Annotated in this window: 45 protein-coding genes (2 of these 45 running past the window's edge); 18 read left to right on the top strand and 27 right to left on the bottom strand. The window is 63.0% G+C overall.

Translation table 11 applies throughout. The features are described 5' to 3' along the window. Nucleotides 1–408, top strand: partial view of an OprD family porin gene (locus tag AC3RCM_RS19440; protein WP_020193320.1) — the end only. The gene continues 846 nt to the left of window position 1, outside the view; 408 of the gene's 1,254 nt are visible here — the last part of the coding sequence; the start codon falls outside the window, past its left edge; the stop codon is at nt 406–408. Between the two features lie 52 nt (nt 409–460). On the opposite strand, the gene AC3RCM_RS19435 is transcribed toward AC3RCM_RS19440, so the two are convergent. Further along, nucleotides 461–709: a CsbD family protein gene (locus AC3RCM_RS19435; RefSeq protein WP_003247275.1), complete on the bottom strand. Its 249-nt coding sequence runs from the start codon at nt 707–709 to the stop codon at nt 461–463. Between the two features lie 146 nt (nt 710–855). Next, on the bottom strand, nt 856–1,311 hold the full coding sequence (gene soxR / locus AC3RCM_RS19430) for a redox-sensitive transcriptional activator SoxR (protein WP_003247276.1): 456 nt from the start codon (nt 1,309–1,311) through the stop codon (nt 856–858). An 84-nt stretch (nt 1,312–1,395) separates the two neighbouring features. On the opposite strand from soxR, the gene AC3RCM_RS19425 reads away from it, so the two are divergent. Together AC3RCM_RS19425 and AC3RCM_RS19420 are read left to right on the top strand one after the other, a co-directional pair. Beyond that, nucleotides 1,396–2,493 (top strand): efflux RND transporter periplasmic adaptor subunit, encoded by a 1,098-nt coding sequence (locus AC3RCM_RS19425; RefSeq protein ID WP_064491000.1) that lies wholly within the window; start codon nt 1,396–1,398, stop codon nt 2,491–2,493. Then, nucleotides 2,490–5,573 carry a MexW/MexI family multidrug efflux RND transporter permease subunit gene (locus tag AC3RCM_RS19420; protein ID WP_409322765.1) on the top strand — a complete coding sequence of 1,028 codons (3,084 nt, stop codon included), beginning with the start codon at nt 2,490–2,492 and terminating at the stop codon, nt 5,571–5,573. The genes AC3RCM_RS19425 and AC3RCM_RS19420 overlap by 4 nt, the downstream gene beginning before the upstream one ends. Before the next feature lie 53 nt (nt 5,574–5,626). Here AC3RCM_RS19420 and AC3RCM_RS19415 read toward each other — a convergent pair whose 3' ends face one another. The 8 genes from AC3RCM_RS19415 to AC3RCM_RS19380 all read right to left on the bottom strand — a co-directional run bounded on the left by AC3RCM_RS19415 (nt 5,627) and on the right by AC3RCM_RS19380 (nt 13,486). Next, on the bottom strand, nt 5,627–6,364 hold the full coding sequence (locus AC3RCM_RS19415; protein WP_409322764.1) for a GntR family transcriptional regulator: 738 nt from the start codon (nt 6,362–6,364) through the stop codon (nt 5,627–5,629). A gap of 81 nt (nt 6,365–6,445) precedes the next feature. Beyond that, a complete protein-coding gene (locus tag AC3RCM_RS19410; RefSeq protein WP_409322763.1) occupies nt 6,446–7,960 on the bottom strand; it encodes a DHA2 family efflux MFS transporter permease subunit in 1,515 nt (504 codons plus the stop codon). Beyond that, on the bottom strand, nt 7,950–9,095 hold the full coding sequence (locus tag AC3RCM_RS19405; RefSeq protein WP_198748423.1) for an HlyD family secretion protein: 1,146 nt from the start codon (nt 9,093–9,095) through the stop codon (nt 7,950–7,952). The genes AC3RCM_RS19410 and AC3RCM_RS19405 overlap by 11 nt, the downstream gene beginning before the upstream one ends. Before the next feature lie 206 nt (nt 9,096–9,301). Then, nucleotides 9,302–10,720, bottom strand: coding sequence for an efflux transporter outer membrane subunit (locus AC3RCM_RS19400; protein WP_081273141.1), 1,419 nt, complete (start codon nt 10,718–10,720; stop codon nt 9,302–9,304). Between the two features lie 103 nt (nt 10,721–10,823). After that, nucleotides 10,824–11,534: an AraC family transcriptional regulator gene (locus tag AC3RCM_RS19395; protein WP_392509945.1), complete on the bottom strand. Its 711-nt coding sequence runs from the start codon at nt 11,532–11,534 to the stop codon at nt 10,824–10,826. Nucleotides 11,535–11,703: 169 nt separating this feature from the next. Beyond that, entirely contained in the window at nt 11,704–12,090 is a 387-nt protein-coding gene (locus AC3RCM_RS19390; RefSeq protein WP_492629081.1) for a cupin domain-containing protein, read from the bottom strand. Nucleotides 12,091–12,198: 108 nt separating this feature from the next. Beyond that, complete coding sequence (locus AC3RCM_RS19385) at nt 12,199–13,023, bottom strand: AraC family transcriptional regulator (RefSeq protein WP_492629080.1); 825 nt, start codon at nt 13,021–13,023, stop codon at nt 12,199–12,201. A 19-nt stretch (nt 13,024–13,042) separates the two neighbouring features. Further along, entirely contained in the window at nt 13,043–13,486 is a 444-nt protein-coding gene (locus tag AC3RCM_RS19380; RefSeq protein WP_492629079.1) for an acetyltransferase, read from the bottom strand. 269 nt (nt 13,487–13,755) lie between these two features. Here AC3RCM_RS19380 and AC3RCM_RS19375 point away from each other — a divergent pair, with 269 nt between their 5' ends. Beyond that, a complete protein-coding gene (locus AC3RCM_RS19375) occupies nt 13,756–14,679 on the top strand; it encodes a LysR family transcriptional regulator (RefSeq protein ID WP_010953076.1) in 924 nt (307 codons plus the stop codon). Between the two features lie 79 nt (nt 14,680–14,758). On the opposite strand, the gene AC3RCM_RS19370 is transcribed toward AC3RCM_RS19375, so the two are convergent. The 6 genes from AC3RCM_RS19370 to lysA all read right to left on the bottom strand — a co-directional run bounded on the left by AC3RCM_RS19370 (nt 14,759) and on the right by lysA (nt 24,367). Next, complete coding sequence (locus AC3RCM_RS19370; RefSeq protein WP_492629078.1) at nt 14,759–15,895, bottom strand: DUF6708 domain-containing protein; 1,137 nt, start codon at nt 15,893–15,895, stop codon at nt 14,759–14,761. Further along, nucleotides 15,895–18,561: a T6SS effector BTH_I2691 family protein gene (locus tag AC3RCM_RS19365; RefSeq protein ID WP_492629077.1), complete on the bottom strand. Its 2,667-nt coding sequence runs from the start codon at nt 18,559–18,561 to the stop codon at nt 15,895–15,897. The genes AC3RCM_RS19370 and AC3RCM_RS19365 overlap by 1 nt, the downstream gene beginning before the upstream one ends. A gap of 307 nt (nt 18,562–18,868) precedes the next feature. Continuing rightward, the gene (locus AC3RCM_RS19360) at nt 18,869–21,355 is read right to left on the bottom strand and encodes a TonB-dependent siderophore receptor (RefSeq protein WP_014859057.1); all 2,487 of its coding nucleotides are present in this window, start codon (nt 21,353–21,355) and stop codon (nt 18,869–18,871) included. Between the two features lie 110 nt (nt 21,356–21,465). After that, nucleotides 21,466–22,401 carry a FecR domain-containing protein gene (locus AC3RCM_RS19355; RefSeq protein ID WP_014859058.1) on the bottom strand — a complete coding sequence of 312 codons (936 nt, stop codon included), beginning with the start codon at nt 22,399–22,401 and terminating at the stop codon, nt 21,466–21,468. Nucleotides 22,402–22,406: 5 nt separating this feature from the next. Beyond that, nucleotides 22,407–22,907, bottom strand: a complete 501-nt coding sequence (locus AC3RCM_RS19350) for a sigma-70 family RNA polymerase sigma factor (RefSeq protein WP_012053194.1) — start codon at nt 22,905–22,907, stop codon at nt 22,407–22,409. 227 nt (nt 22,908–23,134) lie between these two features. Further along, the gene (lysA, locus tag AC3RCM_RS19345) at nt 23,135–24,367 is read right to left on the bottom strand and encodes a diaminopimelate decarboxylase (protein ID WP_198748265.1); all 1,233 of its coding nucleotides are present in this window, start codon (nt 24,365–24,367) and stop codon (nt 23,135–23,137) included. Nucleotides 24,368–24,490: 123 nt separating this feature from the next. On the opposite strand from lysA, the gene AC3RCM_RS19340 reads away from it, so the two are divergent. Beyond that, complete coding sequence (locus AC3RCM_RS19340) at nt 24,491–25,396, top strand: LysR family transcriptional regulator (protein ID WP_010953080.1); 906 nt, start codon at nt 24,491–24,493, stop codon at nt 25,394–25,396. 156 nt (nt 25,397–25,552) lie between these two features. Here the strand turns inward: AC3RCM_RS19340 and AC3RCM_RS19335 are convergent, their stop codons facing one another. Further along, nucleotides 25,553–25,906, bottom strand: a complete 354-nt coding sequence (locus tag AC3RCM_RS19335; protein ID WP_020192899.1) for a hypothetical protein — start codon at nt 25,904–25,906, stop codon at nt 25,553–25,555. A gap of 274 nt (nt 25,907–26,180) precedes the next feature. Between AC3RCM_RS19335 and AC3RCM_RS19330 the strand changes: the two genes are divergently transcribed. Both AC3RCM_RS19330 and AC3RCM_RS19325 read left to right on the top strand, forming a co-directional pair. Beyond that, nucleotides 26,181–31,046, top strand: coding sequence for an NAD-glutamate dehydrogenase (locus tag AC3RCM_RS19330; RefSeq protein WP_492629076.1), 4,866 nt, complete (start codon nt 26,181–26,183; stop codon nt 31,044–31,046). 267 nt (nt 31,047–31,313) lie between these two features. Continuing rightward, entirely contained in the window at nt 31,314–32,372 is a 1,059-nt protein-coding gene (locus AC3RCM_RS19325; protein ID WP_104887826.1) for an IS110-like element ISPpu11 family transposase, read from the top strand. Between the two features lie 370 nt (nt 32,373–32,742). Here the strand turns inward: AC3RCM_RS19325 and ppsR are convergent, their stop codons facing one another. Further along, the gene (gene ppsR / locus AC3RCM_RS19320; protein ID WP_010953083.1) at nt 32,743–33,561 is read right to left on the bottom strand and encodes a posphoenolpyruvate synthetase regulatory kinase/phosphorylase PpsR; all 819 of its coding nucleotides are present in this window, start codon (nt 33,559–33,561) and stop codon (nt 32,743–32,745) included. 191 nt (nt 33,562–33,752) lie between these two features. Here ppsR and ppsA point away from each other — a divergent pair, with 191 nt between their 5' ends. The 8 genes from ppsA to AC3RCM_RS19280 all read left to right on the top strand — a co-directional run bounded on the left by ppsA (nt 33,753) and on the right by AC3RCM_RS19280 (nt 42,100). Further along, nucleotides 33,753–36,128, top strand: coding sequence for a phosphoenolpyruvate synthase (ppsA, locus tag AC3RCM_RS19315; protein ID WP_020193548.1), 2,376 nt, complete (start codon nt 33,753–33,755; stop codon nt 36,126–36,128). A 101-nt stretch (nt 36,129–36,229) separates the two neighbouring features. Then, nucleotides 36,230–37,222: an alpha/beta fold hydrolase gene (locus AC3RCM_RS19310; RefSeq protein WP_232968829.1), complete on the top strand. Its 993-nt coding sequence runs from the start codon at nt 36,230–36,232 to the stop codon at nt 37,220–37,222. A gap of 350 nt (nt 37,223–37,572) precedes the next feature. Next, nucleotides 37,573–38,064, top strand: a complete 492-nt coding sequence (rraA, locus tag AC3RCM_RS19305; RefSeq protein WP_003248652.1) for a ribonuclease E activity regulator RraA — start codon at nt 37,573–37,575, stop codon at nt 38,062–38,064. A 27-nt stretch (nt 38,065–38,091) separates the two neighbouring features. After that, entirely contained in the window at nt 38,092–39,087 is a 996-nt protein-coding gene (locus AC3RCM_RS19300) for a zinc transporter ZntB (RefSeq protein ID WP_003248655.1), read from the top strand. Between the two features lie 87 nt (nt 39,088–39,174). Beyond that, complete coding sequence (locus AC3RCM_RS19295) at nt 39,175–39,447, top strand: hypothetical protein (protein WP_014591816.1); 273 nt, start codon at nt 39,175–39,177, stop codon at nt 39,445–39,447. Nucleotides 39,448–39,449: 2 nt separating this feature from the next. Next, nucleotides 39,450–40,274: a mechanosensitive ion channel family protein gene (locus AC3RCM_RS19290; RefSeq protein WP_010953088.1), complete on the top strand. Its 825-nt coding sequence runs from the start codon at nt 39,450–39,452 to the stop codon at nt 40,272–40,274. Between the two features lie 113 nt (nt 40,275–40,387). Next, nucleotides 40,388–40,954, top strand: a complete 567-nt coding sequence (gene sigX, locus AC3RCM_RS19285; RefSeq protein WP_003248665.1) for an RNA polymerase sigma factor SigX — start codon at nt 40,388–40,390, stop codon at nt 40,952–40,954. Between the two features lie 111 nt (nt 40,955–41,065). Continuing rightward, the gene (locus AC3RCM_RS19280) at nt 41,066–42,100 is read left to right on the top strand and encodes an OmpA family protein (RefSeq protein ID WP_010953090.1); all 1,035 of its coding nucleotides are present in this window, start codon (nt 41,066–41,068) and stop codon (nt 42,098–42,100) included. Nucleotides 42,101–42,185: 85 nt separating this feature from the next. On the opposite strand, the gene cobA is transcribed toward AC3RCM_RS19280, so the two are convergent. The 5 genes from cobA to AC3RCM_RS19255 all read right to left on the bottom strand — a co-directional run bounded on the left by cobA (nt 42,186) and on the right by AC3RCM_RS19255 (nt 47,831). Continuing rightward, nucleotides 42,186–42,926 carry a uroporphyrinogen-III C-methyltransferase gene (cobA, locus tag AC3RCM_RS19275; RefSeq protein ID WP_003248669.1) on the bottom strand — a complete coding sequence of 247 codons (741 nt, stop codon included), beginning with the start codon at nt 42,924–42,926 and terminating at the stop codon, nt 42,186–42,188. A 27-nt stretch (nt 42,927–42,953) separates the two neighbouring features. Further along, entirely contained in the window at nt 42,954–44,624 is a 1,671-nt protein-coding gene (locus tag AC3RCM_RS19270; protein WP_492629075.1) for a bifunctional protein-serine/threonine kinase/phosphatase, read from the bottom strand. Nucleotides 44,625–44,633: 9 nt separating this feature from the next. After that, nucleotides 44,634–45,845, bottom strand: a complete 1,212-nt coding sequence (locus AC3RCM_RS19265) for a nitrate/nitrite transporter (protein WP_012053187.1) — start codon at nt 45,843–45,845, stop codon at nt 44,634–44,636. Between the two features lie 184 nt (nt 45,846–46,029). Then, the gene (locus AC3RCM_RS19260) at nt 46,030–46,605 is read right to left on the bottom strand and encodes an ANTAR domain-containing response regulator (protein WP_003248677.1); all 576 of its coding nucleotides are present in this window, start codon (nt 46,603–46,605) and stop codon (nt 46,030–46,032) included. Nucleotides 46,606–46,616: 11 nt separating this feature from the next. Continuing rightward, on the bottom strand, nt 46,617–47,831 hold the full coding sequence (locus AC3RCM_RS19255) for a CmpA/NrtA family ABC transporter substrate-binding protein (RefSeq protein ID WP_012053186.1): 1,215 nt from the start codon (nt 47,829–47,831) through the stop codon (nt 46,617–46,619). A 137-nt stretch (nt 47,832–47,968) separates the two neighbouring features. Between AC3RCM_RS19255 and AC3RCM_RS19250 the strand changes: the two genes are divergently transcribed. After that, nucleotides 47,969–48,991 (top strand): quinone-dependent dihydroorotate dehydrogenase, encoded by a 1,023-nt coding sequence (locus AC3RCM_RS19250; RefSeq protein ID WP_064491091.1) that lies wholly within the window; start codon nt 47,969–47,971, stop codon nt 48,989–48,991. A 142-nt stretch (nt 48,992–49,133) separates the two neighbouring features. Here the strand turns inward: AC3RCM_RS19250 and rmf are convergent, their stop codons facing one another. Then, a complete protein-coding gene (gene rmf, locus AC3RCM_RS19245; RefSeq protein WP_003248687.1) occupies nt 49,134–49,349 on the bottom strand; it encodes a ribosome modulation factor in 216 nt (71 codons plus the stop codon). Nucleotides 49,350–49,911: 562 nt separating this feature from the next. Here rmf and rlmKL point away from each other — a divergent pair. After that, on the top strand, nt 49,912–52,104 hold the full coding sequence (gene rlmKL, locus AC3RCM_RS19240; protein ID WP_012053184.1) for a bifunctional 23S rRNA (guanine(2069)-N(7))-methyltransferase RlmK/23S rRNA (guanine(2445)-N(2))-methyltransferase RlmL: 2,193 nt from the start codon (nt 49,912–49,914) through the stop codon (nt 52,102–52,104). 94 nt (nt 52,105–52,198) lie between these two features. Continuing rightward, nucleotides 52,199–54,589 (top strand): sensor domain-containing diguanylate cyclase, encoded by a 2,391-nt coding sequence (locus tag AC3RCM_RS19235; protein WP_064491092.1) that lies wholly within the window; start codon nt 52,199–52,201, stop codon nt 54,587–54,589. 130 nt (nt 54,590–54,719) lie between these two features. Here AC3RCM_RS19235 and dacB read toward each other — a convergent pair whose 3' ends face one another. From dacB to AC3RCM_RS19220, 3 genes are all read right to left on the bottom strand, one after another. Next, nucleotides 54,720–56,174, bottom strand: coding sequence for a D-alanyl-D-alanine carboxypeptidase/D-alanyl-D-alanine endopeptidase (gene dacB, locus AC3RCM_RS19230; RefSeq protein ID WP_049586694.1), 1,455 nt, complete (start codon nt 56,172–56,174; stop codon nt 54,720–54,722). Nucleotides 56,175–56,374: 200 nt separating this feature from the next. After that, nucleotides 56,375–56,719, bottom strand: coding sequence for a YggL family protein (locus tag AC3RCM_RS19225; RefSeq protein ID WP_003248695.1), 345 nt, complete (start codon nt 56,717–56,719; stop codon nt 56,375–56,377). A 41-nt stretch (nt 56,720–56,760) separates the two neighbouring features. Then, a protein-coding gene (locus AC3RCM_RS19220) for an ATP-binding protein (protein WP_492629074.1) crosses the window boundary here: on the bottom strand, nt 56,761–57,671 show its 3' portion. Its footprint extends 2,722 nt past the window's final position; 911 of the gene's 3,633 nt are visible here — the last part of the coding sequence; the start codon falls outside the window, past its right edge; its stop codon occupies nt 56,761–56,763.

Genomic DNA, 57,671 nt, shown 5'->3' with positions numbered 1-57,671 from the left:
TACGCCCACTCCGGGCATACCGTCGGCGCAGGTTACCAGGTGCTCGACGGTGAAGCGGGGCTGCCGTATATCAGTGGGGCAACGGTCTATTCGTTCAGCAACGTCGGCATCGGCAAGTTCATCGAGGAAGAAGAGAAGACCTGGATGGCCAGCTATGCCTACAACTTCGCTGCCGCCGGGGTACCGGGGCTGACCTTCATGACGCGCTACCTGAGTGGCGACAATGGCCGTTCAGGTAGCGAGGGCATCAAAGAATGGGAGCGTGACGCCGAGATTGCCTACGTGGTGCAGGGCGGACCGCTGAAAGGGCTGGGCGTAAAGCTGCGAAACTACGTGTATCGATCAGATTTCGCCCGCGGCCGAGACAGCAATCGCCTTTACCTGACCTACGATATCGCCATCTGGTGATGGCGCAGGCCGGACAAGATATCCGGCCCTGAACCGCCTGAGGCGCCGTGGTTCAGCGGCGCAGCAGGCGAGAGACCACCAGTGTGACGGCGGCGGTGATGGCCAGTGCGGCGAAGGGCTTTTCCTTGACGAACGAGGACACCGTGTCCAGGGTGTCGCCGTAGGTCTTGGTCACCTGGCCTGCGGCCTGACGCGCATCGCCTTCGGCTTCCAGCGCCGGGTCTTCGACCAGGCGACCTACGGCGCTTTGCGCCTTGCCAGCCAGGTCCTCTGCTACACCTTCGATCTGTTCGCGTTTCATGATGGCTTAGTTCCTTCCTGTGAGCGGCTTTGGGTTAACAGCACAGGGTTAGGGCGGTGAATCGTCGCAATGGTTCAAAGCGACTGTTTGTCACCTGCAGGTCATGCGCGCCGGCAAAGGGTCGCACCTGGCATGAGCGCGCGAGGTTAGCGCGCCTTCTTTTCGAGGATCCGCGCCCCGGTCCCTTCCTTGCCCAGCACATCCTCGGGGTTGCGCAGCGGGCAGTCCTCCAGCGACAGGCAACCGCAGCCAATGCAGTTGTCGAGGCTGTCGCGCAGTGCTTCCAGTGTGCGAATGCGGGCATTCAGGTCTTCGCGCCAGGCCGTGGACATCTCGCTCCATTGTGCGGCCGTGAGCTTGCTGTTGGGGGCATAACGGCTGAAGGCCTGTTTGATTTCCTCAAGCGGAATTCCCGTGCGCTGGGCTACCTTGATGATCGCCAGGGTACGCAGCACCAGCGAGGGATAGCGGCGCTGGTTGCCTGCCGTGCGGACGCTGGCGATCAGCCCCTTGGTTTCGTAGAAGTGCAGCGCAGATACCGCCACGCCGCTGCGCTTGGCCACTTCACCCACTGTGAGCATCCGTGTGTTGTCCGCTGCCATGCCTGTTGACCTCAAGTAAAGTTGAGCTCTTATAGTCCTGCCCGATCTTCCCTGCAACCGCTTTCCCTGTTATCGGAGCTGTGCATGAACAAACGGACGTTACTGGCCTGGGCCGGCGCTGTTGCCGGTGCGCTGGCCGCTGCCTATGCGCTGGTTGGAAGCGGCTCGGCGCCGCCCGCTGCGGCGGTGTGGCCGGCGACCAAGGTGGCGCTTGCCACGGCCGAGCAGGTACAACTGGCGCGGCAGCGCTTTGCTTCGGGGGAGTTGGAGGCGGTCAACCAGGTGCAGGTGGCGGCCGAGATGGCAGGGCGTATTACCCGCATCGCCTTCGAATCGGGTCAGACAGTAGCAGCCGGGCAGTTGCTGGTGCAGCTCAACGACGCGCCCGAACAGGCCCTGCGCGTGCAGTTGCAGGCCAGGTTGCGTAACGCTGACGTGGTGCTGCAGCGCAGCCGCAAACTGCGCGCGATGAATGCCGTGTCGCAAGAGCTGCTGGACAACGCCGCCACTGCCGTGGACGTGGCCCGTGGTGAGCTGCAGCATGTCGAGGCGCTGATCGCGCAGAAGGCCATTCGCGCACCGTTTGCCGGCAAGCTCGGCATCCGCCGTGTGCATCAGGGCCAGTACCTGGCCGCTGGCGAGACCATCGTCAGCCTGGCCGACATCAGCCAGTTGCATGTGAACTTCGCCTTGGGCGAGCAGGCCGCCCCCGAAGTGCACGCCGGGCAAGTGCTGGCACTGACGGTGGACGCGGTGCGTGGGCAAGACTTCCAGGCCCGGGTGGTGGCGGTCGACCCGGTGGTCAGCAAAGCACGCCTTGTGCAGGTACAGGCGGCCTTGCCGAACCCGCAAGGGCAGTTGCAGCCGGGTATGTACGCCGGCGTGCGGCTGGATGCCGCGCAGCCGTCGACCGTGCTGGCCGTGCCGGAAACCGCGATCACCTACACCGCCTACGGGCAGACGGTGTTTGTCGCCACCCAGGACCCGCAGCATGGCACCCGGGTGAGCCGGGTGCAGGTAACTACCGGTGAGCGCTGGCAGGGGCGGGTGGAAATCACCTCCGGCCTGACGCCCGGTGACCGTGTGGTGGTTTCCGGCCAGCTGAAACTGAGTGATGGCATGCCGGTCGAGCCAGTGGCGCAGGACAGCCTGCAGGCCAGCCAGGGAGGGCGGCAGTCGTGAGGTTTACCGACGTCTTCGTGCGCCGCCCGGTGCTGGCGCTGGTGGTCAGCAGCCTGATCATCCTGATGGGGCTGTTTGCCATGGGCAAGTTGCCGATCCGCCAGTACCCGTTGCTGGAAAGCTCGACCATTACCATCAGCACCGAGTACCCCGGTGCCTCCGCCGAGTTGATGCAGGGTTTCGTGACGCAGCCGATCACCCAGGCGGTGTCGTCGGTCGAGGGCATCGACTACCTGTCCTCGTCGTCGCAGCAGGGGCGCAGCCTGATCACCTTGCGCATGGTGCTCAACCGCGATTCGACCCAGGCGCTGGCCGAAACCATGGCCAAGGTCAACCAGGTGCGCTATCGCCTGCCGGAAAAAGCCTACGACCCGGTGGTGGAGCTGTCGGCAGGCGACTCCACTGCCGTGGCCTATGTGGGGTTTGCCAGCGACAGCCTGTCGATACCGGAACTGAGCGATTACCTGTCGCGGGTGGTGGAACCGCAGTTCTCCGGTATCGACGGCGTGGCCAAGGTGCAGTCGTTCGGCGGGCAGCGCCTGGCCATGCGCCTGTGGCTGGACAGTGAACAGATGGCCGGGCGCGGGGTGACGGCGGCGGACGTGGCGCAGGCGGTACGTGCCAACAACTACCAGGCAACGCCGGGCCAGGTGCGCGGGCAGTACGTGCTGGCCGATATCCAGGTGGACACCGACCTGACCCGGGTCGAAGACTTCCGTGAGCTGATCATCCGCAACGATGGCACCGACCTGGTGCGCCTGCGCGATATCGGCACTGTCGAGCTGAGTGCGGCGGCCACGCAGACCAGCGCCACCATGGACGGCAAACCTGCCGTGCACCTGGGGCTGTTCCCTACGCCCAGCGGCAACCCTCTGGTGATCGTCGAGGGTATTCGCCAACTGCTGCCACAGATCCAGCAGACCTTGCCGCCTGGCGTGAACGTGGCGCTGGCCTATGAAACCGCACGCTTCATCGATGCGTCGATCCATGAAGTGCTGCGCACCTTGGTGGAGGCGATGCTGATCGTGGTGTTGGTGATCTGGCTGTGCCTGGGTTCGCTGCGCAGCGTGCTGATCGCGGTGGTGGCCATTCCGCTGTCGATGCTGGGGGCCGCGGGCCTGATGTTGATGTTCGGTTTCAGCCTCAACCTGCTGACCTTGCTGGCGATGGTGCTGGCCATCGGCCTGGTGGTGGACGATGCCATTGTGGTGGTGGAAAACGTGCACCGGCATATCGAGGAGGGCAAGTCGCCGGTCGCGGCAGCATTGACCGGGGCGCGGGAAATTGCCGGGCCGGTGATCGCCATGACCCTGACCCTGGCGGCGGTGTATGCGCCCATTGGCTTGATGGGCGGACTGACCGGCACGCTGTTCCGTGAGTTTGCCTTGACCCTGGCGGGGGCGGTGATCGTGTCCGGCATTGTGGCGCTGACCTTGTCGCCGGTGATGAGCTCGCTGTTGCTGCAACCCGGTCGGCAGCATGGCGCAATGGCCGCTATCGCCGATCGGTTGTTTGGTACGCTGAGCGGGGCCTATGGACGGGTGCTGGCCTACACACTGGCACACCGCTGGATCAGTGGCGGCGTGGCGTTGCTGGTGTGTCTGAGCCTGCCCTGGCTGTACCTGCTGCCACAGCGCGAGCTGGCGCCGCCCGAGGACCAGGCGGCGGTGCTGACCGCCATCAAGTCGCCGCAGCATGCCAGCCTCGAATACGCAGAACGCTTTGCGCTGAAGCTCGACCAGGTGATGAAGTCCATTGCCGAAACCACCGACACCTGGATCATCAACGGCACCGACGGCCCGGCCGCCAGTTTCGGTGGCATCAACCTCAGCGCCTGGCAGGCGCGCGAGCGTTCCGCCGCACAGGTGCAGGCGCAGTTGCAGCAGGCCGTTGCGGATATCGAGGGCAGCAGCATCTTCGCCTTCCAGGTCGCGTCGCTGCCGGGCTCCAGCGGTGGCCTGCCGGTGCAGATGGTGCTGCGCAGCGCTCAGGATTACCCCGAGCTGTTCCAGACCATGGAAGTGCTCAAGCAACGCGCCCGCGACAGCGGCCTGTTCGCCGTGGTGGACAGCGACCTCGACTACAACAACCCGGTGGTCAAGGTACGCGTGGACCGGGCCAAGGCGGCGAGCCTGGGCATCAGCATGCAGGCCATTGGTGAGTCGCTGGGCGTACTGGTGGGCGAGCAGTATCTCAACCGCTTCGCCCTGTTCGGGCGTTCTTATGACGTGATCCCGCAGAGTATCCAGGACCAACGCCTGACGCCTGCGGCGCTGAGCCGCCAGTATGTGCGCGCCGAGGATGGCAGCCTGGTGCCGCTGGCCACGTTGGTGCGCCTGGATATCGAAGTGGCACCCAACCGCCTGTTGCAGTTCGATCAGCAGAACGCCAGTACCCTGCAGGCAATCCCGGCCCCGGGTGTATCGATGGGCAACGCCGTGGCATTTCTGGAACAGCTCACCGCCGAGCTGCCACCGGGCTTCAGCCACGACTGGCAATCGGAATCGCGCCAGTATGTGCAGGAGGGCTTTGCCTTGATGTGGGCATTTCTCGCCGCCCTGGTGGTGATCTACCTGGTGCTGGCGGCGCAGTACGAAAGCCTGGTCGACCCCCTGATCATTCTGGTGACCGTGCCGCTGTCGATCTGCGGTGCGCTGCTGCCGCTGGCGCTGGGCTGGGCCACGCTGAACATCTACACGCAGATTGGCCTGGTGACGCTGATCGGCCTGATCAGCAAGCATGGCATCCTGATGGTGGCGTTCGCCAACGAGATTCAGGTGCGCGACAACCTCGATCGTGCCGCCTCCATTGTTCGTGCGGCGCAAATACGCTTGCGGCCAGTGCTGATGACCACGGCGGCGATGACTTTTGGCGTGCTGCCACTGCTGTTCGCCAGCGGCGCCGGCGCCAACAGCCGTTTCGGGTTGGGGGTGGTGATTGTGTGCGGGATGCTGGTGGGGACCTTGTTCACCTTGTTCGTGCTACCGACGATCTACGCCTGGCTGGCACGCGATCACCGGGTGAGCACGGCGCGGGCGAGGCAGTTGGTCGAAGCTGAAAGGCAACTGGGGGCGCTTTAGGGGCAACGGTCTGTTCATTGGCTGAAAGTTGCACCATCCCTGCACGAGCGGGTTCAGGCGGGGGAGCGGTCGCGGCGCATCTGGGTGACTAAGGTAAAGCGGTCATCCGGGTGCACGGTCTCGGAAACCGCCATCAAATCACCATTTTCCTCGCGGTAGTGGCGGATGATCTTCAGCCCCGGCGAGCCCGCCTCGGCCTTCAGCACCCGGGCCATTTCCGCTGTCAGCAACACCGCGCGCACCTGCTGGTCGACCACTGCGATTGCCCGGCCATAGTGCTGTTCGATCAAGCCGGCAATCAGCTGGTCAGGGTGCTCGCGGGCCAGCTCGATGACCGCGGTATAGTCGCGCTGTGCGTACACGTCGGTCCAGCACAGCGGCGCATCATCGTGCTGCCGGTCGACGCGGATGCTCGACACGCAGAAGTAATGCTCCCCCGGCACCAGCCCCAGCCTCGCCGCCTCGCTCAGGTCGGCGACAAAGTGGCGCACGCCCTGGATTTCCCGCTGCTGGGTGTCTGCCAGGTGCGCCAGCTCAGCCACGCTGGCCAACGACTGCGAATAGCCGCCGCGTGGGCTGCTGGCCTCCACCCGGGTGCCCACGCGCTTGCGCCGCGACACCAGCCCTTGGGTGAGCAACTGGTCGATAGCGGCACGCACCGTGTGCCGGCTCACATTGTAAAGGTCGCACAGCTCGAACTCGGTCGGCAGCAGGCTGCCTACTGGGTAGCGGCCGCTGGCAATCGCTTGCATCAAGTCCTTTGCCACGGTGGAGTAGCGCGTCGGGTTCATACCTTTGCTCGGGCTCGCCAATTTCATCGGTTGACAGTGTAACAGCGGCCGAATGCCGAACGCTCCGGCCGCCCACAGAGGTCAATGCTGCTGCCTGGCCCGCAGCAGCAACGCTGCCAGGGCACACCCGACCAATGCCAGGCACGCCAGGTAGAACGCATCACTGTAGGCCATCAGGTAAGCCTCTCGCCGAATGGTCGCCGCCACCGCTTCCAGCATTTGCTGCTGATGCGGCAGCCAGCTTTGCACCGTCTGGTTGATGCGCGCCTGCACGCTTGGCTCGAACAGCGTCACCTGCTCGTGAATGCGCTCACTGTGAAAGCGTTCACGGGTCGCCACCAGTTGCGTCAACCCGGCCGTGCCGATGGCGCCACCCAGGTTGCGCAACATCGAGAACACCGCCGAGGCTGAGCCGGCTTCACGCTTGTCCAGCCCGGCCACCGCCAGCACCGATAACGCAACCATGATGAAAGGCTGGCCAATACCACGCACCACCGTGGACGGGATGATCACGTTGTCGGCACTGTCGGCGCTCAGGCTAGCCCCCAGCCAGCAGCCCAGCGCCATGATCAAAAAGCCGCTGGCGACCATGAACTTGGCACTGGTCCAGCCCATCAGCCGGGGCATCAACGGCGCCAGCAGTAACTGCACCACGCCATAGGCGATCAGCGCCACGCCCACGTCGTGCGCGCTGAACCCCTGCAACTGCGACAGGTAGTTGGGCACCAGGAACACCAGGCCGAACGTGGCAGCGCCAAAGATGAACATCGCCACGCTGGCAACGCCGAAGTTGTAGTGCCCCAGCAAGCGCAGGTTGATGAACGCGCGCTGGCCGAACAGCTGGGTCACCACGAACACCACCAACGCAATGGCGGCGACCACGCTCATGCCGACGATGAGCGGCGAGCCGAACCAGTCCAGCCGGCCGCCTTCTTCCAGCACGATCTGCAAGCCGCCCAGGCCGATCACCATGGCCGCGATACCCAGCCAATCACCTTTGCGTAACAGTTCGAGCTTCATCGGCTTGGCCTCGATCGACCAGGCGATGGCCAACAGCAGCGCAATGCCGGGGAAAAGTTGCAGATAGAAGATCCAGCGCCACGAATAGGCATCGGTCAGCCAGCCGCCAATCGACGGCCCAGCGGCCTGCGCCACGCTGTTGGCCAGGCTGAACAGTGCCATGCCCATGGCCATCTTGCTGGCCGGCAGTTCGGTGATGATCAGCTGGAACGACAGGGGAATCAGCACCGCGCCCGCAGCCCCCTGGATCACCCGGATTACAATCATCGCCTCCAGGTTGGGCGCCCATGAGCAGGCCACCGAGGCGATCAGAAAGATGAGCGAGCCGGTCCACATGACCCGGCGCAGCGAGAACACGTCCACCAACCAGGCCGTCAGCGGAATCATCACGATTTCCGCCACCAGGTAGGCGGTGGAGATCCATGAGCCTTCCTCGAAGCTGGCACCCAGCGAGCCGCGGATTTCCGGCAGTGCGGCGCTGGTGACATGCACGTTCATGCCCGCCATGAAGCAGCCGAACAGGCCGCCAAGCACCGCTACCCAGGCACGCAGCGAGACCGTTTGCTCAGTGCGCATCGGCAACCTCTGCGGGGCGTGTGTCGACTGTACTGACCACCGACATGCCGGGCAGTACCTGCGGGCCATCCAGCGGTTTGTCGAGCAGAATGCGCACCGGGAAACGCTGGACGATCTTGGTGAAGTTGCCGGTGGCGTTGTCCGACGGCAGCAAGGCGAAGACATTGCCCGAGGCTGGCGAAAAACTGGCCACATGGCCATGCAGTGGCTGGCTGGCGAAGCTGTCGACACGTATTTCTACCGGTTGCCCGGGGCGCATGCGGGCCAGTTGGGTTTCCTTGTAGTTGGCCACCACATAGGCTTGCTGCAGGGGCACCACAGCCAGCAGCGGCTGGCCCGGCACCACGTACTGGCCGGTGCGCACGCGGCGCTGGCCGACCACGCCAGTGATCGGCGCGCGGATCACGGTGTCCTGTTCGTCCTGCTCGGCGAGCTGCTGGTGGGCCTGGGCGCGTGCCAGGGCCGCTGCCCGTTGTTGCAGTTCGGCCTCGGCCTGGGCTGACCGGGCCTTGGCCATGGCCAGTTGTGAGCGTTGCTGGCGCAGCGCGGCCTGGGCACCTTGCAGCGCGGCTTGTGCCTGGCTGGCATGGGCGCTGGCGGTTTCCAGGCGTTGCACGGTCGCTGCATCGTCACGCACCAGGCCACGGTAGCGTTGGACATCCAGTTCACTGCGGCGCTGTTCGGCGGTGGCGCTGCGCACGACGGCCTCAGCCTGGAGGATGGCTTGCTGTTGCAGGTCGATGCGCTCGGTCGCTACCTGTTGGCTGGCCTGGGCGGCGGCCAGTGCCGCCTGTGCCTCGGTCACGCCAGCCCGGGCCTGGTCGAGGCGGGCGCGGTAGTCGCGGTTTTGTAGGCGCACCAGCACATCACCGGCTTTCACCGGCTGGTCGTCAGCCACCTCGACCTCGGCTACGTAGCCCGGCACGCGTGGGCTCAGCGCCACCCAGTCGGCGCGGACATAGGCATCGTCGGTGGTTTCCAGATAGCGGCCGGTGCTGAACCAGTAGCTGGTGAAGGCCAGCAGGGTGATTGTGGCCAGGCTGCCGCTGGCGATGACTGCCAGGCGGCGACGGGTTTTAGCGCTCGGCCGCTGTTCAGTTTCGGCGGGTGAGGGTTTGTCTACGGCAACATTCATGGTTGGTTTCCATTCTCGAATTGGGCCTGCTGGCTGTCGGTTGTGGGAGCCACTGTCTTGCTCAATTTCTAAAAGCTGGCGCGATTGGTGGGGGAGCGGGCTTGCCCGCGAACACGGGCGAAGCCCGTGCCATCCACCGCGGTGTATTCTTCTCGGGTAAACCCGCTCCTACAGTGGGCGGTGCTCGCTGCTGGTCTTGCGTCTCGCTACCACCGCCCGCCCAGCGCGCGGAACAGGTTTACCTGCGCTTGCGCCAGGCGCCCTCGGGCTTCTGTGTGGCTGGCCCGCAGGCTGATCATTTCGCGCTCGCTGTCGAGCAGGGCCAGCCCGTCCACGGTGCCGGCACGGTAGTTACCCTGGGCCAGGGCAAAGCTGTGCTGGCTGTGCGCCAGGGCTGCGTCCAGCGCCTGCAACCGTTGTCGCTCGCCGTCGTAGCGGGCCAGTGCCTGGCGCACGTCTTTCAGCGCGCTCAGCGCCACGCCGTGGTAACGGGCGACCTGCGCCCGCTGCAATGCCTCGGCTTTGCTCACCCGTGCGCGGTTGGCCTTCAGGTTGGGAAATTCCCAGCGGATCAGCGGGCCAATCCCGAACATCACCGCGCGGCTGGCGCCGAGGTTGGCAAGGTGATGGTCCGAAGACGTCAACGAAGCGCCGAAGCTGACCTTTGGGTAAAGGTCGGCCCGCACGATGTCGGTCTCCAGGGTGGCCGCCTGCAGTTCCCGTTCGGCCTGGCGCACATCTGGCCGGCGTTCGAGCAAATGCCAGCCATCGCCAGCCGGCAGCGGCGCCGACAGTGTGGGGATGGCTACGCAGGTCGTGGCTTCGGCCACCGAGGCCTGGCCACTGAGCATGCTCAGTTCGTAAAGCGCCATCTGCCGCCGGGCTGAGAGCATCGGCAGTTGCGCACGCACCTGCTCCCGCAAGCCCAACAGGCGCTCGCTGTCGAGGGCAGTGGCCACACCGGCCTGGCGCTGACGCTGGCTGAGTTGCACGCTGTGGTCGAGGGTTTGCAAGGCCTGCTTCGCTGCCTCCAGGCGAGCCGCGTAGGTGCACTGGTCGATGTAGGCGCGGGTGGTCTGGGCGACTACCTGCAGGCGTACCAGGTCTAGTGCCGCAGCGCTGGCTTCGGCTTGCACCCGGGCACGTTGGATGGCGGCGCGTACCTGGCCCCAGATATCCACCTGATAGGCCAGCTCGATGCCCGGGTTGAATTGCCATTGTGACGGCGCGTTGCTGTCGGTCGCCTCGGCCAGCGTCTGGTCATCGGCGCTTCTTCCATAGGTAGCGGCAACGCCCATCGCGGTAGACGGCCAGCGCCTGGCGTCGAACTCGCCGATGCCGGCCAGCATGGCCTGCACGTTGGCCTCGGCCTGTGCCAGGCCTTGGTTGTGCGCCAGGGCTTGCTGTACCCAGCGGTTGAGTTGGGGGTCTTGATACAGTGCCCACCAGCGTTCGGGCAGGGGCTGTTTGCTGACGCTGGCCGGCATGTTCGCCAGCGGGTCTGCCAGCAGCGCTAGAGGTGGTTCGGCAGGCGTGGGTTGGTGGCCGCACGCCGCGAGTGCAGCAAGCATGCCGAGGGCTGTGGCAAGCCGGGCAGGGCCGGGAAATGAGTGCAGTAAGGGCATCACGATTGTCGCTCAAGGGTCGTGATACGAGGTTAACGAGGGTTGCATGGGCGTCGCTGTCGCAAGCGGGACAACCCTGCGCGCAAGCGGGACAACCTGAGGCTCAGTACTCGCGCGCGGTACCGTTTTGCCAATCACTCGGCGCATGGCCGAGGATGCGCTTGAACATGGCAGTAAAGGCGCTGGCGCTCTGGTAGCCGTGCTCCAGCGCAACGTTCAGGATCGGCTTGCCATCGGCCAGGCACTGCTGGCTGAGCATCACCCGGGCACGGGCGCGCCATTGGCCATACGACATGCCCACCTCGCGCTGGAACAGCCTGGCCACACTGCGGGCACTCATGTTCAGTTGTGCGCCGCATTGCTCCAAGGTCAGGTCCTGGGCCGGGTCCTGCAGGAAGCGCTCGCACCAGGCACGCAGGCGTGCGTGCTGCGGTGTCGGGACGAAGGCATCGATGCGCCGGGCGGCGGCGAGTTCGTACAGGATCAGCGCCCGAGCATGCGCACCGTCGCGCAGGTTCAGCACCCGTGACGCCGCCAGGATCAGTTCGCGCAGCAGGCCGGACACGACGATGACCTGGCAGCGTTCGATGTGGGCGTCGAGCAGCAAGGTGCGCATGCAGACCACGCCTTCCATGCGGATGGCATGGCTGACCCCGGCGGGCATCCACAAGGCATGCCCGCCGGGGATCACCCAGCTGCCGCCTTCGCTGCTGACCCGCATCACGCCGCTGGCGGCGTAGATCAGCTGGTCTTCGGCGTGGCAGTGGCTGGCCACTTCATCGCCGTGTCCGTAGTCCCTTTCCAGTGCTTGCATGCAGGCCATCCTCGTTATTGGATCCAATTATATCGAGGCGACCCTGTGCCGGGTTGCGAAGTGTGGGCTACGAGCGAATTGCCATGATTAGAAATGGCTGTAAGGCGATTTTTTATGGTTAATTATTGCTGTGAAGTCAGCGACTACAGCTTGAAAGTGGTGAGTGTTGTTAAATCCAGACATCGCTCTCTGCTGTGCGATTCCCCCCTTCATGACCGGTATTCAGAATGCCCCGCGGTTCGATCATCATCAGTTTCGCTTCGCCTTGCGCAGCGGTCCGGTGCTCGACGCCGCGGGGCACAACATAGAGTTCCCTGGGGTTCACATGCACGCAGCCATCCGGCAGGTCGATACGCAGTGTGCCTTCCAGCACCAGGAATGCTTCGTCGGTCTCCGGGTGCGCGTGCCAGATGAATTCGCCTTCGATGCGCACGACCTTGAACTGGTAATCGTTCATCTCGGCAACGACCCTGGGGCTCCATTGCTGTTCGATAAGCGCTGCCTTGTGGACCAGGTTCACTGGCAGGGAGGGATGTGGGTGACGGGACTCAGGCATGACAGTTCCTCGGAAAGTGGAGTGTTCAGCCTATCGCTCCGGGCGAGTCCGGTTCTTGTACGATCCTGCAAGCCTGTTCTCACGGGGGGCGCGGGCGCCTGCGGTAACTCAGCGTGACGCTCGCAAACGCTCCAGCCAGCGTAACGGCGGTACGCCATAGCAGCGGGTGAAGTGCCGGGTCATGTGGCTCTGGTCATGAAAGCCTGCGGCAAGGGCGGCGTCGACCAAGGTGAAGCCGTCCAGGATCATTCGGCGCAAGCAGTCGAGGCGGCGCAGGGTGACAAAGCGATAGGGGCTGGTGCCGTACAGCGTGCGAAAGTCCCGCGACAGGCTCCAGCGTTCGCGGCCACTGGCCTGTTCCAGCATGTTCAGTGTTATGCCCACATGCAGGTGTTCCATGATGAAGGCTCGGGCGCGTTCGGCTGCCTGGTAATCCAGGCGCTTGCGCCCGCGCGGCTTGCCGCCGACGGCCCGCAAGGCGATCGCCAGGTCATACAGGGCGTCCTGTTCTTCCAATGGTTCCAGCGCGTGGTCCACTGCCTGTACGAACGCTTCGCTGGCGTGGTACAGACGCGGGTCGCTGGACAGCCCGCCAGCGATGAAGGGCAAAGGCTGACCACCCAGCACGTTCTGGATCAGTGCCGGGTCGACGTAGGCCATGCGGTAGCGAAAGCCTGCGTCGGTGCCGGCCATGCCGTCATGCAGTTCGTCCGGGTGCAGCACCAGCGTGTTGCCCGGTATGCCGTGGCGCAGCGAACCCTTGTAGTGGAAGCTTTGCACGCCGGCCAGCGTACGGCCGATCGAATAGGTATCGTGGCGATGCGGGTCGTAGCCGTGGCTACCGAACCAGGCTTCGATACGCTCGATACCGCCCGGTTGGGCACTACGGATGACCCAGTCGGACGGCGGTAGGGGCTTCGCTTTGCGGGCCATCGCGGTCAGTGCCTCCTGCTCACGCCCGGGTGGACAGGCTCATGTGCAGCAAGGGGAACGGGCGACCTTCGCCATCCAGTGGTGAACGGCCAGTCTGGACGAAGCCATAGTTCTGGTAGAACGCTGTTGCCTGTGGGTTCTGCTCGTTGACATCGACACTCATCGCACTGCGTGACTGGCGGCCGAAATCCAGCAATGCACGGCCAATGCCCTGGCGGTGGCGCGCTGGGTCGACGAAGAGCATTTCCACATGGTTTTCATTGAAGCCGATAAAGCCCAGTGGCTGGTCATCGGTGTCTACCGCAACCCACAGCTCGACGGCCGGGAAGTACACGTCGCGCAGCTGTGGCAACAGTGCGTCGATGTCGGAGGGTTGCAGGAATTGGTGCGTCGCGCGAACAGCGCGCAGCCAGATGTCGAGCAGCTGCGGGTAGTCTGCAGCGATGCCTTGGCGAATGATCATGGTGTCATCCTGAGTGTATTGATGGCGGATGGGCGCGCCAGTGAGCGGCGGCCATGCAAGGGTCGGCATCATGAATGACCGCTTCGCGAGTCAACGCCTGGGCGGTGCACGGCAGGGGAGGCCGGAAGGGAAGAGAGCGGAAGATTACCCCGGTCGCGCAGTAGGGGGCAATGGCGATTGCATAGGGTGCAGTGCAGGTTTCGACTCGGCTAGGATGCATGTCGAGGCTGGTATTGAACCCGAACAACAAGCACGGCCCGGGAGCACCCATGAACCGCAACGAACTGCGCAAAGCCGATATCAACCTGATGGTGGTGTTCGAAGCGCTGATGCAGGAACGCAACCTCACCCGTGCCGCGGAGAAGCTGTTCGTCGCCCAGCCCACGGTCAGCGCCGCGCTGGCCAGGTTGCGTGCGATGTTCAACGACCCGTTGCTGGTTCGAGTGGGCAACCGAATGGAGCCCTCGGCCAGGGCCGAAGAGGTGATCAAGTACCTCACGCCAGCCTTGGATGCGATGTCTGTCGCCCTCAGCATGACCCATGATTTCGATCCGCTGACCAGCAGGATGACCTTCCGCATCGGCTTGTCCGATGATGTCGAGTCGGGCCTGCTGCCGCCGCTGTTGCGGGCGCTGCGGGTGGAGGCGCCAAACGTGGTGGTGGTCGTGCAGCATGTGGACTACTGGCGCATTCCGGACCTGCTGGCGGCGGGCGACGTGACGGTGGGTATCAGCCAGACCAAGGGCCTGCCTGCCAATGCCAAGCGCAAGGTGCTACGCACCCTGCAAGCCAGGGTAGTGCGGGCCGACAAGTCCAGCACGCCGCTTTCACTGGATGAGTTTTGCCAACGTCCGCATGTCCAGGTTTCGCCAACCGCCAACACCCAGGGTGTGGTCGATGACTGGTTGAAAGACATCGGCCGTGAACGCAAGGTGGTGTTGTCGGTGCCGCAGTTCAGTTCGCTGCCGGCGATTCTGGCCGGTACCGACCTGCTGGCCTGTTGCCCGGACTATGCCGCACAGGGTATGGAACGCTGGGGCAACCTGCAGGCCGAGACGCTGCCGTTCGAGACTGCTGCACTGGAGCTGGCCATGGTCTGGTTGAGCACCACCGACAGCGACCCGGCCGAGCGTTGGCTGCGTAGTCGCCTGGAGCACTACATGGGCGGACTACGGGAAGCGGTCATGGGATGATGGCTTTGCATCGTGCTGCAACTGGCTGCCGATGAAGTGAAAGTGTCGCAGATGTACCAGCGCGCCGGGTGCAGTTTGATCAGTCACTTTCGTTGGCCTGTTGAGGTGTAGAGCGCTTGCGTGGTTTTTTCGTCGGCCGTTTGCCGGGCTTGAGCTGCCAGCGGTCGGCGTTGGCGAGCAGGCGTGCCTGGATTGCGGGTGGGTAGTCGCTCAGGGTTGTGACGGGGGGAATGGGCTTGCCGGGCAGGCCGGCCTCGCGGATGACCTTCGGCCAGCGCGGTCGCCAGCACAGCAGCAGGCTGAGCCAGTGGCCGGTGCCGATGATGACGAAAGCGGGCCAGACAAACAGCAGCGCAATTTTGAACAGCCAGCTGCTTTTGCGGAAGAAACGCCCAAGGCCTTCGAACTGGGCGCTGAATGCCTGGATGGGTGAGGGTAGCTGGGTGCTCAGGCGGGGGCGAGGGACGGCGTGTGGGCCTTCTTCCATGTAACGACGGATGAATTCCCACTCATCACGCAGTTCGCTGCCGCCTTGGCCTTGTTTGCCGATAAAGGCCATTTCCATGTGGGGCAGGCCGGTGCGGCTGGGGTGCCAGATTAGACCGAGTCGTACTCCAACGCTTAGCGAATCATCTTCTGGGCGAATGCCCGTGCTGCCGGTCGTTTTCCATGGGAAGGTGACGATGCCACCACAGTAGCTGGGGCGGTGGAGGTGGACCTGTTGAGTTATTCGATTGAAGCGAATGAGCAGATGCCGACTGGTCAGCATTTCCAGTCGGGTCAAGCTTACTCCATACTTTGTGTAAAAAAATATCGTAGCACCTGATACGAGTGCCATCATGAATGTCAGTGCCACCATCAGAAGTGATCGAGCCTCATGGTCTGCTATGTCTTCCCAGAGAAAATACAATGTGGAGATTGTCGTAACACCTATAATGGGCATGATTCCGCATAGCGTTGCAATGGTTATGAGTCCGCGCTTTTCCTCTGAGCCACCACATCGCATTTCAATAAATGTTTCGTTGAAAGCGAAAATCGGTCCGCGTGTGTGGGGTTTTTCGCTAACAGTTTGGAAGTGTATGTCCTCTTCCAAATCCCCTTCGTAAAATTCCTGGGCGGCACGCTTCTCAGCAGGTGTTAACTCAGCTTCGTACGCTTTTCGTTCGGTCTCTGACTCGGTTGCCATTTGCCAGAATCCCCATTCAATCAAATACATTACAGAACCTCGCTGAATGCGGCATGTAGTGCCACCAATTCTTCTTGCTCTTTGTAAGGCTCCGAATTTTTCCCCACGCGGAAGCTGCTGCGTTTGCACCACTTTTCCAAAGCGTCATCTTCAAAGATGTAAATGATCACCGTCAAAACGAGCCCTATCCAGAACGCGCCGAGAACTAAACGAACGAGCAGTAGCCTCGCTGCCTGTGTACCCAGTCTTTTTGCGAGTCCTGACATTGATTGACTAAGAAGTCTTACTATTTTGTTAGCGCTGGAGTTTGCAAGGTGATCGAATAAAGGCTTTGCGATGGCGATGGCGGTTCCAAGTTCACCCAATGATAACGTTATGGTAGCTACTCCTCGGAGCGCGTAAGCAGTAGCCAAAATTCTCGATTTCCTCTTGCCCTGCTTCGTGGTTGGATCGCTTCGGAGATGTTGAAGCCAGTCAGTAAAGTCCCACCATGCCAGCATTCCGCCCCCGATCCCCGCCAGGCTAGCGCCCCACAGCTTCAACCTCCCCAATGTTACGGCCGCCCCTTTTCCGGTCACACTGTTTGCGCCGTACCGCGCGACCACCTGGTCCACATAACTGGCTCCAACTTCGAAGCCCGCCGCAGCCGTAGTCATCGCGGCCGCCAGGAGTTCAGTCTTCACCCGCGCATCACTGTCAGGCAATTCGCGCGCTTTGAAGGCCATCAGCATCCCCTCCAGCAGGCACACCAGCCCGGAAACACGCACTTTGTAGAAGTCACTGTTCCGGGCCTGCATCAACCCTTCAGCCCAGGCCTGGTCGAGGTACCTTGATACCTGGCCTGCGCTGCGTTGTGGGTTGATGGGCTGCCCGCTACGTGCAGCTTCACTCAGGCGAATATCGACAGCCGTTTCATGCACCGAAGCGAACAAGGTCAGCCGCAAACCCTGGTGCAGTGCGCGGTCCATGCTGTTGGGGGTCGCGGTGCGCAGCACTTGCCGCCCCAGCGCGACGTACCAGGCATACAGGCCGATGCTGGCCGTGCTGCTCTGTGCCTGCATCTGTTCGTACAGGGTGTTGATGCGCCCAAAGGCATTGGCAGCGACATGGGCTTGCCTGGCAAGCGCTTCCGGCAGGGCGAAGGATGACGCTGACGACGGTTCGGCCTTGGCGGCTTCCAGCAGCGCCGCCAGTTCTTCCCGCAGGTCCTCCTGATTGTAGGTGATGCCGCGTATTGCCAGGTTGCCCCGGTCCGCCACGTCACTGCGCCACCAGCGGTCCAGCACCTTCGTGCCCCCTTCACTCAACTCCATGCCGATCACGCACTGGCCGGTCTGTTCGGCAAAGGCCAGGCCGTTGATGAGGTCGGCGTTGTCGTAGCGGTCCAGTGCCTGCAACAAGCGTTCGCTGACCACCCAGCGGGCATGGTCCTTGGCGCGGTCTTCGGCGGCTTGCTGGGCGTGTTGCATGGCCTGCTCGAAACCGTCGAGCTGATCGTGCATGGCCTGGCGGTCGACCAGGTGGCCGTATTTCTGGTCGAACCGCTTGCGGAACTCGCCGGCATCCTGGCGGGCCTGGACTTTGCTGCGGACGCCGCGCTCGAACTGCGCCATGTGCGGCTTCATGCGTTCATCATGGGCATCGGCCTGTTGCCTGGCCCGTTCGGAGAACAAGTAGATCTCGGGATGCAGGTGGAGCTGGTTGCGGACTTTTTCGGCCATGACTTCGCGCTTGACGATCTGCTCGGCCACCATCTGCGGGTAGAGTTTTTCGATTTCCAGGAACGACTGCGCGACCAGAAGCTTGCGTTCGTTGTCGACCCCGGGTTCCACGGTGCGCGCCAGCCACTGGGTCTTCACATCCTCGACAGCGGCGTTGCGCCAGGCGTTGAGCTCCTGGGTGATCCCGATGGCGTCTTCGATGACGATGGCGGCGCCACGGGGTTTGCTGTGGTTCACCAGCGGTGCCAGCGCTTGGCGTGATGCGTGTGGCGAGACGATCTGGTCGTTGTTGAACGGCTGCAGGTCCAGTAGCGCCTGCAGGTCTGCATCGTCCTGGGCCTTGAAGTCGGCCACCCAGCTCAGTTGGTCATGCTTGAGGACGTGGGGCTGTGGCGGGGCGTCGGAAGGCTGGATGAAGCGGGCGATATCGATCGTGGGCAGGCTGCTGCGGTATTGGTCGTCGAGCAGGCGGTAGTTGTCGAGCATGCGCGGGGTCAGCGGGGAAGGGCTGAACAATGGGCGCAGCTCCTGGATGTCATCCAGGTCGTAGAGGGTGATGGTCCAGCCGAAACCGCGAAGGATCTCATCCAGATTGCCGGCGCTGGGGGCAGGCGCCCAGGGGGCGTCGCTGCTGATGTACAGCAGCGAGCCATTGGGCGCCACGCGGTACTGGCTGTGCCATTCGTAGGCCGGTGCGCTATGGCGCTTGATCAGCAGGTAGAGAAAGCCCTCGCGCAAAGGGCGGATGGCGTAGCTGGAATGGGTCAGCTCGCCGACATCCTGGAACGGGCTGAGATAGCCCGGCAATTTGGGCAGGCGGGCACGTTGTGCCGGGTTGCCGCCGACGGCGGCGTAGCGCAGGGGCAGCAGTTCGAAGCGGCGGGTACAGTCGGCGACGGGGCTGTTGCGCAGGGCCGGGCGGTAGCCGGAGGTGATGCGCCTGCACAGTTCGAGGGTTTCTTTCAACGAGTCCATGTATAGCTCCAGCGAGCAGGGATAATCATCAAATGCATGCAAGCGTTGCATTCGACCCAGGGCTGGACACTAGCGAGGAATCACTTCTCAAAGGAGCGTTGCGCTTCCGATAGGTGCGTAGGAAATTTCTGATTAAGCGGTATCGTTGACGTTACCAGGGTTTTCATCGCCTTTCACGTCAACCCGTCCGCTGTCACGGGGCAGGCCCATCGTTACTGGGTGGAGGCGCCACCCTGGTCGCTATTTTAAATACGGTCCGCATCCAGACAGGGCCGCAAAGCGGCCCGATCGTTCCCCGGAAAGTACTTCAGAACGCCCCTTGCAATGTCACCATGAAATTGCGCGGTTCACCATAGAAGTTGCCCCACGCCGGCGCGCCGATGGTGGCGTAGTACTTCTTGTCGAACAGGTTGTTGCCGTTGAGCGCGACAGTCCAGTTCGGGTCGAGGCGGTACTGCACACGGCCGTTCCACACGGTGTAGCCCGCCTGCTCGACACGGGTAGTGCCGGTGGTACGGAAGTTCTCGCTCTGGCTGTTCAGGCCTGCGCCGAGGGTCCAGCGCTCCAGAGCACCGCCCAGCTGGTAGTCACCCCATACCTTGAGCATGTGCCGTGGGATGAAGCTGGAGGTGAAGGTCAGTTCGGTCGGGTCAGTGTCTTCGATGGTACTCAGGTACTTCGTCTGGGTGTAGGTGTAGCCCGCCAACAGCTGCAACCGCTCGATCGGCGAGCCGCTGATCTCGGCTTCGAACCCCTGTGCGCGTACCTTGCCGCTGTCGTTGTAGCAATACCCGTCGCCTGAGGGGCAGGTATCGACGTAGTCCGTTTCTGCGCGGTGATTCTCGACAGTGCGGAACAGGTTGAAGGAGGTGTTCAACGCGCCGTCGAGCAGCTCGCCCTTGATGCCGACTTCATAGTTGGCGCCGGTCTTTGGCTGTAACGCCTGCCGCTCGGCATTCACCTTGTCGCTTTGTGGCTGGAAGATGTCGGCGTAGCTGGCATAGGCGGTCCACTGCTCGTTCAGGTCGTACAGCACGGCGGCAAACGGCGTGACCTGACCGTTTTCCTGGCTGCGATTATGCACCCAGTAATCGTAGAACTGGGTATAGGAGTCGCTCTTGTTACGGTACCAGCTGACCCGCGCGCCCAGCACCAAGGTCAGTGGCTCTGCCAGTTTCAGGCGCAGGTTGGCGTAAGTGCCGTACTGGGTGGTAGTGGTATCGGTTGGCACACTGCCACCGCGGCTCGGGTTGACCAGGTAATCGGCCTTGGACGGGTGTGTGAAGTTCGCGGATGGGTTGAACGGGTCCTGCTTGCCGTCCAGCAGCATCAGCGCGAAGTAATCATGGGTTTTCTGTCGGCTGGCGTTGACACCCATGATCAGCTCGTGCTGCAGGCCGAACGCCTCGAACTTGCCATCGACATAGCTATCGAAGCCGTAGTCGTCCTGGTCGTAGTCGAAACGGCCGGCCCGGACGTTCATGCTGGCGGTGCTGGCGCCGACGGGTACCGTGCCTTCGGAATAAGCGTATTCGATGTCCTGGGTGTTGTGGGTGTAGATCGAGGCGAAGTTCAGGGTCCAGTCATCGTTGAAGCGGTGCTTGAGGTCGGCAAAGCCGGTAATACGCTGGCTTTGCATGTCGTTCCAGCTGGCCCCCAGGCAGGTGGAGCGCGACAGCTTCAGGTCACTGCCATCGGCGTAGCGTGGCAGGCCGGCGTAGCAAGGGGTGGCATCGACATCCTCGTAAGCCAGGCCAGCGCCCACGGTGGTGTCGGCCGTGACGTCCCAGTCGATGGCGCCGTACAGTATCTGGTCCTGGCGCTTGGCCGTGTCATAGAAGTACTGGCGGTCCTGCAGCGTCGCCACGGCGCGCCCCCGCACGGTGCCCGACGCGTTCAGCGGGCCGCCCACGTCCACTTGCCCGCGGTAGTTGTCCCAGCTGCCGGCTGATAGGGTGACGGTGGTGGCGGCTTTTTCCTGCCCCCGTTTGCGCACGAAGTTGACGCCCCCGGCGGAGGAGCCAGAGCCTTTCATCATGCCGGCCGCACCTTTAAGCACCTCGACGCGGTCATAGAACGCCATGTCGCTGGAAAAGCTGTTGGCCTGCACGTAGTTGCCGCCCACGTCCAAGGGCACGCCGTCGTACTGGTACTGGCCATCCAGGTTGAAACCACGGGAATAGAAATACTTGCCGCCCATGGGCGAGTCATACACGGTGATGCCCGGGGTCTTGTCCAGTACCTGCTCCAGTGTGTTGAGGTTCTGGTCGTCGAGCATCTTGCGGGTCATCACGGTGACCGACTGCGGGGTTTCTTTCAGCGTGTGTACGCCCTTGCCGATGGTGATGGCACGGGCGGCGTAGGACTGGGTGCCTTCGCTGGTCGCATCCAGGCGGTTGGCGTCGATGTTCATCGGCGCCAGTTCCATGGCCGAGCCGTTTTGCGCAGCGACCAGCACATAGCCACCATTACCCTGACGCTGCGCCTGCAGGCCACTGTTGCCCAGCAGCCGCGCCAGACCTTCCTCGACACTGAAGCTGCCTTCCAGGCCCGCGCTGTCGAGGTTGCGCGTCTGTGCGGTGTCGAACGAAATGGTCACACCCGCCTGTACGCCAAACTGGGTGATGGCGTTGCCCAGTGAGCCAGCGGGGACATGGTAGGTGGCCTGGCTTTGGGCCATTGCCTGGGCAGGCATCAGCAACAGGCCGGGCGCGCTGGCCAGGGACATGCCGAACAGCACCAGGCGGACGGCCTGGCTGAGCTTGGTTGCTGGGGTAGGGTGCAGGTGTGGCATTTCGTGGTCCTTCCGAGTCATGGCAGAAAGTCGCTGTCGTCGCGGCTTGTGTCAGGGACGGACGAGAATAGAAATCAGCAAGATTGCGGCGAAAGTTTTTCCGCAGTTGCTCAGGCGGGCTCCACACTCACCCAGTAGCGGCTTAAGTAGCGCACTTTCACGGGCAAGGTTTTCGGCAGGTTGGCCAGGGCGATATCGGTGTCGTCAATGCGGAACGCACCGGAAATGCTCATGGCCTGGATCGACGAGGCACAGCGCAGCACACCTGGACGATAGCGCCCCAGTTCTTCGAGGAAATCGCCAAGGCGCCAGTCGTTCACGCTGAGCATGCCTTGCAACCAGGCCGTGGAATCGGCGGGGAGGGCATGGGCGTCGAGGACGACATCCTGATCAAAACTCACTTGCTGGCCAGCGTGCAGTTGCAGCACTCGATCAGGGTGGCGCAGGGGGCGAACTTCGACGCTGGCCTCAAGCACACCCACGCGGGTCTGCTGCGCCAGTTTGCGGACGCTGAACGCGGTACTGCGGGCCAGTACGCTGCCGTCATCGGTGTGCACGATAAACGGGCGCTGCTGACGATCGCTGACCGGACGCACCAGAATTTCCCCCTGATACAGCTGAATCGCCCTCACCTTTGTGGCGTAGCGCACATCCAGCGCGGTATTCACGTTCAGTTCCAGCTGTGAACCATCCTCCAGGTGCAGGGCGCGGCGCTCGCTGCTGCGGGTACTGTGCTGGGCCAGCAAGGCACGATAGGGCACCTGCTCGGCCGCCAGCCAGCTGCCGCCCCCCATGGCCATCAGCAGGCCCAGCACTTTCAGCACGTCACGCCGCTGCGCCTGGGCCGCGCCAAGGCCGGACAGCGCCGCCTGCGGCGGCACCATGGCCCATTGCTGCTGCAGCTTTTCTACCCGCGCCCAGGCGGCTGCGTGCAGGGGGCTGGCCTGCAGCCACTGTCGCCAGGCCTGGGTGCGGGCCTCGCTATTGGCGCCGTCGTTGAGCTGAACATACCAGGTGGCAGCGGCTTCGAGTGTCTTGAGATCCATGGGCGTCAGCCTTCGACTGCCAGCAGGCAGCGAGTCATGGCCTTGATCAGGTGATTCTTCACGGTGGTGATCGACACGCCGAAGCGCTCGGCCGCAGCGCCGTAGGTCAGGCCTTCGAGTTGAACGGCAAGGAAGATGGCGCGGGTCTTGGCGCCGAGTTCGTCGAGCAGGCTGTCCACGGCCACCAGCATCTCTATGATGGACAAGCGCACCTCCGGCGACACCTCTACCGGTTCCGGACGCAGGGCCAGCGCCTGCAGGTAAGCTTTTTCGATGATGCGACGGCGAGCTTTGTCTATCAGAAGGGCGCGGGCGATAGCGCTGAGGTAGCTGCGCGGCTCACGGATCGGCAACGGGTTACGCGCGGTCATTACCCGCAAGAACGTGTCGTGCGCCAGGTCGGAAGCGTCGGCGGCGTTGCCCAGGCGGGCGCGCAGCCAGCCCTTCAGCCAGCTGTTGTTTTCGCTGTACAGCTGGTGCAGGGCCTGGGGATCGAGCGTTGCCATGGCGTCAAGATCGCAATATTAATGGGAATTGATCGCATTGTCGCGAGAGGCGGGGCTTATTGCAAGGACCGCGAGCACACACCCTGTGGGAGCGGCCTTGCGTCGCGATTGGGCCGCAAAGCGGCCCGGGTTTCGGCATCGCGGCTACATTTGTGGGGCTGCTGTGCAGCCCTATCGCGACGCAAGGCCGCTCCCACAAAGAGTCGTGCAGGCTTGCAGGGCAGTGGTTAGAACCCGGCCTCCAGGCTCAGCAGGTCCTGCACCGTCTGCCGCCGGCGGATCATCCGCAGGGCACCGTTCTCGATCAGGAACTCCGGCAGCAGCGGCCGGCTGTTGTAGTTCGACGACATCGACGCGCCATAGGCCCCGGCATCGTGGATCACCAGCAGGTCGCCCACCTGTGCCTGGGGCAGGTCCTGCGGGGTCAGTGCCTGGTCATCCTGGGTGAACACGTCACCCGATTCACACAATGGCCCGGCCACCACGGTCGGCTGGCGCGGGCGATCTACTGCCTGGCCATCGGCATCGAGCAGGGTCATGCCGTGGTAAGCGCCGTACATCGCCGGGCGCATCAGGTCGTTGAAGCCGGCGTCGATCATGACGAAGGTATTGCGCCCCACCTGTTTCACGGCACGGACTTCGGCCACCAGGTAGCCCGACTCCGCCACCAGGAAGCGTCCGGGTTCGATCTCCATGCGCACCGGGTGGCCGAGCATCGTTTCGATCTCCTTGCGCGCCACCGCCCAGGTCTGCGCATAACGCTGCAGGTCGACCGGTTTGTCGGTGCTGCGGTAAGGGGTGGAAAGCCCGCCGCCGATGGAGAACGCCTCGATGTCCACGCCCAGACGGCCGATCAGCTCGATCATCGAGCGGGCCACCTGTTCCAGGTGCTGGTAGTCCACCCCGGAACCAATGTGCATGTGCACGCCCACCAAGTGCAGGCCATGGGCCTTGATGCACGCCAGCGCCTCGTCCAGCTCTTCGTGCCAGATGCCATGCTTGCTGTTTTCGCCGCCGGTATTGGTCTTGCGGCTGTGGCCATGGCCGAAGCCCGGGTTGATGCGGATCCACACGCGGTGGCCGGGCGAGCGTTCACCCAGTTGGCGCAGCATGTCGATGGAGCCGGCGTTGACTTCGATCTTCTCTGCCACCACTCGCTCCAGGGTTGGCCGGTCCAGCGCGTCGCAGGTCAGCACCACGCCGGCAGGGTCACCGTCAACGCTCGCACCCGCAGCGAAGGCCCGCTCCATTTCACCCAGCGACACGGCGTCCAGCACCAGGCCATGGGCGCGCATCAGGCGTAGCACATGCAGGTTGGGGTTGGCTTTCTGGGCGAAGCGCACGGTGTCGAATACGTTCAACTGCTCGACACGCTCGGCGATGGTGCTGGCGTCGTACGCCCAAAGCGGCGAGCCGTGCTGGCGAACCGCCTCGGCCAGAAGGGTGAAGGGTGCGGTCATGGTGGCGTTACTCGTATAAGGAAGGCCACGAGGATGAATCAAAGCGGGAATTCAGTAAAATAGCTATTTTTCTGCCAGTCATTCATATCTGATATACCCATTGTCGACTCACTGGGTGCTGCCGTGAAACTGTCCGTCCGCCACATCGAAGTGTTCCGCGCCATCATGGCCGCTGGTAGTGTCACGGGTGCGGCGCGCCTGCTGTTCACCTCGCAGCCGACCGTCAGCCGCGAACTGGCGCGGCTGGAGCAGGTGACTGGCCTGAACCTGTTCGAGCGCGAGGGCGGGCGCCTGGTGGCGACGGCCCAGGCGCTGCTGTTGATCGAAGAGGTCGAGCGGGCCTACGTCGGGCTGGAGCGGATCGATCGCTTTGCCCAGGCCATCCGCAACTTCGAGCAGGGCCGGCTGGCCATCACCTGCCTGCCGCTGTTCTCGCAAACCTTGTTGCCCAAGGCTTGCCAGCGCTTTCACCAGCAGCACAGCGGCGTGAGCGTGAGCATTCTGGCGCAGGAGTCGCCTTTGCTGGAGGAGTCACTGGTTGCCCAGCAGCATGACCTTGGCCTGACTGAAGTCGAACAGATACCGCGTGGCGCGTATGGTGAATTGCTGTTCAGTGCCAACATGGTGTGCGTGTTGCCCGAGCATCACCCGCTGCAGGTGAAGGCTGAACTGGAGCTGAGTGATTTCCATGAGGTCGATTTCATCAACCTGGCCAGCCTGGATACCTACCGCCAGCGTCTGGATCAGCACTTTCGTGCAGCCGGGGTTAACCGCCGCACGGTCATCGAGACCACCAGTGCCGCTTCGGTGTGCGCCATGGTCAGGCAAGGCCTGGGGGTGGCGATCATCAACCCGCTGAGCGGGCTGGAGGCGGCGCAAGGCGGGTTGCCGATCCGCAGGTTACGGGTTTCGGTGCCCTATCAGGTAATGCTGATACGCCCGGACCATCGGCCAGCATCGGCAGCGGTGGAGCCGTTTTGCGAGGCGTTGCGGGTGCAGGCCAAAGAGATGCAGCAGGCGCTGGCCTGATCATTGTGGGGGCGGCCTTGCGTCGCGATAGGGGCGCGAAGCGGCCCCAGGTCTTCAGCTCCGCCGCAAAGATTGTCAGGGCCGCTTTGCGGCCCGATCGCGACGCAAGGCCGCTCCCACAGGGTGGACCGCGTTCCCACTAGGCAGGGGCAGGGTTCAAAGCTCGCAGACCAAGGTTCCAGTACCGGCCAGGATGTTCTCCAGGGTTTCCTTCACTTCATCCATGTCACTCAAATCGCTGGTCAGGTTGATTTCCAGTACTTCATCCCCCTTCAGCGCGTCCCGGTCGCCGGCCGCCACTTCGATCAGCAGGCGCTTGGCGCTCAGGGTCACTTTAAGGCCATCCAGCGTCGACGGCTCGTCATCCAGCGTCAGGTCGACGGTGTCCTCGTCCGGGTAACGGGTAAGCAGGAACATCTGACCCTTGTCGCTGTGGCAGCACAGGGTCGCCATGTTGTCTTCCTCGTCATCGCAAGGGGTGGCGAACAGCAGGGCGGTGTTGATTTGCATGAGCAGGCTCGGGTCAAAGGAAACGGAAGGGAATTCTGACAGTCTTGCGTACAGGCATAAACGTAAAGTTACCGCCCCTTGACCGAAATTGTCGCAGCGCTGCAAGCGTAGATGACCGATCAGTCGTTAAGCTTCGGCGAGCCCTGGGCGTGCCTGCGCACGTTCAACGTCTGGTTTTTACCGTCCGTCATGCCACGGGTTGGCTATCGTTGATCCGTACACGGCGCACGCAGCGACGCTTCAATTATTACAAAGCCCAAGCGGAGTACCACAGATGGCGTTCTTCACCGCAGCCAGCAAAGCCGACTTCCAGCACCAACTGCAAGCGGCCCTGGCGCAGCACATCAGCGAGCAGTCCCTGCCACAAGTGGCGCTGTTCGCCGAGCAGTTCTTCGGCATCATCTCTCTGGACGAACTCACCCAGCGCAGGCTTTCCGACCTGGCCGGCTGCACCCTGTCAGCCTGGCGCATCATCGAGCGTTTCGACCCCGAATACCCGCAAGTGCGGGTGTACAACCCTGATTACGAACGCAATGGCTGGCAGTCGACCCATACCGTGGTCGAAGTGTTGCACCATGACTTGCCGTTCCTGGTCGACTCGGTGCGCACCGAGCTCAACCGCCGTGGCTACAGCATCCACACCCTGCAAACCACCGTGCTCAGTGTGCGCCGTGGCGCCAAGGGCGAGCTGTTGGAGCTGCTGCCCAAGGGCACCCAGGGCGAGGGCGTGCGCTACGAGTCACTGATGTACCTGGAGATTGACCGCTGCGCCAATGCCGCCGAGCTGACGGTGCTGACCCGCGAGATCGAGCAGGTGCTGGCCGAGGTACGGGTGGTGGTGGCCGACTTCGAACCGATGAAGGCCAAGCTGCGTGAAGTGGTAGCGCAGGTGGAGCAAACCGCCTTCGGCCCCGCCCAAAACGAGAAGGGCGAAGTCAAGGCCTTCCTCGAATGGCTGCTGGATAACCACTTCACCTTTCTGGGCTATGAAGAATTCACCGTCAAGGGCGGCGCCGATGGCGGCCAGATGGTCTACGACGAGCAGTCGTTCCTCGGCCTGCCGCGCCGCCTGCGCGTGGGCTTGACGGCAGAAGAGCTGCGCATCGAAGACTACGCTGTGGCCTACCTCAACGAGCCGCTGCTGCTGTCGTTCGCCAAGGCCGCGCTGCCCAGCCGCGTGCACCGCCCGGCCTACCCGGACTACGTGTCGATCCGCCAGCTGGACGCCGACGGCAAGGTCATCAAGGAGCACCGCTTCATGGGGCTGTACACCTCGTCGGTGTATGGCGAAAGCGTGCATGCCATTCCGTACATCCGCGTGAAGGTGGCCGAAGTCGAGCGCCGTTCGGGCTTTGATCCCAAGGCCCATCTGGGCAAGGAACTGGCCCAGGTGCTGGAAGTGCTGCCGCGCGACGACCTGTTCCAGACGCCGATCGACGAGTTGTTCAGCACGGTCATGGCAATCGTGCAGATCCAGGAGCGCAACAAGATCCGCGTGTTCCTGCGTAAAGACCCGTACGGCCGCTTCTGCTACTGCCTGGCCTACGTCCCGCGGGAAATCTATTCCACCGAAGTGCGGCAGAAGATCCAGCAGGTGCTGATGGAGCGCCTGAAGGCCAGCGACTGCGAGTTCTGGACCTTCTTCTCCGAATCGGTACTGGCCCGTGTGCAACTGATCCTGCGGGTCGACCCCAAGAACCGTATCGACATCGACCCGCAGCAGCTGGAACGCGAAGTCATCCAGGCCTGCCGCTCGTGGCATGACGACTACTCGGCACTGGTGGTGGAGAACTTCGGCGAAGCCCAGGGCACCAACATCCTCGCCGATTTCCCCAAAGGCTTCCCGGCCGGTTACCGCGAACGCTTCGCCGCGCACTCGGCGGTGGTCGACCTGCAGCATGTGCTGAACCTGTCGGAAAGCAAGCCGCTGGCCATGAGCTTCTACCAGCCGTTGACTCAGGTGGGCGAGCGCATCCTGCACTGCAAGCTGTACCACGCCGACACCCCGCTGGCGCTGTCCGACGTGCTGCCGATTCTGGAAAACCTCGGCCTGCGCGTGCTCGGCGAGTTCCCGTATCGCCTGCGCCATGCCAATGGCCGCGAATACTGGATCCACGACTTCGCCTTCACCTACAGCGAAGGCCTGAGCCTGGATATCCAGCAGCTCAACGATACCCTGCAGGACGCTTTCATCCACATCGTCCGGGGTGACGCCGAGAACGACGCCTTCAACCGCCTCGTGCTCACCGCCGGCCTGCCGTGGCGCGACGTGGCCTTGCTGCGTGCCTACGCCCGTTACCTGAAACAGATCCGTCTGGGCTTCGATCTGGGCTACATCGCCAGCACCCTGAACAACCACACCGACATCGCTCGCGAGCTGACCCGGTTGTTCAAGACCCGCTTCTACCTGGCGCGCAAGCTCACCCAGGACGACCTTGACGACAAGCAGCAGCGCCTGGAACAGGCCATTCTGACTGCGCTGGACGACGTGCAAGTGCTCAACGAAGACCGCATCCTGCGGCGCTACCTGGACCTGATCAAGGCCACACTGCGTACCAACTTCTACCAGCCCGACGCAAACGGCCAGAACAAGTCGTACTTCAGCTTCAAGTTCAACCCCAAGCTGATCCCCGAACTGCCCAGACCGGTGCCAAAGTTCGAGATATTCGTCTATTCGCCACGGGTCGAGGGCGTGCACCTGCGCTTTGGCAACGTTGCCCGTGGTGGCCTGCGCTGGTCCGACCGCGAAGAGGACTTCCGTACTGAAGTGCTGGGGCTGGTGAAAGCCCAGCAGGTGAAGAACTCGGTCATCGTGCCGGTCGGCGCCAAGGGTGGTTTCCTGCCGCGTCGCCTGCCGCTGGGCGGCAGCCGTGACGAGATCGCCGCCGAAGGCGTGGCGTGCTACCGCATCTTCATTTCCGGCCTGCTCGACATCACCGACAACCTCAAGGACGGTGGCGTGGTGCCGCCGGCCAACGTGGTGCGCCATGACGATGACGACCCGTACCTGGTGGTAGCGGCGGACAAAGGTACTGCGACCTTCTCCGACATCGCCAACGGCATTGCCATCGACTACGGCTTCTGGCTGGGCGATGCTTTTGCTTCCGGCGGCTCGGCCGGTTACGACCACAAGAAGATGGGCATTACCGCACGCGGTGCCTGGGTGGGCGTGCAGCGCCACTTCCGCGAGCGCGGCATCAACGTGCAGGAAGACCCGATCACCGTCATTGGTGTGGGCGATATGGCCGGCGACGTGTTCGGCAATGGCCTGCTGATGTCCGACAAGCTGCAACTGGTGGCAGCGTTCAACCACCTGCATATCTTCATCGACCCCAACCCCGACCCTGCCACCAGCTTTGCCGAGCGCAAGCGCCTGTTCGACCTGCCGCGTTCGGCCTGGAGCGACTACGACACCAGCATCATGTCCGAAGGCGGCGGGATCTTCCCGCGCAGTGCCAAGAGCATCGCAATCAGCCCGCAGATGAAAGAGCGCTTCGCCATCGAAGCCGACCGCCTGACCCCGACCGAGCTGCTTAACGCGCTGCTCAAGGCCCCGGTGGACTTGCTGTGGAACGGCGGTATCGGTACCTACGTGAAGGCCAGCACTGAAAGCCACGCCGATGTCGGCGACAAGGCCAACGATGCGCTGCGGGTCAACGGTAACGAACTGCGCTGCAAGGTAGTGGGCGAGGGCGGCAACCTGGGCATGACCCAGCTCGGCCGCGTCGAGTTCGGCCTGAACGGCGGCGCCACCAACACCGACTTCATCGACAACGCCGGCGGCGTGGACTGCTCCGACCACGAGGTCAACATCAAGATCCTGCTCAACGAAGTGGTGCAGGGTGGCGACATGACCGAGAAGCAGCGCAACCAGCTGCTGGGCAGCATGACCGACGAAGTGGCCAGCCTGGTGCTGGGCAACAACTACAAGCAGACCCAGGCGCTGTCGCTGGCCGCCCGCCGCGCCCGCGAGCGGATTGCCGAGTACAAGCGCCTGATGGCCGATCTCGAGGCGCGGGGCAAGCTGGACCGTGCCATCGAATTCCTGCCGTCCGAAGAGCAGTTGGCCGAACGCCTTGCTGCCGGCCAGGGCCTGACCCGCGCCGAGCTGTCGGTGCTGATCTCGTACAGCAAGATCGACCTCAAGGAGCAACTGCTCAAGTCGCTGGTACCGGACGACGACTACCTGACCCGTGACATGGACACCGCTTTCCCGCCGTCCCTGGTCAGCAAGTTCGCCGAGGCCATGCGCCGCCACCGCCTGAAGCGCGAAATCGTCAGCACCCAGATCGCCAACGACCTGGTCAACAACATGGGTATCACCTTCGTCCAGCGCCTGAAGGAGTCGACCGGCATGAGCCCGGCCAACGTAGCCGGCGCTTACGTGATCGTGCGCGACATCTTCCACCTGCCGCACTGGTTCCGCCAGATCGAGGCGCTGGACTATCAGGTGCCGGCGGAAATCCAGCTTACCCTGATGGACGAGCTGATGCGCCTGGGCCGCCGTGCCACCCGCTGGTTCCTGCGAAGCCGCCGTAACGAACAGGACGCCGGGCGCGATACCGCGCACTTCGGGCCGAAGATCGCGCAGCTGGGTCTGAAGCTGGATGAGCTGCTCGAAGGCCCTACCCGCGAACGCTGGATGGTCCGCTACCAGGGCTTTGTCGACGCCGGTGTGCCGGAGTTGCTGGCGCGTATGGTGGCGGGTACCAGCCACCTGTACACCCTGCTGCCGATCATTGAAGCGGCCGACGTGACTGGCCATGAGCCTGCGCAGGTGGCCAAGGCATTCTTCGCCGTGGGCAGCGCGCTGGACCTGACCTGGTACTTGCAGGAAATCAGCAACCTGCCGGTGGAAAACAACTGGCAGGCGCTGGCCCGCGAGGCATTCCGCGATGATATCGACTTGCAGCAGCGGGCGATCACCATTTCGGTCCTGCAGATGGTCGATGCACCGGAAGACATGGATGCCCGCGTGGCGTTGTGGTCAGAGCAGCACCGGGGAATGGTGGAGCGCTGGCGCGCCATGCTCGACGACCTGCGCAATGCCACGGGCACTGACTATGCGATGTACGCGGTGGCCAACCGCGAGCTGGTCGACCTGGCCATGAGCGGGCAGGCGGCGGTGGTGCCGTCCTGAGCCTTGTGGTGAGGTAAAACAAAGCCCCGGCAGTGATGCCGGGGCTTTTTTGTATTCCTGGGGTGGCCCTTTCGCGGGTGAACCCGCTCCTACACCGATTGGTGGTGGACACACATCGGGGGTTGGACACAGCCCGTCGTGTAATCGATGGACTCGCCCCCGCCGAGGCATCACAGTGCCACGGTGGTGTTCGAAGAAGCCAACGGCAGCGAGGGCGAGACCATGAAAAAGCATAGTTCGAAACACGATTCCCTGTCTTCCACTGATGTGGAGCTTTGCACAACCATCTGCGTAGACCTGGCCAAACAGGTCTTCCAATTAGCAGGCGAGGACGCTACTGGTCGGGTGATCTACGAAGATCGCATCAAATCCCGCCAAGCGTTCCACGATTTCCTGCTCAGGCTGCCAACGACCGTGGCCGTCTTGATGGAGTGCGGTCCAGGTGCACAAGCCTGGGCCAGACTGCTGCAGGCCAAAGGTAATCCGGTTCGCATCCTGCCGGCGCAACGTGTCGCCGAACATCGCAGCGGTGCTAAGAACGATCGTAACGACTGCTATGCCATTTTGCGTGCCGGTCGCGATACGAGCATCGCTTCGATACCGATCAAGAGCACCACAGCACTGGCTATTCAAGCGCTGCACCGTATCCGGCGCGGTAACATCAAGCGACATACCGCGCTGGGTAATCAGATCCGTGGTTTGCTACTCGAGCATGGCGTATCCATGCCCCAGGGCGATGCCGCGATCAATAAGCATGTGCCTCAGGCGCTTGAGGATGCTTCCTTGCCTCTACCCGACCTGTTGCGCGAGTTGCTCGATGAGTTGCTGATGGACTGGTTGTCTCTAGGTGAACGCATAACGGCGCTGAGCCGCCGGCTCGAAGCGACTGCCCAAGAGGATAAAGTCGCTCAGCGACTGATCACCATTCGCGGCGTCGGCCCTATCATTGCCACGGCGATCGTGGCGAAACAGACCGACCCCAGCCGCTTCGCCAGTGGCCGAATGTATTCCGCCTTCTTCGGTATCGTGCCCGATCAGCACAGCAGCGGAAACAAAATCAGATTGGGCAAGATGAGCAAGCGCGGTGACGGCTACATACGCAGCCTGATGATCCAGGGCGCGCATGCTGTCTTGAGTCAGTTAAGGCCTGATTCCGATCAGCCAGATGATCGCCGCCTCTTGCGCTGGCTATCCCGCCTTGGGCGCAAGGAGGCGGCGATCAGGCTGGCTAATCGAAATCTGCGGATTATCTGGGCCCTGTTACAGAGCGATCAGGTTTACCAACGCAAACCGAACGAAAAACCGGAGGCGGCTATGAGCCTCTGACCAACCGGGTAATGCCACCGGGGCGCTAGGCGCTCCAACCCCTGCTAGTGAACATTGACCCTAGGTAAGACCGTCGCAGACCGATGCCTCCGCTCCTACAGGCCTGATAGTGGCCTCAATGTAAACGGCACACTGCGAGCTCACCACGATGTTGGCCAGAAGCAAAAAGCTTCCTCGAACAGGCCTGATACATAGATGCAACCGGGTTCCTATGTTCAAAAAAGCAGCTAGACAGTGTGGGCGAGTCCATACATAGGAGCGGGTTCACCCGCGAAGAGGCCGGCCCTGCTGGCCAATTTCCACCCGCCGTTCACTGTCGCTGCCGCCACCATACGCGGGTAAACCCGCTCCTACAGGGGGGGCGGGGGCGTTACTTGAACCGCCTCTCCACGCCTTTTTCGACCAGAATCTTGGCGGAAATCTCTTCCACCGAAAAATGCGTGGAATTGATATTGGGAATGTTCTCCCTGCGGAACAGGCTTTCCACTTCACGCACTTCGAATTCGCACTGGGCAAAGCTGGAATAACGGCTGTTGGGCTTGCGTTCGTGGCGGATGGCGGTGAGGCGGTCGGGGTCGATGGTCAGGCCGAACAGCTTGCTGTGGTGCTTTTTCAGCACCGCCGGCAGCTGCAGGCGCTCCATGTCGTCCTCGGTCAGCGGGTAATTGGCGGCACGGATGCCGAACTGCATGGCCATGTACAGGCAGGTTGGGGTTTTGCCGCAACGCGACACGCCAACCAGAATCAGGTCGGCTTTGTCGTAGTAGTGGGTGCGTGCACCATCGTCGTTATCCAGGGCGAAATTCACTGCCTCGATGCGTTCCATGTAGTTGGAATTGCCGCCGATCGAGTGAGATTTGCCCACGGAATACGACGAATGGGCGATCAATTCCTGCTCAAGTGGGGATAAAAACGAAGAAAAGATGTCGATCATGAAGCCATTCGACGTCGCCAGGATCTCGCGGATGTCCTGGTTGACAATGGTGTCGAAGATGATCGGGCGTACCCCATCCCGCTCGGCCGCAGCGTTGATTTGCTGGACCATGACCCGCGCTTTGTCCGGCGAATCGATGTAAGGGCGGGTGAATTTGTTGAAGGGAATGCTCTCGAATTGCGCGAGCAAACTCTGGCCCAGGGTTTCGGCAGTGATACCGGTGCCGTCGGAGATGAAGAACGCGGTTCGTTTCATTTGCGATCTGGGCCTTAAGCTGATGGCGATTCTTGGATATGATAAGTTCGGTTTGCCGAATGCGGCTGTCGACATTCTGCCACATTTGCAGCGCCTATTTTCCAGGTACAGGCCACAAACGCCCGGCCAAGTCATAGAAGACAGGCGGGCGCCTTTTGAGCTTTTCCAACACAGTTAGTGGAGAGATCACCTTGGTAGAGTACGTAGTTTCCCTCGATAAGCTCGGCGTCCATGATGTGGAGCATGTGGGGGGCAAGAACGCATCCCTGGGCGAGATGATCAGTAACCTCGCCGGTGCCGGCGTGTCGGTGCCGGGCGGCTTTGCCACTACGGCTCAGGCGTACCGTGACTTTCTCGAGCAGAGTGGGCTGAACGACCGCATTCACGCCGCGCTCGACGCGCTGGACGTTGACGACATCAATGCCCTGACCAAGACCGGCGCGCAGATTCGCCAGTGGGTCATGGAAGCCGAATTCCCGCCACGCCTGGATTCGGAAATCCGTACGGCCTTCGCCGAAATGGCCGCCGGCAACGACAACATGGCCGTTGCCGTGCGTTCCTCGGCTACCGCTGAAGACCTGCCGGACGCCTCGTTCGCCGGCCAGCAGGAAACCTTCCTCAACATTCGCGGCGTCGATAACGTGATCCGCGCGGCCAAGGAAGTGTTCGCTTCGCTGTTCAACGACCGCGCCATCGCCTACCGCGTGCACCAGGGCTTCGATCACAAGCTGGTTGCCTTGTCTGCCGGTGTGCAGCGCATGGTCCGCTCCGAAACCGGCACCGCCGGGGTGATGTTCACCCTCGACACCGAGTCGGGCTTCCGCGACGTGGTATTCATCACTGGCGCCTATGGCCTGGGCGAAACCGTCGTACAGGGTGCGGTCAACCCTGACGAATTCTACGTGCACAAGAACACCCTGCAGGCCGGCCGCCCGGCCATCCTGCGCCGCAACCTGGGCAGCAAGGCGATCAAGATGGTCTATGGCGACGAAGCCAAGGCCGGCCGTTCGGTCAAGACCGTCGAAGTCGACCGCGCCGAGCGCGCACGCTTCTGCCTGACCGATGCCGAGGTCAGCGAGCTGGCCAAGCAGGCCATGATCATCGAGCAGCACTACCAGCGCCCGATGGACATCGAGTGGGCCAAGGACGGTGACGACGGCAAGCTGTACATCGTCCAGGCCCGCCCGGAAACGGTGAAGAGCCGTTCCAGCGCCAACGTCATGGAACGCTACCTGCTCAAAGAGAAAGGCACCGTGCTGGTCGAAGGCCGTGCCATTGGCCAGCGTATCGGCGCCGGCAAGGTTCGCGTCATCAACGACGTATCGGAAATGGACAAGGTCCAGCCGGGCGACGTGCTGGTCTCCGACATGACCGACCCTGACTGGGAACCGGTGATGAAGCGCGCCAGTGCCATCGTCACCAACCGCGGTGGCCGTACCTGCCACGCGGCGATCATCGCCCGTGAGCTGGGTATCCCGGCGGTAGTCGGTTGCGGCAACGCTACTCAGGTACTGAAAGATGGCCAGGGCGTGACCGTTTCCTGTGCCGAAGGCGATACTGGCTTCATCTTCGAAGGTGAGCTGGGCTTCGACATCAAGCAGAACTCGGTCGATGCCATGCCGGAACTGCCGTTCAAGATCATGATGAACGTTGGCAACCCGGATCGCGCCTTCGACTTCGCTCAACTGCCCAACGCCGGTGTCGGTCTGGCACGCCTGGAGTTCATCATCAACCGCATGATCGGCGTGCACCCCAAGGCGCTGCTGAACTATGCGGGCCTGCCTGCCGACCTGAAAGAAAGCGTCGACAAGCGCATCGCCGGCTACAACGACCCGGTCGGCTTCTACGTCGAGAAGCTGGTGGAAGGCATCAGCACCCTGGCGGCGGCCTTCTACCCGAAAAAGGTCATCGTGCGCCTGTCGGACTTCAAGTCCAACGAGTACGCCAACCTGATCGGTGGCAAGCTGTACGAGCCGGAAGAAGAAAACCCGATGCTGGGCTTCCGCGGTGCTTCGCGTTACATCAGTGAATCGTTCCGTGACTGCTTCGAGCTCGAGTGCCGTGCACTGAAGCGTGTGCGCAACGAGATGGGCCTCACCAACGTCGAGATCATGGTGCCGTTCGTGCGTACCTTGGGCGAAGCCAGCCAGGTCGTCGACCTGCTCGCCGAAAACGGCCTGGCCCGCGGCGACAATGGCCTGCGCGTGATCATGATGTGCGAACTGCCGTCCAACGCCATCCTCGCCGAAGAGTTCCTGGAATACTTCGACGGCTTCTCGATCGGCTCCAACGACCTGACCCAGCTGACCCTGGGCCTGGACCGTGACTCGGGCATCATTGCCCACCTGTTCGACGAGCGTAACCCTGCGGTGAAGAAGCTGCTGGCCAACGCCATTGCCGCCTGCAACAAGGCTGGCAAGTACATCGGCATCTGCGGCCAAGGCCCATCGGACCACCCGGACCTGGCCAAGTGGCTGATGGAGCAGGGCATCGAAAGCGTGTCGCTGAACCCGGACTCGGTACTCGAGACCTGGTTCTTCCTGGCCGAAGGCCAAGGCGCGGCCTGATGCAGTAAACGCGGGGGGGCGTCTGGCGCCCTCCTGCCTGGTTTTTTCCAGGGCGAGCTCCAGCAATGGACCCCGCCCTTTTTTGTGCACCAAGCAACCTTATGCAAAGCAGCAGCACTTTATTCCCCGTGGCCCTGCTCAGTGCCGAGCGCCGCGGCGATCTCAGCGAAGACGTGTATCGGATCAAGGCCGGTAATGGCCCGGACCCCAGCGTCGAGCTCGCCATCACCCGTCTGGGGCTGGCCGACCAGGTTCAGGCCCAAGGCGTGCCGGTCATTCTCCTGCACGGCAGTTTTTCCAATCGGCGCTTCTGGTATTCGCCCAAAGGGGTTGGCCTGGGTGCCTACCTTGCGCGCGCCGGTTTCGATGTCTGGATCCCGGAAATGCGAGGCCACGGCCTGTCGCCGCGTAACCATGACTGGAAACACAACAGCGTTGCCGCCTACGCCCGTGATGACCTGCCGTTGATCAACGCGTTCGTGCGCGAGCAGTCGGGCCAGGCGCCGCACTGGGTGGGCCATTCGCTGGGTGGTACGACATTGGCGGCAGCACTGGGTGGCGGCTTCCTGGAGCCCGGGCAAATCGCCAGCGTGGCGCTGTTCGGTACCCAGATCAGCCGTGTCTATTGGCCGTTGAAAGTGCCGCCGCTGGCTTGGGGCGCGAAGCTGGTGCTCAAGCGTTGGGGGCAGATATCCGGGCCACGTTTCAAGCGTGGGCCTGAAGACGAGCCGATAGGCCTCGCCCTGGAGAGCATGCGCTGGCACGGCCTGTTCGGGCGCTTTGGCGACAAGAAGCACGATTGGTGGGCAGGGCTGGCTGAAGTGGATGTACCGCTGCTGGCGGTGGCCGGTGCCGGGGACTTCCAGGACCCGGTGTGGGCCTGTCGCAAGCTGTTCGAGCAGTTGGGCGGCGAGCGCAAGCAGTTCCTGCGGCTGGGTCGTGAAGAAGGTTTCGAGGCCTTCGGGCATGTCGATATGCTGGTGAGCAAGGCCGCGCAGGTGCAGGTGTGGCCGCTGGTGGAGCGCTGGCTGCGCAACCCGCTGCTGCCGGTGCATGCGTCCACTGTCGTTGCGGAACCTGTGCCTGCCAGCTGAGTTTGCTGTACCTGTCATGGCCTCTTCGCGGGTGAACCCGCTCCTACACAGATTGGTGGTGGACACACCTCGGTGGTTGAACACTGGCCGCGTGTAGGAGCGGGTTTACCCGCGAAAGGGCCGGGCCTGCTGGCCAATCTCCACCCGCCGTTCACCGTTGACGCCGCCACCGTCTTCGCGGGTAAACCCGCTCCTACACAGCGGCGCGTTCCTGTGCAGGAACGGGTCACGCGTGGAAGGGCCAATACAGGATGAATACAAATGACTGCCCGGTCCCGGATGACTGCGACAGCCTCCAAGGTGTAGCCTTGGCCGATACCCGCTTTCGTTGTGACTGACAGGAGCTTCCCATGCAGCATTACGTAACGCCCGACCTGTGTGACGCCTACCCGGACCTGGTACAAGTGCTGGAGCCGATGTTCAGCAATTTTGGTGGCCGCGATTCGTTCGGTGGCCAGATCGTTACCATCAAGTGTTTCGAGGACAATTCGCTGGTCAAGGAGCAGGTCGAACTCGACGGCAAGGGCAAAGTGCTGGTGGTCGATGGCGGGGGGTCGCTGCGCCGTGCGCTGCTCGGCGACATGCTCGCCGAAAAAGCCGCAAAAAACGGTTGGGAAGGCTTGGTGATCTACGGCTGCGTGCGTGATGTCGACGTGCTGATCCAGACCGACGTTGGTGTGCAGGCCCTGGCCAGCCACCCGATGAAGACCGACAAGCGGGGTATTGGCGATCTCAACGTGGTGGTGACCTTCGCCGGGGTAACCTTCCGCCCGGGTGAGTATGTGTATGCCGACAACAATGGCGTGCTGGTCTCGCCGAGCCCGCTAAAAATGCCGGAGTAATGCGCCGCACGCGCTGATGGAGCTTTGATGTTCGAGGAAGACAACGCGCAGTGGGGGCTGGTGCATGCCCTGGTGCTCGATGGCAAAGGCGGCGCGCGCTCGATTGCCCGTACCGAACTGGACGACCTGCAGTTGCAACCGGAGCAGAGCCTGTGGCTGCACTGGGATCGCAGCCATCCGCAAACCCGCTCCTGGCTGCTGCACGACAGCGGCCTGAGCGAGTTCGCCTGCGAGCTGCTGCTGGAAGAAAACACCCGGCCGCGCCTGCTGCCCATGGCGGACGAACAGCTGTTGCTGTTCCTGCGGGGGGTCAACCTCAACCCGGGTGCCGAGCCCGAAGACATGGTTTCGGTACGCATCTTCGCCGAGGCGCAGCGGGTTATTTCGCTGCGCCTGCGGCCGTTGCGCGCCAGCGATGAAATTCTCCAGCTGCTGGAACAGGGCAGGGGGCCGAAATCGGCCTCGGAACTGTTGCTGTTGATGGGCGAGTTGCTGACCGAAAAGGTCCAGGGCCTGGTCAGCGACCTGGCCGAGCTCGTCGACCTGGAGGAAGAAAAGGTCGAATCCGACGAGCGGTATGCCCCGGAGCAGGGCAGCCTGCAGCAGATCCGCCGCCGTGCCGCTGGCTTGCGCCGCTTTCTCGCCCCGCAACGGGAAATCTACGCGCAGTTGTCGCGCAGCAAATGGAGCTGGTTCGCCAATGCCGACGCCGATTACTGGAATGAACTCAACAACAGCCTGATCCGCTACCTCGAAGAGCTGGAACTGGCCCGCGAACGCGCTGCGCTGGTGCTGGAAAGCGAGGACCGGCGGCGTAGCGAGCGGATGAACCGCACCATGTACCGCTTTGGCATCATCACCTGCATCTTCCTGCCCATGAGCTTTGTCACCGGGCTACTGGGCATCAATGTCGGCGGCATCCCCGGGGCGGAAAACCCTTTGGGCTTCCTGTTCGCCTGCATCGTCGTGCTGGGGTTGGCCGTGGGGCAGTGGTGGCTGTTCCGGCGGTTGCGGTGGGTATAGCTGTGCAATTTGAAACCTTCGTGCCAACAGGATGTGTGACCCGTCGCCCGGCCATCTCGTCTCTTGCTGACACTGCGCGAGGTGCCCATGCACGATCCGTTTGAAGAATCCCTGCGCGACCTGCTCAAGGCGTCACCCTCCGGCAATGACCGGGACGACCGGGACGACGCCGCTTGCCTGGGTCGCGTGCTGAAAACCGCCAACCGCCAGGTTGGCGCGGGTGATCTGTTCAGCCTGCTTGGCCGCTGGAGCCAGGCGCTGCTGATTGCCGTGAACAATGGCTCGGCGCATGTTGCGCCGGTGCGTCGACACTCTTCCCGCAACGCTGCCACTGGCAGCAAAGCAGATAAGGCCGATTGAATATGGAACTCGATCTCTGGACCCAGAGCCTGGTCACCGCGATGACTGCCCTTTGGACCAAGGTAGCGAACTTCATCCCCAACCTGTTCGGCGCGCTGGTCGTGGTGCTGCTCGGTTTCGTGGTGGCCAAGTTGCTCGACACGCTGCTGTCCAAACTGTTGGCCAAATTTGGCCTGGACCGCCTGATGGCCGGCACCGGCCTCACCAAAATGCTCGGTCGCGGCGGCATCCAGGTGCCGATCTCGACCCTGATCGGCAAGATCGTCTATTGGTTCGTGCTGCTCATCTTCCTGGTCTCGGCCGCCGAATCGCTGGGCCTTGAGCGGGTTTCGGCAACCCTCGACATGCTCGCCCTTTACTTGCCCAAGGTGTTCGGCGCGGCCCTGGTGCTGCTGGCCGGCGTACTGCTGGCGCAGGTGGCCAACGGCCTGGTGCGTGGCGCTGCCGAGGGTATCGGCCTGGAATATTCGGCGGGCCTGGGGCGTATCACCCAAGGCCTGGTGATCATCATCAGCATCTCGGTGGCCATCAGCCAGCTTGAAGTGAAAACCGACCTGCTGAACCACGTCATCGTTATCGGGCTGATTACCGTTGGTCTGGCCGTTGCCTTGGCCATGGGCCTTGGCAGTCGCGAAATTGCCGGGCAGATCCTGGCCGGCATCTACGTGCGCGAGCTGTACCAAGTCGGCCAGCAGGTGCGGATTGGAGAGGTCGAAGGGCATATCGAGGAGATCGGTACGGTGAAGACGACGCTGCTGACCGATGATGGCGAACTGGTGTCACTGGCTAACCGCGAGCTGCTTGAACAGCGCGTCAATAGCCGCTAACCGCACAAAAGCTGTTAATGTATGCCGCCGCGAAATTCGACCCACGGGGTCGCGCGGCGACATTGACCTGACTGTCGGCCAGATCCGTTTTGAATAAAGTTCATTCGCCGCCCATGCGCTATGACCCCCGCGAGCTCACAGACGAAGAGTTGGTGGCGCGTTCGCATGAGGAGCTGTACCACGTTACCCGCGCCTATGAAGAGCTCATGCGGCGCTACCAACGGACCCTGTTCAACGTCTGTGCGCGTTATCTGGGGAACGACCGTGACGCGGACGATGTCTGTCAGGAAGTGATGCTGAAAGTGCTGTACGGGCTGAAAAACTTCGAGGGTAAGTCGAAGTTCAAGACCTGGCTCTACAGCATCACCTACAACGAGTGCATTACCCAGTACCGCAAGGAGCGCCGCAAACGTCGGTTGATGGATGCCTTGAGTCTGGACCCTGTTGAAGAGGCGTCCGAAGACAAGGCTCCGAAGCCGGAAGAAAAAGGCGGGCTGGACAAGTGGCTGGTGCATGTGAACCCGATTGACCGGGAGATTCTGGTGCTGCGTTTTGTCGCAGAGCTGGAATTTCAGGAAATTGCCGACATCATGCACATGGGCCTGAGCGCGACGAAAATGCGTTACAAGCGCGCGCTAGACAAGCTTCGGGAGAAATTTGCCGGCCTTGATGAAACTTAGGGGCGTGCAAATATCTCTAACGAACCGGCGAGTTCTGCTAGACTCGCCGTCGAGTTGTCCCTCTTGTTTGTGGTGGGACTGCTTAACTATCACCAGATGGGGATTTAACGGATGAAATTGAAAAACACCTTGGGCTTGGCCATTGGTTCGCTTGTAGCCGCCACTTCGATTGGCGCTATGGCACAAGGTCAAGGCGCCGTCGAGACTGAAATCTTCTACAAGAAAGAATTCTTCGACAGCCAGCGCGACTTCAAGAACGACGGCAACCTGTTCGGCGGCTCGATCGGTTACTTCCTGACCGACGACGTTGAGCTGCGTCTGGGCTACGACGAAGTGCACAACGCTCGTGGCGAAGACGGCAAGAACATCAAGGGCTCGAACACTGCCCTGGACGCCGTTTACCACTTCAACAACCCGTACGACGCCATCCGTCCGTACGTTTCCGCTGGTTTCTCGCACCAGTCGCTGGGCCAGACCGGCCGTGGCGGTCGTGACCACTCCACCTTCGCCAACGTTGGCGCTGGCGCCAAGTGGTACATCACCGACATGTTCTACGCCCGTGCCGGCGTAGAAGCTCAGTACAACATCGACCAGGGCGACACCGAGTGGGCCCCGAGCGTTGGTGTTGGCCTGAACTTCGGCGGTAGCCCGAAGCAAGCTGAAGCTGCTCCTGCTCCAGTTGCTGAAGTCTGCTCCGACTCCGACAACGACGGCGTGTGCGACAACGTCGACAAGTGCCCAGACACCCCGGCCAACGTTACTGTTGACGCCGACGGCTGCCCGGCTGTTGCCGAAGTCGTTCGCGTTGAGCTGGACGTCAAGTTCGACTTCGACAAGTCGGTCGTCAAGCCTAACAGCTACGGCGACATCAAAAACCTGGCTGACTTCATGAAGCAGTACCCACAAACCACCACCGTGGTTGAAGGTCACACTGACTCCGTGGGTCCAGACGCTTACAACCAGAAGCTGTCCGAGCGTCGTGCCAACGCTGTCAAGCAAGTGCTGACCCAGCAGTACGGCGTAGAATCCAGCCGTGTTGACTCGGTTGGCTACGGCGAAACCCGTCCGGTTGCTGACAACGCCACCGAAGAAGGCCGTGCTGTCAACCGTCGCGTTGAAGCTCAGGTAGAAGCCCAGGCCAAGTAATTGGTTTGAAGCTTCATGAAAAACCCGGCCTCGGCCGGGTTTTTCTTTGCCTGGGTTTAACCGGCCTCGAAGGCCGCTCCTGCAGTCAGCCTGCGATTGCGATCCGCCCCACAGCCTGCTGCTCCCCGACCACCTCCCCAATCACCAGGATTGCCGGGCTACGCAGGCCAAACGCCCGCGCAGCTTCCACCATTCCCTGCACATCGCTTCTGCACTCCCGCTGCTGCGGCAACGAGGCATTTTCGATCATCGCCACCGGCATTCCCGGCGCCATGCCCCCCGCCAGCAATCCCTGGCGCACTTGTTCCAGCCGCGCCACCCCCATGTAGACCACCAGCGTTGTCCCGCCCTGAGCCAAGGCCGCCCAGTTCAGCTCGCTATCGTCCTGGGTGTGCGCCGTCACCAGCGTCACCCCTCGGCTCACGCCCCGTGAAGTCAGGGGAATCCCGCATTGGGTGGCCCCGGCCAGGCCGGCGGTGATGCCATTGATCACCTCCACTTCGATGCCATGGCCCTGCAGCCACAGTGCCTCCTCACCGCCACGGCCGAAGATGCAAGGGTCGCCGCCCTTGAGCCGCACCACGCAACGGCCCTGTCGCGCGTGGCGCAGCATCAGGCGCTGAATGAACGCTTGCGGTGTAGAACGGCAGCCACCGCGCTTGCCCACGGTCATTACCCGGGCCTGCGGGCAATGCTCGAGCACTGCCGGGTTGACGAGGTCGTCGACCATGACCACGGCGGCTTGCTGCAACGCACGCACTGCCTTGAGGGTGAGCAGTTCAGGGTCACCAGGGCCGGCACCGACCAGCCATACTTTTGCATTCATCAACGTTTCCTCATCGGCAAGGTGCGTTCAGCCCTTGAGCAGGGTGAACAGCAGTATCAGATTGATCAGCAACGACAACAGGGCCAGGGTGCGCCACACCTTCAGCGGCTCGCGTTCCAGCAGCGGCCGGGGTCGGCTGGGCAGTTCCTGGCGGTCGCCGCGCTCGAGCAGCAGCAACCAGTGTTCGGCGGTTTCGAAGCGCTGCGCCGGGTCGCTCGCCACGGCCTGCAGCAGGTTGTGCTGCAGCCATTCCGGCAGGTCGGGTCGGTAGCGCGCGGCGTTGACCGGCTGGCCGAAGCGCGGGCGCTGGAAGGCCTCTACCTCGCCGTACGGGTAGTGTCCGGTCAGCAGGTGGTACAGGGTCACGCCCACTGCATACAAGTCCTGACGCGGGCTGGGTGGGTGGCCGTCGAATGCTTCCGGGGCGATGTACGAGGGCGTGCCGGGCAGTTCGTGCAGCGGGTCTTCGGACAGGCCCGGGCAATAAGCCAGGCCGAAGTCCAGCAGGCGCAGCTGGCCATCGCGGCCCAGGTGCAGGTTGTCTGGCTTGATATCGCGGTGCAGCAAGTTGCGCCGATGCAGCACACCGACTGCCTGCAGCAGTTGCCGGGCGACTTCCAGCCATTGCGGCAGGGGCAGCGGGCCCTGTTCGGCCAGCAACGCCGCCAGGTTCTGGCCGGGATATTCGCGCATCACGTAGTACAGGTGCTGGCGCTGACTGGCGGCGTGTAGCTCGGGGAAGTGCCGGCCGGCGATGCGGCGCAGAAACCACTCTTCCAGCAGCAGCCCTTGCGCCGCCCCCGGTTCCTGTTCGCGTGCAGTGGGCAGGGTCTTGAGCAGCCAAGGCTGGTTCTGGCTATTGCGCACTTTGTACAGCAAGGACTGGCGGCTGTGCGCATGCAGTGTTTCGACCTGCCAGCCGTCGATCACCTGGCCTTCGCGCAGCGGGCCGGGCACTGGCCATTGTTGCAGTTGCGCCAGGGTATCGCCCAGGGTGGCCGTGCCCAGTTGTTCGACTTGCACGAGCAAGGCGCTGGCGTTGTCCTTGCTGCCGTTGAGGTGGGCACTGGCCACCAGGGTGTCGGCGGCCAGTTGCAGGTCAGTTTGCTCGCGCAGCACGGCCTGGATGTGCTGTTCGCCCAGGCTGGCCCAGACCCCGTCGCTGAGCAGCAGAAAACATTCGCCCGGTTGCAGCTCGCCTTCCAGGTAATCCACCAGCAGGTGCTGGTCCAGGCCCAGCGCCCGTTTTAGTACATGCTGCATGCCCGGTTGGTCCCAGACATGGTCTTCGCTCAGGCATTGCAGGTTCCCCTCGTGCCAGCGGTACACCCGGCAGTCGCCTACATGGGCCAAGGTAAAGCGCCGGCCGCGCAACACCAGCGCGCTAAGCGTGGTCAGCAACGGCTGGCCACTGCCCTGGGCGCGCAACCAGCGGTTTTGCGCCAGCAGCAGGCGGTCGAGGGCCTGGGCCACGCTCCAGGTGGCCGGCGTGGCGTAGTAATCCAGGGCCAGTGCCTGCAGGCTGGCGCGCGCCGCCAGGCCGCCGTCGGCACATTGGCTGACGCCGTCGGCCAGGGCGAACAGGTAGCCTTTGCTGGCGGCCAGTTCTGGTGCCGGCGTGACCAGGCGCAGGGCGTCCTGGTTTTCCGCGCGCGGCCCGGTGGCGCTGGCCTGGGCAAAGCTCAGTTGCAGGCTCATCGGCGTGCCTCAGACCCGCGCTGCAGTGACTGCAGCCGAGCCCCAGGTGGTGCGCCAGCGCTGTTTCACCCCGTGCAGGCCGAACCAGGCCAGCAGGCCCAGGCTGGCGAACAGCCACAGCCCCAGTTGGTAATCGCCAGTGTGCTGCTTGATGGTGCCAAGCCCGGCCGCCAGCAGGAAGCCGCCGATGCCCCCGGCCATGCCGATCAGGCCGGTCATTACCCCGATCTCTTGGCGGAAGCGTTGTGGCACCAGTTGGAACACTGCGCCATTGCCGGCACCCAGGCCGAGCATGGCGCTGACGAACAGCGCCAGTGCGGCCGCGGCAGAGGGCAGGTTGAAGCCGACTGCGGCAATGCAGATGGCGGCCACGCCGTACATGCCCAGCAGGGTGCGGATGCCGCCAAAACGGTCAGCCAGGGCGCCGCCGAGCGGGCGCATCAGGCTGCCGGCGAACACGCAAGCGGCGGTGTAGTAGCCGGCGGTGACCGGGCTCAGGCCGTATTGGTCGCTGAAGTAGCCGGGCAGGGCGCTGGCCAGGCCGATGAAGCCGCCGAAGGTCACGCTGTAGAAAAACATGAACCACCAGCTGTCACGGTCGCCCAGTGCCTTGAGGTAGTCGGCCATGGCTTTCGGCTTGGGCCGTTGCGGGGCATTGCGCGCCAACAGGGCGAACACCACCAGCGCCAGTGACAGCGGGATCAGCGCAAAGCCGAACACATTGTTCCAGCCAAAGCCGGCTGCCAGTGCCGGTGCCAGCAAGGCCGCGAACACCGTGCCGGAGTTGCCGGCGCCAGCGATGCCCATGGCCTTGCCCTGGTGCTGTGGCGGGTACCACTGTGAGGCCAGCGGCAGCGAGACGGCGAATGACGCACCGGCAAAGCCCAGGAACACGCCTAGCAGCAGGGCCTGTTCATAGCTGTGCACGCCAAGGTACCAGGCTGCGGCCAGGGCGACGATGACCACCACCTGGCCGATCAGGCCAGCCGTCTTGGGCGACAGGCGGTCGACCAGAACGCCCATGGCAAAGCGCAGGATTGCCCCGGCCAGGATCGGCGTGGCCACCATCAGGCCCCGTTGCTGTGCGCTCAGTTGCAGGTCGGCAGCAATCTGCACCGCCAACGGGCCCAGCAGGTACCAGACCATGAAGCTGAGGTCGAAGTACAGAAACGCGGCGAACAGCGTGGGCACATGCCCGGATTTCCAGAAGCTGGCACTCATCGAACACCTCACTCGGTAGTACAACGGAACGAAAAAGACGCCGCTACCCGCTCCATGGGTGTGGAGGGGAGAGCGACGTCTTTGTCGGGATTCAAGTGGGGTAACCGCCGTTGGCTACCGGTGAGATTTGTTCAGCAAGAGATGGGCCAACTTCCGGGGCGGCTTGCTCGGATTTTTCAGCACATCAGCCGAGCATCTCATGCATGGCAATGATCTGTTCGGCCACCTGGATCAGCTTCTGCTGCCGGCTCATGGCCTGGCGACGCATCAGGGTGTAGGCCTGCTCTTCGTTGCAGTCCTTCATTTTCATCAGCAAGCCTTTGGCCTGCTCGATGCGCTTGCGTTCGGCCAATTGCTGGTCGCGCGCCAGCAGCTGCGCCTTTAGTGCCTGGTCGCTTTCGAAGCGGGCCATGGCCACGTCCAGGATCGGCTGCAGCCGCGCAGCATGGATACCTTCGACGATATAGGCACTGACCCCTGCCTGGATCGCCTGGCGCATCATCCCGGGGTCGTGCTCGTCGGTGAACAACACGATGGGCCGCGGCTGGTCACGGCTGACCAGCACTACCTGTTCCATCACATCGCGGTCTGGCGAGTCGGTATCGATCAGCACCACGTCCGGGCGCACCGTTTCGACGCAGGCGGGCAGGTCGATGGTCAGGTCTGGGGCTTCGATGATCTCGAAGCCGGCCTCACTCAACGCAGCCCTCAGGCGACCGAGCTTGCTCTGGGTGTCGTCGATCAGCAGGATGCGCAACATGTTCGTCCCCCTCACGCGCCGACACGGGCATCGGGCAACTCGCCCAAGGCATGCAAGCTGAAACTGCGGGCATAGCCGAAGGGGTCGCTGCCGTCCCAGCGGGAGCCATCGATCAGCAGGCTGCTACGCATCGGTTGGCCTGGGCAAGCGATGCCCAGGCTCTGTGCGGCCTCGCTGTACAACTGCAGTTGCTGGACCTGCCGGGCCACGCCGAGGTAGTCGGGGTCTTCGCGCAGCAGGCCCCAGCGGCGGAACTGGGTCATGAACCACATGCCGTCGGACAGATAGGGCAGGTTGGCCCGGCCTTGGTCGAACAGGCGCAGGGCGTGTGGGTCTTGCCACTGGTTGCCCAGGCCATCCTCATAATGGCCGAGCAGGCGGGGGGCTATGCTGTCCAGCGGGGTGTCCAGGTAGGCGCTTGCGCTGAGCAGTTGCGCGGTGCTGCGGCGGTTTTCCGGGCTTTGCTCGATGAACCGGCTGGCGGTGAGGATCGCCTTGACCAGCGCACGGGCGCTGTTGGGGTATTGCTCGGCAAAGACGCGGGCGCAGGCCAGGACCTTTTCCGGGTGATCCGGCCAGATCGACTGGCTGGTGGCCAGGGTGAAGCCTTGGCCTTTGTTCACGGCGTCGGCGGCCCAGGGCTCGCCGACGCAGAAGCCGTCAATGCGCCCGGCCTGGAGGTGTGCAGCCATCTGCGCCGGTGGCACCACTACGCTGTCGACGTCGCGCAGCGGGTGAATGCCCTGGCTGGCCAGCCAGTAATACAGCCACATGGCGTGGGTGCCGGTGGGGAAGGTCTGGGCGAACGTCAGGCGTGCGCCATGCTGGTGCACCAGACGCGCCAGTGCCTCAGGGTTGGTCACGCCCTTGCGCTGCAGGGCAGGGGACAGGTTGATAGCCTGGGCGTTCTGGTTCAGCCCCATGAGCACGGCCATGTCGCTGGCAGGTACGCCGCCGATGCCCAGGTGCACTGCGTAGACCAGGCCATACAGGCAATGGGCGGCGTCCAGTTCGCCGCTGACCAGCTTGTCGCGCAGCCCGGCCCACGAGCCCTGGCGCTGGAGGTTGAGGGTAAGGCCGTGCTGCTGGGCGAAGCCCTGGGTGGCGGCGACCACGACCGAGGCGCAGTCGGTCAGGGCCATGTAGCCGATGTTCAGGCTGGTTTTTTCCGGCGCGTCGCTGCCGTTGACCCAGGCCAGGGGCGTTGCTCGGGGTACAGTGTTCACAAGAGTCCTCGCCCTTACTGATAAGGCTGTGGGCTGAACGGGTGCAACCGATGTGCCAAGCGCTCCACGATTTGCTGTCCTGTCAGCCCCGCGCTGGCTATAATCGCCCCCTCACTCACCCTGAGCCTTGCCCGCCCATGTATACCCTGGCCCGCCAGCTGCTGTTCAAGCTTTCCCCGGAAACTTCCCACGACCTGTCCCTGGACCTGATCGGCGCCGGTGGCCGTTTGGGCCTCAACGGCATGCTGTGCAAGCAACCGGCGTCATTGCCGGTTTCGGTCATGGGCTTGAACTTCGCCAACCCGGTGGGGCTGGCAGCTGGCCTGGACAAGAACGGCGCGGCCATCGACGGCTTCGCCCAGCTGGGCTTCGGTTTTGTCGAAATCGGCACTGTCACCCCGCGTCCGCAGCCTGGCAACCCCAAGCCACGGTTGTTCCGCCTGCCGGAAGCCACGGCCATCATCAACCGCATGGGCTTCAACAACCTGGGCGTTGATCACCTGCTGGGGCGCGTACGCGCCTCGCGCTACAAGGGGGTGCTGGGCATCAACATCGGCAAGAACTTCGATACCCCGGTCGAACGTGCCGTCGATGACTACCTGATTTGCCTGGACAAGGTCTACACCGCCGCCAGCTACATCACGGTCAACGTCAGCTCGCCCAATACCCCGGGCCTGCGCAGCCTGCAGTTCGGCGACTCGCTCAAGCAGTTGCTCGACGCCCTGGCCGAGCGCCGCGAACGACTGGCCGGTGCACATGGCAAGCGCGTGCCCCTGGCAATCAAGATCGCGCCGGACATGAGCGACGAAGAAACGGCGCTGGTGGCCGCCGCGCTGATGGAGTCGGGCATGGATGCGGTGATCGCCACCAACACCACGTTGGGCCGTGAAGGTGTCGAAGCATTGCCGTACGGTGGCGAGGCGGGCGGCCTGTCGGGCGCACCGGTGCTGGAGAAGAGCACCCATATCGTCAAGGTGCTGGCAGGTGAGCTGGGCGGCAAGTTGCCGATCATTGCCGCCGGGGGCATTACCGAAGGCCGCCATGCTGCCGAGAAGATCGCGGCCGGGGCGAGCCTGGTGCAGATCTACTCGGGCTTCATCTACAAAGGGCCGGCGCTGATTCGCGAAGCGGTGGATGCTATCGCGGCAATGCCGCGGTGACCAGCCCGCCCCTGCAGGGGGCGGGTGGGTGCAGCTGATGAGGTTTGCCAAGGCATAAAAAAGGGCCCCTTCAAGGGGCCCCTGGGCCTTCGCCCGCCGCCCGGATGGGGCGTGCATGGTAAATCGAATTCAGTGTCCTCGTTCAGCCAACGGCGTGATTTTCGTTGAGTCTATGGATGCCAGCGGTGCCAGTCATTCCGTCCCAGTTATCACCGCGACCTTCACGCCAGCCGTTGATCCAGGCTTGGCGAACAGAAGGAAGATTGAAGGGGCAAAGTTCGCGGGATTTGCCGGTGACCCCGTATTGGTAGCCACGTGAATATGCTCTTTCCAACGGATCACGCTTAAGTCTTCTCATAGGGTGTTGCCCTCACTTGTTGACTGTAATGTCCCGTCGGCCTCTCCGAGGCCGGGCAGAGTCGTTCTGCCGGTTTGCGCTCGCTGCCGGCGTGGCGAGCTGAAAGTGCCGCCTCGTTGCGAAGCGGCCTAAGACCAGTTCTATCGAATGCGAGTCACGGTGTGAATGACCGATTTGTCATAAGCACGTAACCTTTCCAAGGGTGAGGGGATAAGTAAATAAATGCGACTCAACCTTGTTTGGTGTTTAGCCCTGCAATGATCGGGGTTTGCCGATCTTTGACGTCATTTCGCCAGCGTTGTTTGCGGATGACAGAAATAATTTGAAATGCGACGAAGGGTCACATTGGCCCGGAGATCGCCAGAATTACGCGTACTGCCTGATGATCTAAGCTGTCCTTGCCACTGGGCCAGGCACGGATCGGTCAGGCGGCCCGGCTTTTCTGCAGCACGTTGTGTGTCGCAGAAGGCCACCCGCACGCCTGCTGGAAAGGTGTACGGGCAAACATCGCGGGGCGATGCGTCGCCCCGTCAGTCAAATAGCCCAAGGCGCTGGAATACTCATGTCGGACCGTTTCGAACTTTACCTTACCTGTCCCAAAGGCCTTGAAAGCCTGCTCGCCGAAGAGGCCAAGGGCCTCGGCCTTGACGAGGTGCGCGAGCACACCTCGGCCATTCGCGGCGCCGCCGACATGGAAACTGCTTACCGCCTGTGTGTCTGGTCACGTCTGGCCAACCGCGTATTGCTGGTGCTCAAGCGCTTCTCGATGAAGAACGCCGACGACCTTTACGACGGCGTGCACGCGGTCGACTGGGCCGACCACCTGGCAGCCGACGGCACCCTGGCTGTGGAGTTCAGCGGCCATGGCTCTGGCATCGACAATACCCACTTCGGTGCGCTGAAGGTCAAGGATGCGATCGTCGACAAGCTGCGTAACCGCGAAGGCCTGCGCCCGTCCGTGGAAAAGATCGACCCTGACGTGCGTGTGCATCTGCGCCTGGACCGCGGGGAGGCCATTTTGTCCCTCGACCTGTCCGGGCACAGCCTGCACCAGCGTGGCTACCGCCTGCAGCAAGGCGCCGCGCCGCTGAAGGAAAACCTGGCGGCAGCGGTGCTGATCCGTGCTGGCTGGCCTCGTATCGCTGCCGAAGGTGGTGCGCTGGCCGACCCGATGTGCGGTGTGGGTACCTTCCTGGTCGAGGCCGCGATGATCGCCGCCGATATCGCCCCCAACCTCAAGCGCGAACGCTGGGGCTTCAGTGCCTGGCTCGGCCATGTGCCGGCGCTGTGGCGCAAGGTGCATGACGAAGCGCAGGCGCGCGCGCAGGCCGGCCTGGCCAAGCCACCGCTGTGGATCCGTGGCTATGAGGCTGACCCGCGGCTGATCCAGCCGGGCCGCAACAACGTCGAGCGTGCCGGCCTGGGCGACTGGGTGAAGATCTACCAGGGCGAAGTGAGCACCTTCGAGCCACGCCCGGACCAGAACCAGAAAGGCCTGGTCATCAGCAACCCGCCCTACGGTGAGCGTCTGGGTGACGAAGCCAGCCTGCTGTACCTCTATCAGAATCTGGGTGAGCGCCTGCGCCAGGCCTGTATGGGCTGGGAAGCAGCGGTATTCACCGGTGCGCCGCAACTGGGCAAGCGCATGGGCATTCGTAGCCACAAGCAGTACGCGTTCTGGAACGGCGCATTGCCGTGCAAGCTGCTGCTGTTCAAGGTGCAGCCGGACCAGTTCGTCACCGGTGAACGCCGCGAAGCGCAGCCTGAAGGCACCGAAGCCCGACAGCAGGTGCCGCAGGCCAGCGAGCCCGCGCGGCTCTCGGAAGGGGCGCAGATGTTTGCCAACCGCCTGCAGAAGAACCTCAAGCAACTGGGCAAGTGGGCCCGTCGCGAGCAGATCGACTGCTACCGGCTGTACGATGCCGACATGCCCGAATATGCCCTCGCGGTCGACCTGTATCAGGACTGGGTACACGTGCAGGAATACGCCGCGCCACGTTCAGTCGACCCGGACAAGGCTCAGGCCCGTCTGCTCGACGCACTGGCTGCCATCCCGCAGGCGCTGGGCATTTCGCCGCAGCGTGTAGTGCTCAAGCGTCGCGAGCGGCAGAGCGGCACGCGCCAGTATGAACGCCAGGCTACCGAGGGCCGCTTCCAGGAGGTGAACGAAGGTGGCGTCAAGCTGCTGGTCAACCTCACCGACTACCTGGATACCGGGCTGTTCCTCGACCACCGCCCGATGCGTATGCGCATCCAGCGCGAGGCTGCCGGCAAGCGCTTCCTCAACCTCTTCTGCTACACCGCCACGGCCACTGTGCATGCGGCCAAGGGTGGTGCGCGCAGCACTACCAGCGTCGACCTGTCGAAAACCTACCTGGACTGGGCACGGCGTAACCTGGCGCTCAATGGCTATTCCGAGCGCAACCGCCTGGAGCAGAGCGATGTAATGGCCTGGCTGGAAGGCAACCGTGACAGCTACGACCTGATCTTCATCGACCCGCCAACCTTCTCCAACTCCAAGCGTATGGAAGGCGTATTCGACGTGCAGCGTGACCATGTGCAGCTGTTGGACCTGGCCATGGCCCGTCTGGCGCCGGGGGGCGTGCTGTATTTCTCCAACAACTTCCGCAAGTTCCAGCTGGACGAGCACCTGATGGCGCGTTACGTGGTGGAAGAAATCAGCGCCCAGACCCTGGACCCGGACTTCGCCCGTAACAACCGTATCCACCGCGCCTGGCGTTTGCAGCTTCGTTGAGGCGACGAGGTACATTGCGCGGCTAATGGCCAATAGCTATAACTGAGGGCAGGGCAAGATAATCCGCAGGACGCTGACGTGACGAGATGGGTGTATGTCAAAGTGTGGCGTGCGTGCGCGGTTGCTTGGCTTGTGCACAGAGAGGGCGTCCGCCTGGGCGATGGCGCTGATTGCACTGGTGGCGGGCGGCTTGTTGACCGCTGCCTTGGCATTTGCCGCGCACACCTTCTACAAACAGCAGCTGCGCCAGCGCTTCGAGCTACTGGCCAGCGAGCGCGCCAGCCGTATTGCCGAGCGCTTTGACGAACAGCAGCAGCGCCTGGACGGGCTGCGGCGGTTCTTCAGTTTTTCCAGCGAGATCACCCCGCGCGAATTCGACGGCTATGCCCGACCACTGCTGCAACGCACCTTGGCCTATGCCTGGGCGCCGCGCGTCGAGGCTGCGCAACGCGCCGAATTCGAGCGCCTGGCCAGTGCCCATACCGGCCCAGGTTATGTGATCCGTGACCAGGACGCGCAAGGCCAATGGCGCCCGGCTTCGCAGCGCGACCATTACTTCCCGGTGCTCTATACCCAATCGAGCGAGCGGCCCGGGTTGCCTTACGGCCTGGACCTCGCTGGTCAAAGCGAGCCCCAGGCGGCCCTGGCGCGGGCGCTGGCGCCGGGCAGCATGGCGGTGTCCGAGCCATTGGCCCTGTTCGATACCCACTCGGCAGAGCGCGGCCTGCTGATGGTGGCGCCGGTATTTTCCGATGCCGATCCCCGCGGTGCGGCAGTGGGCTATGTGATGGCGTTGCTGAGCATGCGCGAGCTGGTCAGCGACGGTCGACCGGTAGCGGTTGATGACAACCTGGTCGTGCGCATCACGGACCCGTCCGGGTTACAAGGCCCCGTCGTGTTGTTCGACTCGCAAAATCCGGTCGCGCCCTTGGCCCTGGCCAGCAATCAGTTGTTGCGCCTGGCCGATCACCATTTCCAGCTGAGCATTCAGCCAAGCCAGGCCTTCGCGCAGGCGAACCGCTCCTCGGCGGTGATGGCGGTCGGTTTGTTGGGCGGACTGTTGAGCCTGTTGCTCAGCGTGCTGCTCTACAGCCTGTTCAGCCAGCGTCAGCGCGCCCTGGCCCTGGTCGCTCAGCGTACTGCCGAGTTGCAGGTCAGCGAGCAGTCGTTGCGTGGCACCCACAACCAACTGCGCAGTGTGCTGGATGCCGCGACCCAGGTGGCGATCATCGCCACCAACCTCAAGGGGGTGGTCAGCACGTTCAACGCCGGTGCCGAACGCATGCTCGGTTACGCGGCCAGAGAAGCGATCGGCCGCTTGCGCCTTGAAGACCTGGTACTGCCGGAGGAGCTGAACCTGCGTGCCCAGGCCTTGAGCTTGCGTTTTGGCCGCGCCATTGCTGGCGGCCAGGCGATGTTCGCTGAAACGGTGCAGGAGCACGGGGCCGAGCCTGGCGAGTGGACCTTGCTACGGGCCGATGGCAGCCAGCTGGTCGCCAACATGCTGGTGACTGCCATGCTCGACGAACAGGGGTTGTGGGTTGGCTACCTGGCCATCTGCATTGACGTGACCGAGCGGCGCCGGGTGCATGAGGCGTTGGCAGCGCGTGACCGGTTGCTGGAAAAGCTCAGTGCCGAGGTGCCGGGCGGCATCTACCAATATCGCCTGGATGCCAACGGCCATTCGTGTTTTCCATACGCCAGCATGGGCCTGTATGACATTTATGAGATCGACCTGATGCAGTTGCGTGAGGATGCCTCGGGGGTGTTCGAGCGCATCCACCCCGATGACCTGGAACGCGTGCGCCGCTCGGTGCGCTATTCGGCCGAACACCTGTCACCCTGGCGCGAGGAGTATCGGGTCTGCCTGCCACGGGCCGGACTGCGCTGGGTGCGTGGCGAGGCGACCCCGGAAGTGGGCGAGCAGGGCTGCACCCTGTGGCATGGCTACCTGACTGACATCTCCGACCTGAAGGGCGTGGAGGAAGAGTTGCGGGCGCTGTCGGTCACCGACTCGCTGACCGGTATCCATAACCGTCGCTATTTCCAGGAGCGGCTCAAGATCGAACTGGAAAGGGCCCAGCGCGATGGCTTGCCGCTGGCGGTGATCATGCTCGACATCGATCACTTCAAGCGCATCAACGACCGCTTCGGCCATGCCGTCGGCGACCGGGTGCTACGTAGCCTGTGCCAGCGCATCGCTCAGCGTTTGCGGCGTACCGATGTGTTCTGCCGCTTGGGCGGGGAAGAGTTCATGGTGCTTTGCCCGGGCAGCGATGCCGATCAGGCCCGGCTGCTGGCGCTGGAGTTATGGCAAGGGGTGCGCAATGTGCCGGTGGAAGGCGTGGGCCAGGTGACTGCAAGCTTCGGTGTGGCGGGCTGGCGGTCGGGCGAAGGCGCCGATGCCTTGCTGTTGCGCGCCGATGCCGGCGTGTATGCGGCCAAACAGGCCGGGCGGGACCGGGTGGAGGGGGAGTCGGCCTAAGCGCTGTCGGTTGCCGGTACCGAGCCTTTCGCGGCGAAAACCGCTCCTACAGGTTGCACAGGTTTGGTAAGCCGTGCTCACCCCTGTAGGAGCGGGTTCACCCGCGAAAAGGCCAATACAGGCTAACCAATCAATTAGCTGCTGTACTGCCAGCCAGCTTCGGCTGGCGATACAGGTCAAGCAACACCTGATCCAGCACCTGCGAGGCACCCCACGGTTTCGGGTCGTTGAGAATCGCCGCTACCGCCCAGGTATGGCCGTTGCTGTCGCGGCTGAAGCCGGCAATCGCCCGCACAGTGTTCAGTGTGCCGGTCTTGATGTGCCCTTCGCCGGCCATCGCGGTGCGCTTGAGACGCTTGCGCATCGTGCCGTCCATGCCCACCAGCGGCATCGAGCTCATGAACTCGGCAGCGTAAGGGCTCTTCCAGGCGGCTTTCAGCATCTCGGCCATTTCCCGGGTACTGACCCGTTCGGCACGCGACAGGCCAGAGCCGTTTTCCATCACCAGATGCGGCGCGGTGATGCCCTTTTTCGCCAGCCATTGGCGTACCACGCGCTGGGCAGCACGGGCGTCGTCGCCATCGGCATCGGTGCGGAACTGCGCGCCAAGGCTCAGGAACAGCTGCTGGGCCATGGTGTTGTTGCTGTACTTGTTGATGTCGCGGATCACTTCCACCAGGTCTGGCGAGAAGGCGCGGGCCAGCAGGCGAGCACTCTTGGGCACATTCTCGATGCGGTCGCCACCCTGGATGTTGCCACCCAGTTCGTTCCAGATTGCGCGCACGGCACCGGCGGCGTAGGTGGAATGGTCGAGCAGCGACAGGTAGGTTTGCGAGTTGCAGCCGTCACCCAGTTGGCCGCTGACCGTGACACTGATGCCGTCGGCCTGGGGCACCGGGTTGTAGCGCACATCACCGGTGCATTTCTTCGAGGCTACCGGCTTGACCTGGTTGTCAATGCGGATGCGGGCAATCGGCGGCTCGACTGCAACGGTGACCTTGCCACCATCATTGCGCGCCACGAAGCGCAGGGCCTTGAGGTTGACCAGCAGCGAGTCGGGCTTGACCAGGAACGGCTTGTTTTCATCACCGCCGTCGTCGTTGAACTGCGGCAGGTTGGGTTGCACGAAGTGGCTGCGGTCCAGCACCAGGTCACCGGTGACGGTGCGCACGCCATTGGCGCGCAGGTCACGCATCAGCAGCCACAGCTTTTCCATGTTCAGTTTGGGGTCACCGCCACCTTTAAGGTAGAGGTTACCGTTAAGCACTCCGTTGCTCAGGGTGCCGTCGGTGTAGAACTCGGTTTTCCACTGGAAGGTCGGGCCAAGCAGTTCGAGGGCGGCGTAGGTGGTGACCAGTTTCATGGTCGACGCCGGGTTCACCGACACATCGGCATTGAACACGGTCGGGGTGCCGGGGCCGTCCAGCGGCAGCATCACCAGCGACAGTGCGGTGTCCTGCAGCTTGTTGGCCTTGAGCGCCTGCTGCACTTTGGCAGGCAGGGTGGTATTGACGGCGGCGTGGCTGGGCAAGGCAAGTGGCAACAGCAGGCCGGCAAGTATGAGGGGACGAAGCGTTTTGATCATAGCGAGTGAATACCCTGCGGCGAGGGAAAAGGGCTTTGGGGCTGTAAGAGATGATGGCCCCACGACGTAAACAGTACGCATTATGCCCCAAGCGCAGCCGCGATGCGTCACGTTCGACGGAAAAGCATCGCCAATAAAAAGGCCACCCGAATGGGGTGGCCTTTTCAGCAATCAACCTTTCAGCCCGAAGCTGACAAGTATCACTCAGCCTTGTTGATAGGCTTTTCCGGGTACCAGGCATCCAGCAGCGGGCTGACTTCGATCTTGGTCAGTTCGCTGCGGCCTTTGAGCCAGGCTTCAACGGCAGCGCGCTGTTCTTCGCTGACCGAGCCGCGTTTGACCGAGCACACCAGGCCGAAATCGTCACCGCCTACATAATCCAGGCCGTTGGCGTCCATGGCTTCTTCCAGGAACGCGTCGAGGAAAGCATCGATTGCCTGGTCATCCAGATCTTCCTTGAATTCCAGGTTCAGCTCGAAGCCCAATTCCTGAAACTCGTCGACACACAGCTTCTTGCGCAGACGACGGGAGCGGTTTGTGGCCATGAAACAATCCTCTTAGGTAATAACGCCGCGCAGTCTACCAGTTAACACGTGTGGTTGCCTGCCTGAGTATCCGTGCTTGTGGCCAATTCCTTGGCCAGGGCACGTTCCACTCGGCACATATGCCGTGCCAGTGCCTGGCGCCGCAGGCGCACCTGGGCAATGGGCAAGTCGCTGGCCTCGAGGGCTTCACACGCCGCCATCAGGTCAGGGGCTTCCAGCATGCGCGCGGCGCTGAGCACCTTGTGGGCCTGCTCGGCAATGGCGCCGCTGTCGTGTTGCGGGTGAAGCGCCATCAGGCTGGCCAGGTCGGCCTGAAGGCTCTGATGCAAGGTTTCCAGGAAGCGCTGACGGTCAACCGGGTCAGGCCCGACCACGGCGGCCAGGCCGTCCAACTGGTACAGCTTGCGTCGGGGGCGTTGCTGGCGGCGCGGGCGAATGCCAGCCAGGCGCTGGCTGAGGGTGCTCAGGCTGATGGGCTTGAGCAGACAGTCGTCCATGCCGGCGGTCAGGCACTTGCGGCGTACTTCCGGCTGTGCGTTGGCGGTATAGCCGAGGATGGTGCAGGGTGGTCGCTTGCCATGGCGTTCTTCGGCGCGCACGGCAGTCGCCAACTGGTAACCGTTCATGTGCGGCATGTTGCAGTCGAGTACCAGCACATCGAAGTTGCCTTCCCGCCAGGTCGCCAGGCCTTCCTGCCCATCGCGGGCGCTGGCGTGCTCCAGGCCCAGGTAGCCAAGTTGTTGCGCCATCAGTTGCAGGTTGGCCGGGTGATCATCAATGACCAGCACGTTCAGCCGTGGGTCGGGCACGTCGAGCTGCTCGGGCAGCGGTTTGGGCTGCTCTGTGCCATCCACCCGTTGCAGCGGCATCTTCAGGCGCACCTGGGTACCGACATCCTCCAGGCTCTTCATGGACAGGCTGCCGCCCATCATTTCGCACAGGTTGCGGCAGA

This window comes from Pseudomonas sp. GW823-FHT05G12, from assembly GCF_058795575.1.
This window is presented reverse-complemented; position numbering and strand designations above follow the sequence as displayed.

Bases quoted from the DNA above. Each gene is read 5' to 3' on its own strand.
- AC3RCM_RS19435 (WP_003247275.1), bottom strand. From the start codon at position 709: ATGAAACGCGAACAGATCGAAGGTGTAGCAGAGGACCTGGCTGGCAAG.
- soxR (WP_003247276.1), bottom strand. From the start codon at position 1,311: ATGGCAGCGGACAACACACGGATGCTCACAGTGGGTGAAGTGGCCAAG.
- AC3RCM_RS19425 (WP_064491000.1), top strand. From the start codon at position 1,396: ATGAACAAACGGACGTTACTGGCCTGGGCCGGCGCTGTTGCCGGTGCG.
- AC3RCM_RS19415 (WP_409322764.1), bottom strand. From the start codon at position 6,364: ATGAACCCGACGCGCTACTCCACCGTGGCAAAGGACTTGATGCAAGCG.
- AC3RCM_RS19410 (WP_409322763.1), bottom strand. From the start codon at position 7,960: ATGCGCACTGAGCAAACGGTCTCGCTGCGTGCCTGGGTAGCGGTGCTT.
- AC3RCM_RS19405 (WP_198748423.1), bottom strand. From the start codon at position 9,095: ATGAATGTTGCCGTAGACAAACCCTCACCCGCCGAAACTGAACAGCGG.
- AC3RCM_RS19400 (WP_081273141.1), bottom strand. From the start codon at position 10,720: ATGCCCTTACTGCACTCATTTCCCGGCCCTGCCCGGCTTGCCACAGCC.
- AC3RCM_RS19395 (WP_392509945.1), bottom strand. From the start codon at position 11,534: ATGCAAGCACTGGAAAGGGACTACGGACACGGCGATGAAGTGGCCAGC.
- AC3RCM_RS19390 (WP_492629081.1), bottom strand. From the start codon at position 12,090: ATGCCTGAGTCCCGTCACCCACATCCCTCCCTGCCAGTGAACCTGGTC.
- AC3RCM_RS19385 (WP_492629080.1), bottom strand. From the start codon at position 13,023: ATGGCCCGCAAAGCGAAGCCCCTACCGCCGTCCGACTGGGTCATCCGT.
- AC3RCM_RS19380 (WP_492629079.1), bottom strand. From the start codon at position 13,486: ATGATCATTCGCCAAGGCATCGCTGCAGACTACCCGCAGCTGCTCGAC.
- AC3RCM_RS19375 (WP_010953076.1), top strand. From the start codon at position 13,756: ATGAACCGCAACGAACTGCGCAAAGCCGATATCAACCTGATGGTGGTG.
- AC3RCM_RS19370 (WP_492629078.1), bottom strand. From the start codon at position 15,895: ATGTATTTGATTGAATGGGGATTCTGGCAAATGGCAACCGAGTCAGAG.
- AC3RCM_RS19365 (WP_492629077.1), bottom strand. From the start codon at position 18,561: ATGGACTCGTTGAAAGAAACCCTCGAACTGTGCAGGCGCATCACCTCC.
- AC3RCM_RS19360 (WP_014859057.1), bottom strand. From the start codon at position 21,355: ATGCCACACCTGCACCCTACCCCAGCAACCAAGCTCAGCCAGGCCGTC.
- AC3RCM_RS19355 (WP_014859058.1), bottom strand. From the start codon at position 22,401: ATGGATCTCAAGACACTCGAAGCCGCTGCCACCTGGTATGTTCAGCTC.
- AC3RCM_RS19350 (WP_012053194.1), bottom strand. From the start codon at position 22,907: ATGGCAACGCTCGATCCCCAGGCCCTGCACCAGCTGTACAGCGAAAAC.
- lysA (WP_198748265.1), bottom strand. From the start codon at position 24,367: ATGACCGCACCCTTCACCCTTCTGGCCGAGGCGGTTCGCCAGCACGGC.
- AC3RCM_RS19335 (WP_020192899.1), bottom strand. From the start codon at position 25,906: ATGCAAATCAACACCGCCCTGCTGTTCGCCACCCCTTGCGATGACGAG.
- AC3RCM_RS19330 (WP_492629076.1), top strand. From the start codon at position 26,181: ATGGCGTTCTTCACCGCAGCCAGCAAAGCCGACTTCCAGCACCAACTG.
- ppsR (WP_010953083.1), bottom strand. From the start codon at position 33,561: ATGAAACGAACCGCGTTCTTCATCTCCGACGGCACCGGTATCACTGCC.
- AC3RCM_RS19310 (WP_232968829.1), top strand. From the start codon at position 36,230: ATGCAAAGCAGCAGCACTTTATTCCCCGTGGCCCTGCTCAGTGCCGAG.
- rraA (WP_003248652.1), top strand. From the start codon at position 37,573: ATGCAGCATTACGTAACGCCCGACCTGTGTGACGCCTACCCGGACCTG.
- AC3RCM_RS19300 (WP_003248655.1), top strand. From the start codon at position 38,092: ATGTTCGAGGAAGACAACGCGCAGTGGGGGCTGGTGCATGCCCTGGTG.
- AC3RCM_RS19295 (WP_014591816.1), top strand. From the start codon at position 39,175: ATGCACGATCCGTTTGAAGAATCCCTGCGCGACCTGCTCAAGGCGTCA.
- AC3RCM_RS19290 (WP_010953088.1), top strand. From the start codon at position 39,450: ATGGAACTCGATCTCTGGACCCAGAGCCTGGTCACCGCGATGACTGCC.
- sigX (WP_003248665.1), top strand. From the start codon at position 40,388: ATGCGCTATGACCCCCGCGAGCTCACAGACGAAGAGTTGGTGGCGCGT.
- AC3RCM_RS19280 (WP_010953090.1), top strand. From the start codon at position 41,066: ATGAAATTGAAAAACACCTTGGGCTTGGCCATTGGTTCGCTTGTAGCC.
- cobA (WP_003248669.1), bottom strand. From the start codon at position 42,926: ATGAATGCAAAAGTATGGCTGGTCGGTGCCGGCCCTGGTGACCCTGAA.
- AC3RCM_RS19270 (WP_492629075.1), bottom strand. From the start codon at position 44,624: ATGAGCCTGCAACTGAGCTTTGCCCAGGCCAGCGCCACCGGGCCGCGC.
- AC3RCM_RS19265 (WP_012053187.1), bottom strand. From the start codon at position 45,845: ATGAGTGCCAGCTTCTGGAAATCCGGGCATGTGCCCACGCTGTTCGCC.
- AC3RCM_RS19260 (WP_003248677.1), bottom strand. From the start codon at position 46,605: ATGTTGCGCATCCTGCTGATCGACGACACCCAGAGCAAGCTCGGTCGC.
- AC3RCM_RS19250 (WP_064491091.1), top strand. From the start codon at position 47,969: ATGTATACCCTGGCCCGCCAGCTGCTGTTCAAGCTTTCCCCGGAAACT.
- rmf (WP_003248687.1), bottom strand. From the start codon at position 49,349: ATGAGAAGACTTAAGCGTGATCCGTTGGAAAGAGCATATTCACGTGGC.
- rlmKL (WP_012053184.1), top strand. From the start codon at position 49,912: ATGTCGGACCGTTTCGAACTTTACCTTACCTGTCCCAAAGGCCTTGAA.
- AC3RCM_RS19235 (WP_064491092.1), top strand. From the start codon at position 52,199: ATGTCAAAGTGTGGCGTGCGTGCGCGGTTGCTTGGCTTGTGCACAGAG.
- dacB (WP_049586694.1), bottom strand. From the start codon at position 56,174: ATGATCAAAACGCTTCGTCCCCTCATACTTGCCGGCCTGCTGTTGCCA.
- AC3RCM_RS19225 (WP_003248695.1), bottom strand. From the start codon at position 56,719: ATGGCCACAAACCGCTCCCGTCGTCTGCGCAAGAAGCTGTGTGTCGAC.